Genomic DNA, 54465 nt, shown 5'->3' with positions numbered 1-54465 from the left:
GCCCGGGCTCACGGTCGCGCCGGTCCCGAGCCCGAACACGCCGAACGGCCCGACGCTGGACAGGGTGGTGCCGGACGCTCCGATCGCGGCCGCGTCGGCGGTCCCGCCTGCGAGACCGGCCGACGCAGCCGCAGGGAACAACGTTCCCGATGTCCCGACAGAGCCGACCCCCGTGGCGGTGCCGTTGCCGAGACCGTTGAGGGAGCCCGCGCCCGTCAGGGCGGTCGTCTGCCCCGTGCGGGTCGTGCCGCCGGATCCCAGGCCCAGGGAGAGGCCAGACCCGCCACCCAGACCGATCGTGCCGCTGGTCAGCGACAGGGTGCTCCCCGGTGACGTGCCCAGCCCCGAACGCGACGCGGTGCTGAATCCGCTGCGCAGGCCGCTGGCGCCGATCGTCCCCCCGGTCCGGAGGCTGGAGCCGGAGACGCCTGCGCCGCCGGTCGCGGCCGAGCCCAAGGTTCCGAGCTGGCCCGCACCGGTCGATCCCGCGGCCGATGTGCCGATGGCAGTCCCGGCCGATTGTCCGGCCGAGCGCCCGCCCGAGGCGCCGATGCGGCCGCCGCCGCCCGCGCTGCCGAAGCTGAGCTGGCCGGCATTCACCAAGCCGCCGGTCTGCGCCGAGACGGTCGGGAACGGGCCGGTGGTGGTGCCGCCGCCGAGGCTGAGCTGACCGGGATTGGCGATGGGCGTGATCGGCTCCGGCGAGGCCGAACTCGGCACCGTCGCGGTGGCCGACAGGCTCTGCGCCGAAGCCGGGATGGCGATCGGCAGCAGCAGGGCGGCGAGGATGGACCGCATGGCACGCTCCGCAGGCCGGCGGACGAAGACAAAGCCGGACAGATTTGTTGCCGAGAAACAGAGGGGCGTCCGGCCGGTTCCGGCGGCGCACCGACGCGGAACGCCCGCCGCAGGCGCGGAAAGAGCACCGTCGGCCTTCATGCTGCCGGAAAGGCGGTGTGGTCTCGGCGGCGGATCCGCCCGGACCTGCGCCCCGACCTGCGATCGTACCGTTGCCCGAAACCCTCGCCTCAGGCTTGCGCAGCGCCGGCTGGCTCGCCGGCCTGCCGGCCCTCGCGCTGATCTGGGCGAGTGCGACCCTTTACGCCGCCCCGCGGATCGCCGAGGGGCTCGAGGCCGAGGGGGCGGCGGTGACATCCGGCACGGCCACCGCCACCGGCGAGCCCTGGCTGCGCCTGGAGGCCAGCGGCCGCGACCTCGTGGCCGCCGGCGAGGCGCCGGACGTCGCCGAACGGGCCACCGTGCTGTCCCGCCTCGCGGCCCTGGACGGCCCCCGCCGCATCGTCTCCGAGGTCGGCATCGTGGAGACCGCCGCGCCCTTCCAGTGGGCGGCGATCCGCACCGGCCCGAACCGGATCGCCCTGGAGGGCAGCCGCCCGGTGGAGATCGGCCGGCGGGCCCTGGAGGCGCGGATCACCGGCGCCCTCCATCCCGGCACAGGCCTCGACGACACCGCCCGGGCCGCCCGGGGGGCGCCGCCGGACTTCGCCAGCGCGGCCGCGTTCCTGGCGGCCCGGCTCTCCGGCCTCGCCAAGGGCGGGCGGGCCGCCCTCAGCGACACCGTGCTCAGCCTCTCGGGCGAGGCCCTGGACGTGCCGGCCTACGAGGCCCTGCGGGCGGCGCTCTCGGACCCGCCGGAGGGCTTCAGCATCGGGCGGATCGAGATCCTGCCGCCCAAGGTGGCCGCGTACCGGTTCGCCGTGGAGAAATCCGGCCGGGGCGTCGTCCTCGACGGCTTCACCCCCTCGGCCGCAGACCGCGAGGCCGCCCTGCGCGCGGCCACCGAGGCGGCGGCCGGCGGCGCCGTGGAGGACCGGCTCCTGGCGGCCCGGGGCCTCGACCCCGCCATCGACCCGAAGGGCCTCATCGCCTTCGCGTTCAAGCTCGCCGAGCTGATCCAGTCCGGCCGCGTGGTCTTCCAGGACGGGGCGGTCTCGGTGACCGGCGACGCCATCGACGGGCAGGCGCTCCCGGACGCCGAGGCGCTGATGCGCGACGGCCGGCCCGCCGGCGTGGCAGCCGGGCCGGTGGCGCTCACGGCGCGGCCGCTCTCGCCCTACCGGGTGGCGATCCGCCGGACCGCCGATTCCGTACTCCTCACCGGGCATCTGCCGGACACCGCGACCCGGGAGCGGGTGCTCGCCGCCCTGCGCCCGCGCCTGTTCCGGGAACCGGTCATCGACCGCACCCGCCTCGCCGACGGCGCCCCGCCGGATCTCGGGGACGCGCTGGCCGCCGCCGCCCCGCTGGTGGCGAACCTCGCGGACGGGACCGTCACGGTCTCGGACCGCGCCCTGACCCTGACCGGCGAAAGCCTCTACCGGGAGGGCGCCGCCCGCACCCCGGACCGGCTGGCCGAGGCGCTGCCCCCCGGCTGGACCGGACAGGCCACCGTCACGGCCCGGGACGCCGCCGAGCGGCGCGACCCCGCCACCTGCCGCGCCGACTTCACCGCCGCCCTGGCCGGCACCGACCTGCGTTTCCCCGCCGGGGGCGCGGTCCTGACGCCGGCCTTCTACCCGACCCTCGACGCCCTCGCGGCCCTGGCCAAGACCTGCCCGTCGCTGCGCATCGCCGTCTCGGGGCCCGCCGACCCGGCCAAGCCGACCCCGACGCCGGCCGCCGGTCCGGCGGCCACGGGGGAGGGCGCGCCCGCCGCCGCACCGACCCAGATCGCCAGCGCCGCCAAGCCGGAGCCCCCCAAGGGGGATACGCCCAAGACGGAGACGCCCAAGGGGGACACGCCCAAGACGGAGACGCCCAAGGGGGAGACGCCCAAGACGCGGGGCAAGCCGGATCACGCCAAGACCGAGGCCGGCAAGGCGGAAGCGGCCAAGAAGGACGCCAGGAAGGAGCCGGCCGCGCACGGCAAGGCTTCGGCGAAGAAGCCCGCCGAGGCCCCCGAGGAGCCGCCGCCCGACCTGCCGCGCCTGCGCGCCCAGGCGGTGGTGGAGTATCTCCTCCAGGCCGGCGCCCGACCGGAGCAGGTCACGGCCGGGCCGGACGGGCCGGCCGGCCCCGTCGTCTTCGCGCTGCTGCCGTGAGGGACATCCGCTCCGCCCCGCGCCCGGCCGCCGGGCCGCGCCCATCCGCGCGCATCGATCGCGCCCGCAGGGAGGCCGGACGGCCGTGACGCTGCTGCTCGCCGGATTCTGGCCCGGGCTCGCCGGGGCGGCCGCGCTCGGCCTCGTGGTCGGGGCGCTGGTCGGCTGGCCGGACCGGCTCGCCGCCTCGCTGGGACTTTGCGTGGTCGCGGGGCTCGTGGCCGCGGCGGCGCTCGCCGGGTTCGTGCCGGGCCTGCCCGGTCTGTGGCTCGACGGCGCGGGCCTGATCCTGCCGGTCTACTGCGCGGCCTGCGCCCTCGGGGCGCTGGGGCGCCGCCTCGTCGTCCGGGATTAAGGGTTCGGGAACCGGTCCGCCCCCCGGCGGCGTTCATCCGGCAACAGGGCCCCGAGGGCCCGCCCCGAACCCGGAGAGGCCGCGATGCCCTGGACCGTCGAAAGTCCCCATCCCGCGAAACGCCGCGCCGTCCGCCTGCCGCGCCCCCGCGCCGGCGCCGCCGCCACCGGCCTGTTCCTGGCCGGACTGATCCTCTCGGCCGCGACGGTGCCGCTGATCGAGCCCGCCGACGCCACCACCGCCACCCACACCACGCAGGCCGCGCTCACCCCTCCGGCCCGCTGAGCGAGGCAACCCGCGCCCGCCCCCGAGGGTTGTCCGCCGGGGCCCGTCCGGCCCGAACCGTGGGGGAGACGCGCATGGGACTGCTCGAATCGGCGATCGGCGGCGTGCTGGGCCAGGTGTTCGGCGGGCAGAAGCAGGGCGCCGGGGGCATGTCGCCCCTGGTGAAGGCGCTCTTGATGCTGCTGCTGGCCAAGGGCGCCAGCGGCGGCTTCGGCGACATCTTCGGGCGCGGGGGACGGGGCGAGCCGGGCCCCGAGGCCGACCGCTCCGGCGGCGCCGGCCCCTACGGCCGTGATCCCGGCCAGCACCCCGCCGATGCCGGCGGACGCCGCCCCGACGACGGGGGCGATATCGGCGGCTGGGACCAGTATGGCGGCCGCCGCGACGGGGGCCCGGAGGGGCCGACGGATCCGTCCCTCCCGCCCGGCGACTTCTCGGATCTGTCCGGCATGCTCGACGGCCCCGGCGACGCCCCGGCCCCGAGCCGCGCCGCCCCGGAGGGGCAGGGGGATCTCGGCGGCCTCGACGGGCTGGTGGACCGGTTCCGCCAGGGCGGCCTCGGCGACGTGATCGAGTCCTGGATCGGCCACGGCGCCAACCGCCCGGTGGCCCCGGACCAGCTCGCCCGGGCGCTCGGCCCCGACACGGTGGACACCCTCCAGAGCCAGACCGGGATGGACCGGGACACGCTTCTCGCGCAGCTCGCCCAGGCGTTGCCGGAGGTGGTGCACACGCTCACCCCGCAGGGGCGGGTGCCGGGGGAGGCGGAGCGGCGGGGGTGGTAGGACGACAGGTCGGCTGGCGCGCGGCGCGTCGGACAGTGATCCCGATCGCGACCTCATCCTGAGGTGCCGGAGCGCAGCGCAGGCCTCGAAGGAGCCATCCAGTCAGCCCCGTGATCCCTGGAGCCCTCCTTCGAGGCTGCTGCGCAGCACCTCAGGATGAGGGCGGGCACGGGATTCCGCGCCCAGGTCTCACGGCCACCAGCGTCGCGGATCAGAGGAAGAGTATTTGCGCCGGCGCCATTGTTGGACCGGAGGCAGTATCCTGCCGTGAATGCCGTGACGGGCCGCAGGTTTTACCGATTTGTCGACGAGACGCCCGCGTTGACCGACGGAAGAACTGCAAGCCGGAACGTATTTCCTCTTGCAAGCATCGTCGGCGCGCGCTCGACCTGCTTCAGACCCGTGCCAGCTCCCAACCGCCCGGACGCGCACGGCCCGTCAGCGTGCAGTCTCCGCCCGTTGCAGGAACGCGGAGGCATTCCGCACGTCAGATCGCGATCAATGCTTCTGAGAGACTTGCAGACCGTCTCAGCGTGAGACGGTGACGCTCTTACGCGACCCGCCGCATCACCAGCGACGCATTCGTCCCGCCGAATCCAAAAGAATTCGACAGCACGACATCCACCCGCTTCCGCTTGGCCTCGAACGGCACGAGGTCGATCTGGGTCTGCACGGAGGGGTTGTCGAGGTTGAGCGTCGGCGGGATGACGTTGTCGCGCAGGACGAGTATCGAAAAGATCGCCTCGACCGAGCCGGCCGCACCCAGCAGGTGGCCCACCGAGCTCTTGGTGGACGACATGGTGGCGTTCGCGGCGGCGGCGCCCAGGAGGCGCTCCACGGCCTTCAGCTCCAGCTCGTCGCCCATGGGCGTGGAGGTGCCGTGGGCATTGATGTAGCCGATCTCGGACGGTGAGATCCCGGCTCGCTTCACCGCGGCGCTCATGCAGCGGAAGGCGCCGTCGCCGTCCGGGGACGGGGAGGTGATGTGGTAGGCGTCGCCCGAGAGGCCGTAGCCCACCACCTCGGCGTAGATCTTCGCGCCGCGGGCCTTGGCGTGCTCGTACTCCTCCAGCACCACGATGCCGGCGCCCTCGCCCATGAGGAAGCCGTCGCGGTCGCGGTCGTAGGGGCGGGAGGCCTTCTCCGGCGTGTCGTTGAAGCCCGTGGTCAGCGCCCGGCAGGCGGAGAAGCCCGCGATCGAGAGGCGGTTCACCGGCGATTCGGCGCCGCCCGCCACCATCACGTCGGCGTCCCCGAGCGCGATCAGGCGGCTCGCGTCGCCGATGGCGTGGGCGCCCGTGGAGCAGGCCGTCACGACCGCGTTGTTCGGGCCCTTCAGGCCGTGGGCGATCGAGACCTGGCCGGAGGCGAGGTTGATGATCCGGCCCGGGATGAAGAACGGCGAGATCCGGCGGGGCCCCTTCTCGTGCAGGGTCACGGAGGCGTCGTAGATGCCGCCGATGCCGCCGATGCCGGAGCCGATCAGCACGCCGGTGGCGCACTGGTCCTCGTGGCTCTTCGGCGCCCAGCCGGCATCCTTCAGGGCCTCGTCGGCCGCCGCCATCGCGTAGACGATGAACGGATCGACCTTCCGCTGCTCCTTCACCTCCATCACGAGGTCGGGGTTGAAGGTGCCGTCGGTGCCGTCGCCGAAGGGGACCTGCGCGGCGATCCGGCAGGGCAGGTCGGCGGATTCGAAGCCGCGGATCGGGCCGGCGCCGCTGTCGCCCGCGATCAGCCGGCTCCAGGTGTGCTCCACTCCGCAGCCGAGCGGCGTGACCATCCCCAGACCCGTGACCACCACCCGCCGCATGTGCCCTGTCCCGTCTTGAGGCGCAGCCCCGCCGGCAGAGCCGCGGTCGCGCATCGTCCTAACGCCCTCGGCGGCGGAATCGGTCCCGGCGGGACCCGTCACGCCTCCGAGCCTTGAAACGCATAACGGCGCGGGGGCTGTTTCGCCTCACCCGCGCCGCGTCAAACCCGGTCCCCGGCGCCTTTAGGCGGCGGAGTTCTTCTCCAGGAACTTCACGGCGTCGCCGACCGTCTGGATGGTCTCGGCAGCGTCGTCCGGGATCTCGACGTTGAACTCTTCCTCGAAGGCCATGACCAGCTCGACCGTGTCGAGGCTGTCGGCACCGAGGTCGTCGATGAAGTTGGCGCTCTCGACCACCTTCTCGGGCTCCACGCCCAGGTGCTCGACGACGATCTTCTTCACGCGCTCAGCGATATCGCTCATCGGTCTTCCGTCCTCGTCCTTTTGGTCTGTCAGTCTTCTCGGGGTGGTGCCGTGGCCGCGTCGCGCCCTTGCGGGCTTGTTGTGACGGGCCGGTGTCCGATCGCGCGTGCTTCTGAGGTGAACCGGCGCGTGAGCCGGGACGCCCCCGCCGGAGGGCCTTGGACTGAAAACCCGCTGAACCGTCAACCCCCTGTACGGCTGCGGGGCGTGGTAGCACAGGGTTCCCGCCCTGGCGAGGGCCCGTTCAGAAAGCCTTCATGGGTGTGGCACTTGCGTGTCGGCGGGGGTGATTCGCGCGCGATCGTCGCCGGTTCGAGACCGGTCTTCGCACACTAGTACATGGCCATACCGCCATTCACGTGCAGCGTGTGCCCGGTGACGTAGGCCGCCTCCGCGGAGGCGAGGTAGAGACAGGCCGCCGCCACCTCCGAGCCTTCGCCGAGCCGCCCGGCGGGCACGCGGGCGAGGATGCCCTCGCGCTGCTTCTCGTTGAGGGCGTCGGTCATGGGCGAGCTGATGAAGCCCGGGGCGATGCAGTTGACCGTGATCCCGCGCGAGGCGACCTCGGCGGCGAGCGCCTTGGTCATGCCCACGAGGCCGGCCTTGGCGGCGGCGTAGTTGCCCTGGCCGGGATTGCCGGTGCTGCCGACCACCGAGCCGATATTGACGATCCGCCCGGAGCGGCGGCGCATCATGCCCTTCACGGCGGCCCGCGACAGGCGGAAGGCGGCGGTGAGGTTGACGGCGATCACCTGCTCCCACTCCTCGTCCTTCATCCGCATGAACAGGTTGTCGCGGGTGATGCCGGCATTGTTCACGAGGATGTCCAGCGGGCCGATCGCGGCCTCGGCGGCCGGCACGAGGCCCTCCACCGAGTCCTTGTCGGACAGGTCGGCGGCGACGGGGCTCGCGCGCTCGCCGAGTTCGGCGGCGAGCGCCTCCAGGGCCGCGGGCCGCGTGCCCGAGAGCGCCACGGTGGCGCCCTGGGCGTGCAGCGCCCGGGCGATCGCCTGGCCGAGGCCGCCGGTCGCGCCGGTGACGAGGGCCTTGCGGCCGGTGAGATCGAACATGCGGGGCTCCTGTCGGATCAGAGCGCGAAGGCGGCGACGTCGGCGGGCGTGCCGACCGCCGTGGCGCTCGCCTGGGGGGCGATGCGCTTGACGAGGCCGGTCAGCACCTTGCCGGCGCCGAGTTCGTAGAACCGGTCGACGCCCGTCGCCGCCATGGCGGCGACGCTCTCGCGCCAGCGCACGGTGCCGGTGACCTGCTCGACCAGGGCCGTGCGGATCGCCTCCGGATCGGAGACCGGGGCGGCCGCGACGTTGGCGTAGAGGGTGACGCGCGGGGCCTTCAGGGCGACGGCGGCCAGCGCCCGGGCCATGGCCTCGGCGGCCGGGGCCATCAGGCGGCAGTGGAACGGTGCCGAGACGTTGAGCATCACGGCGCGCTTGATCCCGCGGCCGGTGGCAATGCCGATGGCGCGCTCCACGGCCGGCCGGTCGCCGGAGAGCACCACTTGGCCGCCGCCGTTGTCGTTGGCGACGTCGCAGACCGCGCCGCCGCCGGCCTCGTCGGCCGCCGCCTCGGCGACGGATCGGGCGGAGTCGAGATCGGTGCCGATCAGCGCCGCCATGGCGCCCGCGCCCGGCGCCACCGCCTCCTGCATCGCCTCGCCGCGCAGGCGCAGCAGCTTGGCGGCATCCGCGATCGTCAGGCTGCCGGCGGCCGCGAGGGCCGCGTACTCGCCCAGCGAATGGCCGGCCACGCAGGCCACGTCGCGTTCGAGGTCGAGGCCGCGCTCGGCCTCCAGCACGCGCAGCACCGCGAGGCTCGCCGCCATCAGGGCCGGCTGGGCGTTGGCGGTGAGGGTCAGCTCCTCGACCGGCCCCTCGAACATCAGCCGCGACAGGTTCTGGTTCAGGGCGGCGTCGACCTCGTCGAGGACGGCCCGGGCCTGCGGGAAGGCCTCCGCGAGGTCCCGCGCCATGCCGACCGCCTGACTGCCCTGGCCGGGAAAGATGAGTGCGCGCATGTTGCGTCCTGATCGCCGGCACCTTTCGGCGCGCGAACGCCGCCCGTGTCGGCCGAAACTCTGGAATGGGGCGCGCACTCGCACCCGCGGCCGTGGGTGTCAACAATGCGCCGCACCATGACGCCGCACCCACGCCGCACCGACGCCGCACCCGGGTCTCGGCGCGCCCGGCCCGCAGCGCTCGCCGGAGGCGCGCCCGGCGCAACCCGCTGTGCTTGTTGCACAACGGCATCCGGTGTAGAGTGGCGCCATACCCGACATCTTCCGTCGCTCAAGCCCAAGGAGCCGCCCCGCATGGCGCGCGTCACCGTCGAAGACTGCATCGAGAAGGTCGAGAACCGCTTCGAGCTGGTGCTGCTGGCGAGCCACCGGGCCCGCCTCCTAGCCGCCGGCGCCCCCCTGACCATCGACCGCGACCGCGACAAGAACCCCGTCGTGGCCCTGCGCGAGATCGGCGACGAGACGATCACGGCCGACGACCTCAAGGAGCAGCTGATCCACTCGATGCAGAAATACGTCGAGGTGGACGAGCCGGAGGCCGAGACCGTGCCGCTGCTGTCGAGCTCGCCGGCCGCCGCCGCGGTGGCGCCCCAGTCCTCCAGCGACGACGCGGCGGTCCAGTTCGACCGCATGAGCGAGGAAGATCTGCTCCGCGGCCTCGAGAACCTCGCCCCGCCGGTCGAGACCGACGACGAGGGCGAGTGAGCCGGACACCGTGGGCCTGGACGCGCACGACCTGACCGAGACCGGACCCGGCGGAGACGCCGGGTTCTCTCGTTCCGAGGCCGGCCCGGCGCCGGAGGGTTTTCCCCCGCCGGGGGCTGGCGCCGGCCCGGCGGTTGCGGAACAATCGCGCGTGATCCCGACCCCACGCACGACCCAGGAAGCCCCGGCCCCGTCCCGGCGGATGATGCGCCAGTACGAGCTCGTGGAGCGGGTCAAGCGCTACAATCCGGCCGCCGACGAGGCGCTGCTCAACCGCGCCTACGTGTACGCCATGCAGGCGCACGGCACGCAGAAGCGCGCCTCGGGCGACCCGTTCTTCGCCCATCCCCTCGAAGTCGCCGCGATCCTCACGGACCTCCACCTCGACGACGCCACCATCGTGGCCGCGGTCCTGCACGACACCGTGGAGGATACCGAGGCGACGCTGGAGGAGATCCGCCGGCTGTTCGGGCCGGAGATCGGCGCCCTGGTCGACGGCCTGACCAAGCTCAAGCGCCTCGACCTCGTCTCCAAGCAGGCGGCGCAGGGCGAGAACTTCCGCAAGCTGCTGCTCGCGGTGGCGGCGGATGTGCGCGTGCTGCTGGTCAAGCTCGCCGACCGCCTGCACAACATGCGCACCCTCCAGCACATGCGGGAGGACAAGCGCCACCGCATCGCGCAGGAGACGCTGGACATCTACGCGCCGCTCTCCGGCCGCATGGGCATGCAGGAGTTGCGCGAAGAGCTGGAGGATCTGGCCTTCCGCAACCTGGAGCCGGAGGTCTACGCCACCATCACGCAGCGGCTGGCGCGGCTCACCGCCAAGTCCGAGAGCGTGGTCGAGACCATCGCGCAGGTGCTCACCGAGAAGCTCGCCGCGCAAGGCATCACCGCGGAGGTGAGCGGCCGGCAGAAGCGGCCCTTCTCGATCTGGTCGAAGATGGAGCGCAAGTCCGTCGCCTTCGAGCAGCTCTCCGACATCTTCGGCTTCCGGGTCGTCGTCAACACCGTGCAGGAATGCTACGCGGCGCTGGGCATCGTCCACACCAGCTGGCCGATGGTTCCGGGCCGTTACAAGGACTACATCTCGACCCCGAAGCAGAACGATTACCGCTCGATCCACACCACGGTCATCGGGCCGAAGAGCCAGCGCGTCGAGCTGCAGATCCGCACCTGCGCCATGGACGACATCGCCGAGTACGGCATCGCGGCCCACGCGCATTACAAGGAAGTCGGCGCCGAGCTGGTCAAGGATCCGGGACGCGCCGAGGGCAGCGTGCATCCGCGGCTCGCCGGCGAGAGCGGCGCTTACCAATGGTTGCGCCGGACCATCGAACTCCTCGCCGAGGGCGACAGCCCGGAGGAGTTCCTAGAGCACACCAAGCTGGAGCTGTTCCAGGACCAAGTGTTCTGCTTCACCCCGAAGGGCCGGCTGATCGCCCTGCCGCGGGGGGCCACGCCGATCGACTTCGCCTACGCCGTGCATACCGACGTCGGCAACACGGCGGTGGGTGCCAAGATCAACGGCCGGATGGCGCCGCTTCTGCACGAACTCGCCAACGGCGACGAGGTCGAGATCAGCCGCTCCGACGGCGCCTCGCCCCCGGCCGCCTGGGAATCGCTCGTCGTGACCGGCAAGGCGCGGGCGGCGATCCGGCGGGCGACCCGGGCCGCCGTGCGCCGGCAATATGCGGGCCTCGGCCGCCAGATCCTGGACCGGGCCTTCGAGCGCGCCGCCAAGACCTTCTCGGAGGACAAGCTGCGCGGCGCCCTGCCGCGGCTCGCCCGCGCCACCACCGAGGACGTGTTCGCCGCCGTGGGGCGGGGCGAGATGTTCTCGGGCGACGTCGTCCGCGCCGTCTATCCCGACCACCGCGACGAGCGCCGGCCTTCCCCCGCGCAGGGGGCCGCCAACGGCGCCGGCCGGCTGGTCCGCTCGGCCGACCAGACCATGCGGCTCACCTTCCAGGGCGCCGACGGCAAGGAGGGCGCCGAGGATCGCAGCGACGCGATCCCGATCCGGGGCCTCGCGGGCGACCTTCCCGTGACCTTCGCGCCGAATGGCGGCGCGGTCCCGGGGGATCGCATCGTCGGCATCCTGACCCCCGGCGTCGGGGTCACCGTCTACCCGATCCAGTCGGCGGCGCTCGCCGCCTTCGACAACGAGCCGGAGCGCTGGCTGGACGTCCGCTGGGACACGGAGGCGCTGGGCGGCGAGCGCTTCCCCGCCCGGCTGGCGCTGAAGTCGATCAACGAGCCGGGCGTGTTCGCCCAGATCGCCCAGGTGATCGCCGACCACGACGGCAACATCGACAACATCTCGATGAAGCGGCGCACCCAGGATTTCACCGACATCACGATCGACCTGTCGGTCTGGGATCTCCAGCATCTCAACGCGATCATCGCCGAGCTGCGCGGCAAGCGCCCGGTCAACAGCGTGGAGCGTGTGAACGGCTGAGGCCGGGTGCCCGCGCACGGCCGGGCCCCGACGCATCTGAGGTTTACGGGATCGACTTCCGTAAACCTCTTTCTTCAGCGCAGATGCCCATTCGATCAATCTCCCGAGCCATTGATCCAGGTTTCCAGAGCCGCACATCTCCGTGCTCTGCTTGACACGGACGCGTTTGAAACGAATGGTCCGGTCGCCAGAGCGGCGGCCGCACGCACACGGACCGCGTCGTTACGCGCTGGATTGCAAAGCTTGGCGCCCCCGATCGCGGAGCACCGCCCCGGCCAGTCGCCGTCGGCGGACCCTGGCCGTTTAATCAGACGATTTCCTGTCACCCACGATTTTCCGGGATCTGACCTGTTCATGCCCACAACCCAACGCAGCGCCATCTTCATCGACGGCGCCAATCTCTATGCCACCACCAAGGCCCTCGGTTTCGACATCGATTACAAGAAGCTGCTCAAGGAATTTCAATCGCGCGAGAACCTTCTGCGCGCATTTTACTATACCGCCCTGATCGAGGATCAGGAATATTCATCGATCCGCCCCCTGATCGACTGGCTCGACTACAACGGCTACCGCGTCGTGACCAAGCCCGTGAAGGAGTTCACGGATTCGATGGGCCGGCGGAAGTACAAGGGCAACATGGACATCGAGCTGGCGATCGACGCCCTCGAACTCAGCACGCATATCGATCACATGATCCTGTTCTCGGGCGACGGCGATTTCCGCTCGCTGGTCGAGGCGATGCAGCGGCGGGGCGTCAAGGTGACGGTGATCTCCACGATCCAGACCCAGCCGGCGATGATCTCCGACGAGCTGCGGCGGCAGGCCGACGAGTTCGTCGACCTCGCGAGCCTCGCGGGCCGGATCGGGCGCGATCCGGGCGAGCGTCCGGTCCGGGCGCCCGGCGAGGCGCCGAGCCGTTACCGCGGGGAGGGCCGGACGAACCCGGGCCTGGAGAACCGCTACGGCATCCGCCAGCCGGAAGCCGAGGAGTAGGCCCTCAGGCGCCCGGCCGGTCGAGCCAGGCGAGAACCTGCCGGGCGCTCTGGTCCGGCGGGAAGACCGGGTAGAACAGCGCGCTCACCACGCCGTCGTCGATCACCAGGGTCAGGCGGCGCAGCAGCACCGCGCCGCCGGCCTCGAAGACCGGCAGGCGCGCCGCCATGGCGAAGGCCCGGTGCGGGTCGGCGAGGAGCGGAAAGGGCAGGTGCAGGCGCTCGGCCGCCTCCCGCTGGTAGGCGCTCGTCTGGGTCGAGAGGCCGAAGACCTGGGCCACGCCCCGGGCCTTCAGCTCGGCGTGGTGGTCGCGGAAATCGCAGGCCTGCGGCGTGCAGCCCCGGGCACCCGGGATCGCGTCCCAGTCGGGGGTGAGGCCGGGCTTCCCCGGCTCGCCGGTGCGCGGATACGCGTAGGCGACCGTGCGCCCGGAGAGCCGCGCCAGCGAGACGGTGCGTCCATCCGTTGCGGTGAGCGCCACGTCGGGCAGGCGCATCCCGCAGAGATGGGCGGCCGCGCCGTCGTCGACGGGAACGGGCAGGTCGTCGGGCAGGACGTCGTGGCTGGATGGCATGGGCCGCACCTCGTATGCGCGAGTCCGGGCCGCCGCACAGGCGGAGGCGGGATCATGCGACGGCGCGGGATCGCCGCCAAGGCGATCCTGTCCGCGCCCCCGGCGCATCCGGCTCAGCCCCACCGGTCCCGGGACCTAGGCCCGGAACCTAGCCCCGGTCGCGCAGCAGCCGGGCCCGGTCGCGCTGCCAGTCGCGCTCCTTCACCGCCTCGCGCTTGTCGTGGGCCTGCTTGCCCTTGCCGAGGCCCAGCTCGACCTTCGCCCGCCCCTGGTCGTTGAAGTAGATCTTGAGCGGCACCACCGTGTAGCCCTGCCGCTGGGTCGCGCCGATCAGTTTGTTGATCTGGCGGCGGTGCAGCAGCAGCCGGCGGGGGCGCTTGGTGTCGTGGTTGAAGCGGTTCGCCTCCAGGTATTCCGGGATGTAGGCGTTGAACAGCATCAGGTCGTTGCCGGAGGGACCGGCATAGGCCTCGCCGATCGTCGCCTTGCCGCCGCGCAGGGACTTCACCTCGGTGCCGGTCAGCGCGATGCCGGCCTCGAGGGTGTCCTCGATGGTGTAGTGGTAGCGCGCGGCGCGGTTGTCGGCGACGATCCGCCGGCTGGGCTCCGGTTTCGGGGCCATGCGGGTGCCTCTCAGTCGACCAGGAGCCCGGCATGCCGCAAGGCGTCGTCCACGATGCGCTTCGTGGGCTCCGTCACCGGCACGAGCGGCAGGCGCAGCTCCTCCTGCATGTGGCCGAGCCGGGCGAGCGCGTACTTCACCGGCGCCGGGTTGGCCTCGGCGAACAGGCCGGTCTGGAGCGGGAACAGCTTGTCCTGGAGGGTCAGCGCCCTGGCGTAGTCCCCCGACAGCGTCGCCTCCTGGAGGTCGGCGCAGAGACGCGGGGCGACGTTCGCCACCACCGAGATGCAGCCGTGGCCGCCCTGGGCGTTGTAGCCGAGCGCCGTCGCATCTTCGCCTGAAAGCTGGATGAAGCTCGCACCCATGGCCTGTCGCTGCTGGCTGACGCGGTCGATCTTGGCGGTCGCGTCCTTCACGCCGGCGATGTTCTTCAATTCGAAGAGCCGGGCCATCGTCTCGACACTCATGTCGATGACGGAGCGCGGCGGGATATTGTAGATGATAATCGGAATGCCGACCGCATCGTTGACGGCCTTGAAGTGGGCGTAGAGGCCCGCCTGCGTCGGCTTGTTGTAGTACGGCGTCACCACGAGGACGGCGTCGGCCCCCGCGCGCTCGGCGTGCTGCGCCCGCTCGACCGCCTCGGCGGTGGAGTTGGAGCCCGCCCCCGCCACGACCGGCACGCGCCCGCCCGCCTCGTCGATGCAGGCCTCGACCACCCGGTCGTGCTCGGAATGGGTGAGGGTCGGGCTCTCGCCGGTGGTGCCGGTCGGCACGAGGCCGTGGCTGCCCTGCTCGATCTGCCAGCGCACGAATTTCCGGAAGGCGGCTTCGTCGAAGGCCCCGTCGCGGAAGGGCGTCACAAGCGCGGTGAGCGAGCCCCGCAGGCGGCTCCCGGTCATCTCGGTCATCTCAGGCGTCCCAAAGGGTCCCAGTTGGGATTTCGGCGGTCTCGGCGCCGCACGCGGTCCGCATCGTACGGGCGCGGACGGGCAGACATAGGCGGTCGCGCCACGGCGCGCAAACAGATCGTCGCGACGGTTAACGCGATCTTAATGGTCGCGGCCCCATCCTCGACCTTTCCCGTTCCGGTGATCAGAAGGGGGGAATCGTGACCCGATCCGCGGCCTCGCATCCGGCCTCGAAGCGCACGTCCCTCGCCGCCGCGGCGCTCATCGCCACCGTCGGCGTCGCGCTCGCCGGCCCGGTCGGCCCCGAGCCGTCCGCGACGCTCCCGGCCTCGCAGTCCCCGGCCTCGCAACCCACACCGCCGGCGAGCGACGCGCTCCTCCCCACCGGCCAGGTCCAGGGCATGCAGGCCGTGAAGGCCGCCGACCCGGTCGCCGCCGATGCCCTGAAGCTCGACCCGGTCCACGCCTCCGGCGGCGACGACAAGGGCGAGGAACCCGCACGGCCGCTGCCGGCCGCGGCCTCGGCCTACGCCTCCGCCGACCCGGATGCCCCGGTGGCCTTCCCGCTGCCCGACGCCGCCGTCACCCCGGCGGCCCCGGTGCCCGAGGTGCCCGATCCCGCGCGGCCGAAGATCTCCGGCGACACCGACCCGACGCTGCTGCGCGGCGCCATCGACCTCTACCGCAAGGGCCGGGTCGCGGACGGCGACCGGATGCGCGACACCTTCACCGATCCGGCCGCGAAGGCGCTGCTCGAATGGGTGGCGATCCGCGCGGGCGCCGGGATCGGCTTCAACCGCACGGTCGCCTTCGTCCGGGCCAATCCGGACTGGCCGGCCGGCCCGCTGCTGCGCCGCCGGGCCGAGGAGGCGCTGCTCTCCGAGCGGAAATCCCCCGCGATCGTCCGGGCCTATTTCGCCACGGCGAAGCCGGCCAGCGCGCCGGGCAAGTTCGCCCTGGCGCTGGCGCTGCGCGCCGAGGGCTGCGAGGCCGACGCCGCCGAGATGGTCCGCGACCTCTGGCGCACCGAGAGCTTCGGGCGCAGCCTGGAGGCCAAGGTGCTCGACGCCTTCCCGGACGTGCTCACCCGGATCGACCATCGCTACCGGATGGAGCGGGCGCTCCTGAAGGACGATTGGGAGAGTGCCGGCCGGGCGGCCGGCTACGCGGGCGGTGGCTATGCCAGCCTCGTGCGCGCCCGCCGGGCCGTGGAGGACAAGTCCTCCGGCGCCGCGGCCGCGCTCGCCGCGGTGCCGCCGTCGCTGCGCGGGGACGCCTCCTACATCTTCTCCCGGGCGCAGTATTTCCGCCGGGCCGACAAGCCCGAGGCCGCCGCCGCCGTGCTCGCCACGGCGCCGACCAATCCGGACGTGCTGGTCGACGGCGACGAGTGGTGGATCGAGCGCCGGATCGTGGCGCGCAAGCTCCTCGATCTCGGTGATGCCAAGACCGCCTACGCGGTCGCCAGCGCCCCGGCGGCGCGCAGCCCGGAGAAGCGGATCGAGGCCGAGTTCCACGCCGGCTGGATCGCCCTGCGCTTCGCCGGCGATCCGGCGAGCGCCGCGCAGCACTTCGCCCGGATGGCCACGGTCGCGGAGAGCCCGATCTCGCTGGCGCGGGCCGCCTACTGGCAGGGTCGGGCGGCCGAGGCGCTCGGGCAAAAGGACGAGGCGAAGCGCTTCTACGAGCGGGCGGCCCTCCAGCCGATCGCCTATTACGGCCAGGTGGCCCGGGCGCGGCTCGGCCAGACGAGCCTGCCCCTGCGGGCGCCCGCGGACCTCGAGGGGGCCGAACGGCAGGCCTTCGAGGGCCGGCTCTCCATCCGCGCCCTGCGCCTCCTCGGCGAGGCCGGGATCAAGGAGCTGGCCCTGCCGCTCTACATCGACGCCGCCCGGGACCTCTCCGACCCGCGCGAGCTCCAGGCGCTCGGCGACCTCGCCACCGACATGAAGGATCCCCGCGCCCTGGTGGCGATCGGCAAGCTCGCGGTGCAGCGCGGCCTGCCTCTGGACGCCCACGCCTACCCGACGATCGGCATCCCCACCTACGAGACCTTCACGGCGGTGCCGCAGGTGGAGCGGGCCATGGTCTACGCCATCGCCCGGCAGGAGAGCCAGTTCGACCCGCGGGCGCAATCGGGCGTGGGGGCGCGGGGCCTGATGCAGATGATGCCGGCCACGGCGCAACGCACCGCCCGCCGGGTCTCGGCTGCGTTCGACGTCGACCGCCTGACCAGCGATCCCGCCTATTGCGCGAAGCTCGGCCAAGCCCATCTCGGCGAGCTGATGGAGGATTGGCGCGGCTCCTACGTGCTCGCCTTCGCCTCCTACAATGCCGGTGGCGGCAACGTGAAGAAGTGGATCGACGCCTACGGCGACCCGCGCCGGGGCGACGTCGACGTGATCGACTGGGTGGAGCGCATCCCCTTCACCGAGACGCGCAACTACGTGCAGCGGGTGATGGAGAACCTGCAGGTCTACCGCTCGCGGCTCGACAGCCGCAGCGCCCTGCTGATCGACGGCGACCTCCACCGTGGGGCGCGGTAGGGTCCCGGAATGAGGCGCGGCCCCCTCTCTCGTGCGGGAGAGGGGGCGCGGGCGCCCCTTCCGGCACGCGGCTGACCATCACGGCGCGCGGAGGGTCGACACCCGCTCGACGCACGAGACTCTCCCGTTCGCGCCGCGGCCCTCCGATACCGACACCCGATTTTCCCGCATTCCGCTCCGCCGCGGCATAGCTTTTGGTTGTGCCTCCCGTGCTTGGCTCCCTAGAAGATGGGCCGGTCCGCCTTGACCGGCTCCCGAGAGCCCGCACCGCCGAGAGGATCCCCATGCTGCATCCGAGATTGGGTTTCGCCCTGCTGCTGAGCACCGTGCTCGCGGCCGGCGCTCCGGCCCTGGCCCAGGAGGCCTCCACCGCCGAGCAGACGATCGACGTGATGAACACGCTGTTCGGCAAGCATCCCGGGGCGCGGGCCAACCACGCCAAGGGCGTGGTCGCCGAGGGCAGCTTCACCCCGTCGCCCGAGGCGGCCAGGATCAGCAAGGCGTCCCTGTTCAAGGGCCCGCCGGTGCCGGTCACGATCCGGTTCTCGGACGCCACCGGCGTCCCGACCATCCCGGACGGGGCGGCCAACGCCAACCCGCACGGCCTCGCGCTCAAGTTCAAGCTGAGCGACGGCTCGGAGATGGACGTCGTCACCAATGCGCTGAAGTACTTCCCCGTCGCCACGGGCGAGGACTTCCGCGACCTCCTGAAGGCCGTCGCCGAGAGCGGCCCGAAGGCGGCCCATCCGACCGCGCTGGAGCGCTTCGCCGCCGCCCACCCGGCCGCCGCCACGGCGGGGGGAACCGCCAAGACCCCGTCGAGCCTCGCCCGGCAGACCTATAACGGCGTCAACGCCTTCATCTTCGTGGATTCCGCCGGCAAGCGGCAGCCGTTCCGGTTCCGCTTCGTGCCCGTGGAGGGCGAGGAGATCCTCCCGCCCGAAGAGGCGGCCAAGCGCGATCCGAACTTCCTGATGGCCGAGATCGGCCCGCGGGTCGCCAAGACGCCGGCGAAATTCAGGATGCTGGCCCAGCTCGCCGAGCCGGGCGACCCGACCAACGACGCCACCAAGCCCTGGCCGGACGACCGCAAGACGGTCGATCTCGGCACCGTGACGGTGAGCACGGTGGTGCCCGACAGCGCCGAGGCCGAGAAGGCGCTGCTGTTCATGCCCAACAACCTGACCGACGGGATCGAGGTCTCGGACGATCCGCTGATCGATGCCCGCGTCCAGGCCTACGCGGTCTCGTTCAGCCGCCGCTCGCAATAGGGCGGCCCGGCCGGATGGGGATCCCGGACCCGCGGCCTCATGCTGCGGTGCCGGAGCGCGGCGGAGGCCCCGAAGATGGCCCCGAAAACGACCCCGAAGGCGGCCTCTGGCCCGTCGCGCGATCCCTGGAGCCCGCCGTCGAGGCCCGCTGACGCGGTCACCTCAGGATGAGGCCGGGGGTGGGCGGACGCCCCCCTCGATCCGCCCCGGATCAGCGGCTCGTCCCGGCCGCCGGGGCGGGCGGCGCCTTCGCGTCCCCGGTCCGCCCCTTGCTCTCGACCGAGCCCGTGCGGGCGCCGTCCCGGATGGCCCCCGTGCCGCTGAGGCCGCCGGCGCCCATGCTGGTCGTGGACGCGCCGGCATCCGTGCGTCCGTCGGCCTTGCCGCCTTGCCCCTCGGCGGCGGCCGCCGCGCCGGTGAGCAGGACGGCGAGCAGGATTGTTGCGTTCAGGATCCTCATGGGGCCTCCGCAAGTCCAAGTGCGCCATTTCACGTGCGCTATTTCAGGTGCGCCATGCCAGTTGCGCCATTCCAGGTGCGCCCCGGACGGGCCTAAGGGTCCAACCGGGCGCAGCTGGGCGCGTTCCCGGGGGAGGGCCGGTCGTCGGCCGGTCGTCACCCGGCGGCGCCGAGAGACGCGGCGGCGCGCCGGCCCCGCCGCTCGGCGGGATCCTGGAACACCCCCGACCACAGGCCGAGGCGCCGCCCCCAGGCGCGGTCCGCCGCCGCCGCGTAATCCGGCGCCACGTCCCGATCGGGCAGGGCGAGGCCCTGCGCCACCATCCAGGCCCCGAGATCCGCGTCGCCGACCCGGCAGAGCGCCGTCGCCGCGTCCCCGGTCCCATGGCCCCGCGGCTCGCAGGCGACGGCCGCCCCGCCGATCCGCTCGGCCAGCGCCCGGGCGGCGTCCCGGCCGCACGGGTAGGGCCGGTCCTGGGCGTCCGCGCAGGTCGCGTCGGCCTCCGGCGCGGCGATCCCGAACAGGCTGACCGCGCGGGTGCCGACGCGCAGCGTCCCGCCGTCGATCACCTGGGCGGGGCCGCTCAGGATCTCGCCGGCCCGGGCGGGGGCGTGCCAGGACAGGCCGCCCGCCAGCAGCGCGGCGAGGAGCGGCAGGCGCGAGCGGCCGGCCTTGTCGTCCGGGCAGAGGAGGGTGCCGGCGAGGCCGGCCGCGCAGGCGAGGAGGATACCGACGAAGAGCGACATGGTCTCAGGTCTCCGGAAGGGCTATGGCCGCCCTTGTGCCGAAGCGCCGCCCCACGACCCTGACACCGCCTGTCAGCGTCCCGTCAGGCGGCACGGCTTAAGCCTGCTGCCCGCATGAGCCCGTTCCCGCCCCGCCGCCTCCACCGCCTCGTCGGCCGCGTCCTGGCCCTCGGCCTGCTGGCCACCCTCGCGGGCGGGCCCCTGCACGCCTCCGAGGATGCCGACCGCGCCCGCCGGGCCCTGGAGCGGGGCGAGATCCGCCCCCTCGACGCGGTGCTGGAGGCGGCCCGGGCGGCGGTTCCGGGGGATGTCGTGTCGGTCGATCTCAAGCACGACGAGGGGCACTGGCTGTACAAGCTGCGCATCCTCGGGGCCGACGGGAAGCGCCGGACCGTGAAGGTCGATGCCGGCACGCTGAAGATCCTGGACGAGGACGACGATGATTGAGGAGGCCGGGCCGTGCGCGTCCTGATCGTCGAGGACGAGCCGCGCATCGCCGCCGACATCCGGCAGGGGCTGGAGATGGCCGGCTACGTCGCCGACGTGGTGGCGGACGGCGAGGCGGCGTGGTTCCGCGCCGAGACCGAGCCCTACGACGCGATGGTGCTGGATCTCGGCCTGCCGCGGCTCGACGGGCTCGGCGTGCTGCGCCGCCTGCGCGCCGCCGACGTCGCCCTGCCGGTCCTGATCCTCACCGCCCGGGACGGCTGGCGCGAGCGCGTCGAGGGCATCGACGCCGGCGCCGACGACTACCTCGTCAAGCCGTTCCGGATGGAGGAGCTGGTGGCGCGGCTCCGGGCGATCCTGCGGCGCACCGCCGGCCACGCCTCGCCGGTGCTGCGCGTCGGCGCGGTGGAGCTCGACACCCGCACCCGCGCGGTCAGCGTCGACGGACGGCCCACGGAGCTGACCGCCCTGGAATACCGGCTCCTCGCCTTTCTGCTGCACCGCCAGGGACAGGTCGTGCCGGCGGGGGAGCTGCTCGACCACCTCCACGGGGTCGGGACCGAGCGCGAGGCGAACGCCCTGGAGGCGCTCCTGACGCGCCTGCGCCGCAAGCTCGGGCCGGGGGTGATCGAGACCCGGCGGGGCCACGGCTATCTGGTCCCCGGACCGGGTGGATCGTGAGGCGCGACTCCCTCCGCCTCCGGCTCGGCCTCGCGGCGGCCGCCCTGATCGCCCTGGCGCTGGTGCTCGCCGGGATCGGCCTCACGGTGATCCTCGACCGGGTGCTCGACGCCCGCACCGTCGCGGAGCTGGACCGGACCGCCAAGCTCATCGCCGGGCGGGTCGGCCTCGCGCCGGACGGGGCGCCGACGCTGTCCCGGGACCTGCCGGACCCGCGCTTCGCCACGCCCTATGGCGGCCTGTACTGGCAGGTGGAGGCGGGATCGCACCTGCTGCGCTCGCGCTCCCTCTGGGACAAGAGCCTCGACCTCGGCCGGGCCGGAGCGGGTGCGCAGACCCCCGCCACCCTCGACACGACCGGGCCCGATGGCGGAAGGCTCATCGCGGTGGTGCGGCCGGTCCAGATCGGCGCGCAGGGCTCCGAGACCGCGCTGCGGGTCGCGGTGGCGGAGGACCGGCGCAGCCTCGCGGCGAGCCGGACCACCTTCCTGCGCCTGCTCGTCCCGGCCCTCGTCGCCCTGTTCGTCGTCCTGACGCTGGCGATGGGCCTGTTCGTGCGCCGGGCGCTCGGCCCGTTCCGGGTGCTGCAGGCGGAGCTCCTGGCGGTCCATTCCGGGCGGCGGGCGCGGCTGCCGGAGCAGTTCCCCGACGAGGTCCGGCCGCTGGTCACCGACCTCAACCGGCTGCTCGACGCGCAGGAGCGGGCCCTGGTCCGCGCCCGCGACGCCGCCGCCGACATGGCCCACGGCCTCAAGACCCCGCTGGCGGTGCTGGACGCCCTGGCGCGCCGGACGGGGCCGGCCGACCCGGCGCTGGCGGCCGAGATCGCCGAGCAGGCGCGGGCCATGGGCGGGCAGGTGGAGCGGGCGCTGACCCGGGCGCGGATCGCCGCCGCGGGCGACCTGCGCCGGAGAAGCTGCCGGGTCGCCCCGGTGGCGGAGCGCCTGGTCGCGACCCTGCGCCGGTTGCCGGAGGCCGACTCCCTGGAATGGAACGTGGCGGTGCCCGAGACCCTCGCCTATCCGGGCGAGGAGGGCGAGCTGATGGAGGTGCTGGGCAACCTCCTCGACAATGCCCGCAAATGGGCGCACCGCCGGGTCCGCGTCACCGGGACGATCGCCGGCCGCCCGAGCCTCGCCGTCGCGGATGACGGCCCCGGCATGAGCCCGGCGGCGATCGCCGGCATCGGCCGCGGCCAGCGCTGGGACGAGAGCCGGCCGGGCACCGGCTTCGGCATCGCCATCGCCCGCGACGTCGCCGAGGCCGCGGGCGCCCAGCTCGAGTTCGGGCGCTCGGAGATGGGGGGCCTGCGGGCGGAGCTGAGCTGGCCGGGCGCGTAGGGACACCCGGAGCCGCTGGCGGGCGCGACCTGCCCCCTCTCCCGCACGGGAGAGGGGACCCGCGCCCGGTTTCGGATCGTCGGCCCGTCCGCCGCTCGACAGGCCGCGAGCGGCGTCGGATGATCCCGGTCGCGCCGCTCACCCCCGCGGCTTCGCCGCCTCGGCGGCCCGGCTCAGCCGCATCAGCCGCGCGCTCAAGGCGCGGGCGCAGGCGTCCGTGCTGCGGCCCTCCGTGGTGATCGTCAGGTCCGGCTGCTCCGGCGCCTCGTAGGGCGCCGAGATGCCGGTGAAGCCCGGGATGCGGCCGGCGCGGGCCAGCCGGTACAGGCCCTTCGGATCCCGGGCCTCGCACAGGCCCAGCGGCGTATCGACGAACACCTCCAGGAACGGGATGTCGCCGGCGATCCGGCGGGCCAGCGCCCGGTCGGCCCGGTAGGGCGAGATCAGCGAGACGATCACCACCGCGCCCGATTCGGCCATCAGCCGCGCCACCTCGGCGGTGCGCCGGACGTTCTCGGCGCGGTCCTCCGGCGAGAAGGCGAGGTCGGCGTTCAGCCCGTGGCGGAGGTTGTCGCCGTCGAGGACGGCGCTGTGCCGGCCGCCCGCCACGAGGATCCGGTCGGCCTCGACCGCGAGGGTCGACTTCCCGGCCCCCGACAGGCCGGTGAGCCACGCGATCACCGGGACCTGGCCGAGGCGCGCCCAGCGCGCCTCCCGGGCCTGGAGGGGGTGCCAGGTCACGGGGCCCGGAGGGAGGCCGGTCGGGATCTTCTGCAAGACGCACATATCCACCGCCTGGGGCAGCGTGCGCGGAGGCGGCTGCCGGTCTTTGGACATCGACACGGGATCGGGGGGCCGGCGCGGGCCGTCAGGGCACGCGCCAGACCGGGCAGCCGACGGCCTCGCCGAGCCGCGCCTGGCATTCCTCCAGGATGTGGGCCGTCCGCCACCACCATGCGGGCGGGGACCGGAAGGCGGCCTGCGCCGTCGCCGCCCGCACCAGCGCATCGACCGCCGCCTCCGTCTCCGGCGCGATCGGCCCGGCGGCGAGTTCGTTCGGCGGTGCCGCGGGGGCGGGATCGATGACCGCGTCCCAGGACTGCCCCCAGCAGGCGGCGGCGAAGCGCGCGTTTGCGGCCGCGTAGCGCGCCGCGACGCGGGCCAGACCGTCCGGCGCATCGCCGCGGAACCGCTCGGCATCGAGCCCCCGCGCCCAGGCCCACTCGTCGAGGACATGGCCGAGCAGGCGGGGATGCCCGGTCACCTGACGGTGGACCCCGAGCCGGTACAGGCGGCGCGACGCCTCGACCGCGACGGGTCCGGAACTCCGGTTCGTGCGGTATTCCAGGTCGGCGGGACCGAGGAGCGGCGCGAGGCGCGCGCCCAGGCCGAGCCCGTCGACCAGCCGCGCCAGCAGCGGGGCGTCGGACCGGCGGTCGCGGTACGGCAGGGCGGTGACGCGCCCTGCGGCGGCACGCAGCCAGGGCTCGAGCCGGGCCGCGTAGTCGTAGCGCCCGGACGCGCCCTCGGAGCGCAGGAAGCCGCGGAACGTGCGGCCCTCGGCGACGACCTGAGCCCGCAGGGCATAGGCCGAGGCCAGCTGCTCACCCTGCGGCTTGACCACGAGCGCCGCCTCCAGGGCGAAGCCGCGGCGCGCGAAGAGGTCGGACAGGATCTCGGGCACGCGCCAGAGCGGGCGCTGGACGGAAAAATCCTCGTACGAGAGCACGACCGTGTCGGCCGGCGTGGTGGCGAGGATCGCGTCGAGCCGCGCGAGGGCCTCGCGGCGCTCCGCGGCGCCGCGGCGGCGGTCCAGCGCTTGGCCGAGCCGGTAGTGATTGACGTCGTCGCTGCCGGGGGCGCCCGGCGGGGCGAGGTTCGGGTAACAGATCCCGACCGAGGCGAGGCGGGGGCGCAGGCGGGCCAGCACCTCCTGAAACGCGGTGGAGCCGGTTCGCGGCATCCCGATGTGAACGATCGCGCGGCGCACGTGTCCTGTCGACCCTGCTGGATTTCGTGATTGCGGCAAGTCTTCCGCACAGCCGGACACAGTCCACGACCCCTCGTGGACGCGCACGTCTCGGGAAAACGCCAAACGAATCCGTAATCACGGTCCGATCACGGGAACGCGACCAGAAATAGCCAAGCTCCGTTTCTGCTCTATTTCGGATCGGGCAACGCGCGTCGGGCAAAGCGCGTCGGGCAGGGCGCGCATGCCGGCCCCTCCGAGGGAGGCGCGGAGGGAGGCGCGGCGCAGCCTCCGTGCGGGACAGGGGGCTGGGGACGCGAGGCCCGATCCCGGCGCCTCGGAGCGCGGCGGACGGCGATCCAGGGCCCCTGCAGGGCGCGGCGCCGAGGCGGCGCCGCGTTCGCGCGCTAGCTTCCGGCGTCCTCGCGGCGGAGCAGGAACACGCCCTGCGCGCCGAACAGGTTCCAGACCCACCAGGGCATGGAGAACCGCATCGGCCTGCCGCGGGCGTCGAGCGCCGTCGCGTGCTCGATCCGCGCGCCGATCAGGCGGCACAGGCCGACGAAGTCGCGGATCGTGCAATGGTGGATGTTGGGGGTCTCCCACCACGCGTCCGGCATGATCTCGGTGACCGGCATGCGCCCGCGGAAGGCGAGTTCGGACCGCACGCGCCAGTGCCCGAAATTCGGGAACGAGATGATCACCTGCCGGCCGATGCGCAGCAGGTGCTCCAGCACCACCCGGGGGTTGCGGGTCGCCTGGATGGTCTGGGACAGGACCACCACGTCGAAGGCGCCGTCCGGGTAGTTGGCGAGGTCGGTGTCGGCGTCGCCCTGGATCACCGACAGGCCCCGGGCGAGGCACGCATTCACGCCCTCGCGGGACAATTCGATCCCGCGCCCGTCGATGCCCCGGCGGTCGCGCAGCAGCGCCAGCAGCGAGCCGTCGCCGCAGCCGATGTCGAGGACCCGGGCGCCCGCCGGCACGAGGCCGAGCACGACGATATGGTCGACCCGGGCGCCGTTGCCCTCGCCGGCATGGGGGAGGGCGTCCGCGCTCTCCCAGGGTGCGCCGTGCGGGGCCTGTCCGAGGGAATGCTTGCCCATGGAATGCTTGCCCATGGAATGCTTGCCCAGGGCGTGCTTGCCCAGAGCGTGCTTGCCCAGGGGCAGCTTGCCGAACATCATCTTGCCGGACCCGCCGCTCACAGGCCGCGCGCCCGGGCGGCGGCGTCGATGAAGCCGCGGGCGGCCGAGAACATCGCCGGCTCGTCGAGCAGGAAGGCGTCGTGGCCCTTGTCGCTCTCGACCTCCACGAAGGCGACCGGCGCCGCGGCGGCGTTCAGCGCATGGACGATCGCCCGGGAATCGCGGGTCGGGAACAGCCAGTCCGACGTGAAGGAGATCACGCAGAAGCGCGTCTTCGTCCCCCGGAAGGCGTTGGCGAGCACGCCGCCATGGTCCTCGGCGAGGTCGAAATAGTCCATCGCCCGGGTCAGGTAGAGGTAGGCGTTGGCATCGAACCGCTCGACGAAGCTCAGGCCCTGGTGGCGCAGATAGCTCTCGATCTGGAAGTCGGCGTTGAACGAGAAGGTCGGCGCCGATCCGCCCTGGAACCGGCGGCCGAACTTGCGATGCAACGCCGGCTCGGAGAGATAGGTGATGTGCGCGCCCATCCGGGCGACGCCCAAGCCCTTGGCGGGCCGCGTGCCCGCCTCGAGGTAGCGCCCGTCCGCCCAGGCCGGATCGGCCATGATCGCCTGCCGGCCGACCTCGTGGAAGGCGATGTTCTGCGCCGAATGGCGGGGGCCCGTGGCGATCGGCATCGCGGCGAAGACGCGCTCGGGATAGAGGGCCGCCCATTGCAGCACCTGCATCCCCCCCATCGAGCCGCCGATGCACAGGAAGAGGTCGTGGATGCCCAGGTGCTCCAGCAGCATCAGTTGGGCGCGGACCATGTCGCGGATCGTGACCAGCGGGAAGTTCAGCCCGTAGGGCCGCCCCGTCGCCGGGTCGATCGAGGCCGGCCCGGTGGAGCCCATGCAGGAGCCGATGACGTTCGAGCAGACGACGAAGTAGCGGTCCGTGTCGATCGGCTTGCCGGGGCCGACCAGGGTCTCCCACCAGCCGGGCTTGCCGGTCACCGGGTGGGTGTGGGCGAAATACTGGTCGCCGGTGAGCGCGTGGCAGATGAGGACCGCGTTCGAGCGCGCGGCGTTGAGCGTGCCGGCGGTCTGGTAGGCGATCTGGAACGGGGCGAGTTCGATGCCCGCATCGGTGAGCAGCGGCGTGTCCGCTGAAAACCGCGCCACCGGGCTCTTCGGGTCGAGCGCCTGCGAGCGCTCGGACGCGCGCCGTGCCGGCTCGTCGATCGGGTCCGGCCTCAGGGCCGTGTCCGGTTGGGTGTCCATGGCGGGTCGCGACGACCGTGTATCCGTTCGGATCCGAACCGGGAGAGCATCGTGCCGCCAGACGCGCCGCACTCGCCCGACGCGGCCAGCCCTGCGGAGGTAATGCGCGGGGGCCCGAGCGTCAACGCGCGCAGGCCGGCGGCCGCCGCCGGGTTACTCAGGCGGGGTCTTGCCCGTCGGGGACGCCGGATGTCCAATCGGACGCGTGCGTCCGGATCTCGGTCGCTGAGGCGCCGGTCACGGCGCGTTGCGCGCGCAGCCATGCGGGTTCGACCAAGCCGGCCGCACCGTCCAGGACGAAGTTGAGAACGACGCTCATCTCGACACCTCCATCGCGCGCTGTCGTCGCGATGGCGCAGGTCTACGGCGGGCAGGCGGCCGCGACGGTGCGCCCGGACACGCAGGATCCCGGGAACGGGGCCGTGCCGCCGCAGGGGATGCCGCTCACGCGAGCGGCGCGGCCATCACGGCCAGTCCCAGGGCCGGAAGGCCGAGGGCGAGGGCGGCGCGGGCATCCAGCCGATCCGCGCCGACGCCCGCCCGCCAGTGACGGCTCGCAGCACTTTCGATCAATATCCCGGTGAGAACGAGACCGCAGCCGATCAGGGCCTGCATCGAAACCATGAATCCCTCGCCCAGCCGGCCGCACGTCCTGGCGCGGCGCCTGATTGCCGGTGGGAAAGTGCGTCCTGGGGCTGGCGGTTCCTCAGCGCATCGCAGCCGCGCAGGCCGCGAAGACCAGGGCGGCCCCGGCGGCCGTGATGCAGCCGTTGGCCCAGGGCGCCGGCTCGACACGGCGCAGGCGACAATCCGCGGCGAGCGAAACGAGGATCCCGATCAGGAACAGGCTGCAGGGGATCAGGTCACCGGGCATCGTCGATCCATCCAGGCGCATGCAGGGCGCGGCACGCCCGACGCGCCCCCGTTCTCCGGGTTCAACAGGCCGAAACGTGGCGAGTGCCCCGCGGCATTTGCGCGTCGCCGATTTGCCGCGGCGCGCCCGGATGGATCGAGCCCGTCAGAGCTTGCCGTTCAGAGCTTGGCCGAGGCGGGCCGGGTGTCGAAATCCTCGGGCCCCAGATCCAGGAGATCGTTCGGGGTCTCGGTCCGGTCGTAGGCCTGGCTCGCCGCGGCCTCGATCACCGCCTGGTTGCGGGCGAACAGCTCCAGGGGCGCGAGGTCGGCCCCGCCACCGAATTGCTGACGCAGCACGGGGATCGGGACCTCGACCGCGATCACCCGCTGGCCGTTGGTCATGCCGAAGCGGATCAGCGTGTCGTCGGCGGGGAGGATGTGGGCGCCGCCGTCCAGGTATCGTTCGAGGGGCATGAATGGGGTCCTTCGCATGGGGCGCCTGCCGGCGGAGCGCCGGCATTGAGCCATGACTTCGTGCGGGCGTACAAGACGCCGCAGCGCCGTCCGATCCATCCCGGATCGGGTCCGTCTCGAATCGTCGGCGCGGTCGGGAGCGCCCGGGTCGAGACAGGGCTCGGATCGGGTGGCCCCGGCCTGCGGAACTCGGTCTGCCGGACGCGGCGGGACCGGCGCATCCCATGACCAATGGCCACGCCACGCGCCTTCCCTCGCCGCGGCGTGCAGCCTCGAACCCGGACCACGAGTCCCGCCGGGATCGGATCGAGGCGGCGCGCGACCGGCGTGGCGCCCCGGGCTGCGTGATTGCGCCTCAGGATATCCGGACGCGCTCACCGGGACCGGCGCCCCTGAAGCGGGCCCGGGTTCACCGGCAAAGGAAATGCTGTAGACGGACGCGGAACCGACCGAACCCCGCGCATCCCGAGTCGCACCGCAATGTCCGCCCTCCGCCCCGCCCGTCCGGAACCGCGCCCCGGCGTCCTGGCGATCGACACCTACGTGCCCGGCAAGAGCGGGCGGCCCGGCGGCGGCACGGTCTACAAGCTCTCCTCCAACGAGACGCCCCTCGGCGCGAGCCCCGCGGCGCTCGCCGCCCTCCACGCGGCGACCGCCAAGCTCGAGACCTACCCGGACGGGCGCGCCACGGCGCTGCGCACCGCCATCGCCAGGCGCTACGGGCTCGATCCTGAGCGGATCGTCTGCGGGGCGGGATCGGACGAGCTGCTCTCGCTGCTGGCCTACGCGTATGCCGGGCCGGGCACCGAGGGCATCTACTCGGAGCACGGCTTCCTCGTGTACCGGATCGCCATCCTGGCCTCGGGGGGCGAGCCGGTGGTGGCGCCCGAGCGCGACCTCACCGTGGACGTCGACGCGATCCTGGCCCGGGTCACGGACCGGACGCGGATCGTCTACGTCACGAACCCCAACAACCCGACCGGCACCTACCTGCCCTTCGACGAGATCCGCCGCCTCCACGCCGGCCTGCCGCCGCACGTGCTGCTGGTGATCGACGGCGCCTATGCCGAATACGTCCGGGCGAACGACTACTCGGCCGGGCTCGAACTCGCGCTCGAAGCCGAGAACGTGGTGATGACCCGCACCTTCTCGAAGATCCACGGGCTGGCCGCCGTGCGGATCGGCTGGATGGTCGCGCCGTCGCACGTGGCGGACGCGGTCAACCGGATCCGGGGGCCGTTCAACGTCTCGGGGCCGGCGATCGCCGCGGGCTCGGCCGCCATCGCCGACGAGGCGCACATGGCCGCCGCCGCCGCCCACAACGCCGAGTGGCTGCCGAAGCTCACCGAGGGCGCCCGGGCGCTCGGCCTCACGGTCACGCCGAGCGTCGCGAACTTCCTGCTGATCCACTTCCCCGACGCGCCCGGCCGCTCGGCGGCGGATGCCGACGCGTTCCTGACCGAGCGCGGCCTCATCACCCGCCGGGTCACCGCCTACGGCCTGCCCAACGCCCTGCGGGTGACGGTGGCCGGCGCCGAGGCGAACACGGCCTTCCTGGCGGCGCTCGGCGACTTCGTGCGTGGCGCCCAGGGGAGCACCCATGCCTGAGGCGCTCAAGGCCGAGAGGCCCGCCGTCGACCGTCTCGCCATCGTCGGCCTCGGGCTGATCGGATCCTCGATCGCCCGGGCGGCGCGCCGCTACGGGCTCGCCCGCACCATCGTGGCCGTCGACCGGGACGAGGCCGTGCGCGACCGGGTGCGCGAACTCGGCATCGCCGACGCGGTCACGGGCGACCCGGCGGAGGGCGCGGCCGACACCGACCTCGTGATCCTGTGCGTGCCGGTGGGCGCCATCGGCGCCGCGGCGGCCGAGATGATGCCGCATCTGAAAGCCGGCGCGATCGTGTCGGATGTCGGCTCGGTGAAGGGCGCCGTGGTGGCGGCGATCCGGCCGCACCTGCCCGAGGGCGTCGCCCTGGTCCCCGGCCACCCGATCGCCGGAACCGAGTTCTCGGGGCCGGATGCGGGCTTCGCGACCCTGTTCCAGGGCCGCTGGTGCATCCTGACCCCGCCCGAGGGCACCGATCCGGCGGCGGTCGAGACCGTCCGCGCCCTGTGGGCGGGGATGGGCGCCAATGTCGAGACGATGAGCGCCGAGCACCACGACCACGTGCTGGCGATCACCAGCCACCTGCCGCACCTGATCGCCTACAACATCGTCGGCACCGCCGCGGACCTCGAATCGGCGACGCAGTCCGAGGTGATCAAGTTCTCGGCCAGCGGATTCCGCGACTTCACCCGCATCGCCGCCTCCGACCCGACCATGTGGCGGGACATCTTCCTCAACAACCGCGAGGCGGTGCTGGAGATGCTCGGACGGTTCAACGAGGACCTGTCGGCGCTCGCCAAGGCGGTGCGCTGGGGTGACGGCGACGCGCTCCACGCGATGTTCACCCGCACCCGGGCGATCCGGCGCAGCATCGTGGCGCAGGGCCAGGAGACCGCAGCCCCGGATTTCGGCCGGCCGCGGCCACCGGAGGAATAGCGGACCGCGCCGGGCCGCCCGCTCAGGCCGGCGGGCGGTTGACCAGAACCGGCTGCGCCGCCGTCCGCTCCGGGAACAGGCTGCGCAGCGCCTCCAGCTTCGGCGCATCGTAGGCGGCGATGTACGGGTGGCCGGGATGCAGGGCCATGAAGTCCTGGTGGTAACCCTCGGCCGGGTAGAACGCGGCCGCCGGCTCGATCCGGGTGGCGACCGGCCGCGCATAGGCCTTGGCCGCGTCGAGCTGGGCGATGTAGGCCTTCGCCACCCGCGCCTGCTCGGCATCCTGCGGGAACAGGGCCGAGCGGTACTGGTGCCCGGTATCGGGCCCCTGGCGATCCACCTGGGTCGGGTCGAGGGCCACCGAGAAGAAGATCCGCAGGAGCTCGTCGTAGCGGATCGCGGCCGGGTCGTAGGTGACCGAGACCGCCTCCGCATGGCCGGTCCCGCCGCCGCTCACCGTCCGGTAATCGGCCTCCGCACGGGTGCCGCCGGCATAGCCCGACACCGCATTGCTCACGCCGCGCAGGTGCTGGAACACCCCCTGCACGCCCCAGAAGCAGCCGCCGGCGAACACCGCGACGCGCGGCCCCGGCGGCTCGGCGGAGCGGGTCGCGGCCTCCGGCAGGCGCCGGGGCGCTTCCTCGGCGAAGGCCGGAAGCCGGGGGAGCAGGACGGCCCCTGCGAGTCCGAGCCCGAGGGCGGCCCCGAGGAGCGTGCGGATTCGATCGCGATGTGCCATTCTATCCTCCTGCCGGAAACCAACAGGGTGTTCGCCCCGTGGCCCGAACCGGTTACGCGGGCGGGACGCCGCATTGCAGCCGCGCCCGCATGGGTCTACGCACCCGCAACAGATCGACCCCAGCGACCGCAGGACCCGTCCCGTGACCATCGCCCCCGAGCCCAACTCCTTCCGCACCGGTCCCGACGAGCGCGGCCGCTTCGGCATCTTCGGCGGCCGTTTCGTCGCCGAGACGCTGATGCCGCTGATCCTGGAGCTGGAAGCCGCCTACGAGGCCGCCAAGGTCGATCCGGCCTTCGCGGCCGACATGGCGAGCTACGGCACCCACTATATCGGCCGGCCGAGCCCGCTCTACTATGCCGAGCGGCTGACCGAGCACCTGCGCGCCAAGGCTCCGGCCGGGCAGGGGGCCAAGGTCTATTTCAAGCGTGAGGAGCTGAACCATACCGGCTCCCACAAGGTGAACAACGTGCTGGGCCAGATCCTGCTGGCCCGGCGCATGGGCAAGCCGCGGATCATCGCCGAGACCGGCGCGGGCCAGCACGGCGTCGCCACCGCGACGCTCTGCGCGCGCTTCGGCCTCAAGTGCGTCGTCTACATGGGCGCGGTCGACGTCGCCCGGCAGGCGCCCAACGTCTTCCGCATGAAGATGCTCGGTGCCGAGGTGATCCCGGTGGAATCCGGCACCCGGACCCTCAAGGATGCCATGAACGAGGCCCTGCGCGACTGGGTCACCAACGTCGCCGACACGTTCTACTGCATCGGGACCGTCGCCGGGCCGCACCCCTATCCGGCCATGGTGCGCGACTTCCAGTCGGTGATCGGGCGTGAGACCCGGGAGCAGATGATCGCCCAGGAGGGCCGCCTCCCGGATTCGCTGGTCGCCTGCATCGGCGGCGGCTCCAACGCCATGGGCCTGTTCCACCCGTTCCTGGACGACCGCGAGGTCGAGATCTTCGGGGTCGAGGCGGCCGGCCACGGGGTTCATTCCGGCCTGCACGCGGCCTCGCTCACCGGCGGCAAGCCGGGCGTGCTGCACGGCAACCGCACCTACCTGCTGATGGATGCGGACGGACAGATCGCCGACGCGCACTCGATCTCGGCCGGGCTGGACTATCCCGGCATCGGGCCCGAGCACGCGTGGCTGCACGAGACGGGTCGCGTCACCTACATCTCGGCGACGGACACCGAAGCCCTCGAGGCGTTCAAGCTCTGCTCGATGCTGGAGGGCATCATCCCGGCCCTTGAGCCGGCCCACGCCCTGTCCAAGGTTCTGGAACTGGCGCCGCAGCGCCCGGCCGAACACCTGATGGTGATCAATCTCTGCGGTCGCGGCGACAAGGACATCCCGCAGGTGGCGGAGATCTTCGGGACGACGCTCTGAGGGCCGGCGTCTCCGGGACGCACCCCTCTTCCCGGACGCCCGGAACGCCGTGGACCGCGATCCGGGATCCGGCAGACGAAGCGCGGCGGAACGGGCCTGCGCGTTTCGGGCGGACGCTTCGCGACGTCCGGCGCGGGATCCCGGGCCGCCATCCGCTGGCGTCGCACGCGCCCGGGACAGGGGCGAGCCCGGACGACACCACGTGACACCGGGCCGGCCGCGGCCGCCTCACCGCACCGTCACCTGATCCTTGATCTTCTCGTAGACCGACCGGCTGAGCACCCGCTTCGACAGCAGCTGCTCCACCGCGGTGTAGGGCCGCTTGGCGACGATCGCCCGGCCGATGGCGCCGCCGCCGCGCAGGCGGTTGAGATCCGCCACGGAGGCCGTGTTGAGATCGACCACGGCCAGGGCCCGGGGCCCGGCGCTGTCCTCCGCCCGCTCGACCTCGGCCTGACCGGCCGCGTCCTCGCCCTGCGGTTGAGGCGCCGCCTGCGGGGCCGGAGGGTCGGCGGGAACCGCCATCGCGTCGGACGGCATCTGTAACGGCGCGGCGGGCGCCGGGGCCTTGCCGGGCTGCGCAGGCGCGGGCTGCGAAGGCGCGGGCTCGACCGCCGCGGACGGGGCGGGAGCCGGCGCGGGCGGCGGGGCCGTCGAGGGTTCGGGAACCGCCGGTGCCGAGGGCGCAGGCGGGGATACCGGTCCGGGCGCCGGGCCCGGCAACAGGACCTGCACCACCGCCGCGAGTATGCCGGCAATGATGAGGAGGACCGAAATTCTGAGGATTGCAGGACCGCTGAGCACGCACCACTCGACGAGGATTAAAACTATATGCATCTACAGTTAATGCTGTCTTTGCGCGTCGTCCAATCCACGTCCGAAATCCGGTGAGCAATCCCCAGGGGATGAGCGCGCGGACGAGGCTCGGCGCACGCCTAGGCGAGCGGCTCGGGGAGCGCCTGGGCGCCCTGCGCTACCTGCCGACCCTGTTCCGGGAGATCGCCGCCGCCAGCCCGCGCCTGCTCGCGGCGAGCCTGTCGCTGCGCCTCGTGGCGGCCTGCCTGCCGGTCCTGATGCTGTATCTCGCCAAGCTGATCCTCGACGGGATCGTGGCCGAGCATGCCCGGCCGGCGCCAGGGGCGGGGCTGGCGGACTGGCTGGCCGATCCCGGCCGGGCCCGGCTCGCCGGGCTGGTGGCGGCCGAATTCGGCCTCGCCCTGGTCTCGGACCTCACCGGCCGTCTCGCGAACCTCACCGAGACCCTGATCGGCGACCTCTACGCCAACGCCGCCTCCCTGCGGCTGATGGCGCACGCCGCCGCCCTCGATCTCGCGCAGTTCGAGGACAGCGCCCAGCAGGACCGGCTGGAGCGGGCGCGCCGGCAGGTCAGCGGCCGCACCGGGCTCATCGGGACGGTGTTCGGCCAGTTGCAGGGGCTCCTGACCCTCGCGACCCTGGCGATCGGCGTCGCGGCCTTCACGCCCTGGCTCGTGGTGCTGATCGCCGCCGCCCTGGTCCCGGCGGTCCTCAACGAGTGGCATTTCACCAAGGCCGGCTACCGCCTCGCCTGGATCCGCAGCCCGGAGCGCCGCCGGATCGACTACCTGCGCTACCTCGGCGCCAGCGTCGAGACCGCCAAGGAGATCAAGCTCTTCGGCCTCTCGGACTACCTGACCGGCCTCTACGGGACGGCGGCGCGCCGACTGCTCGCCGAGAACCGCAGCCTCGCCGTCGCCCGGGCCGGCTGGGGCTTCGCCTTCGCGAGCCTCGGGACGCTCGCCTACTACGCCGCCTACGCGGTGATCGTCTGGCGGACGGTGGCGGGCACCTTCTCGGTGGGCGATCTCGCCTTCCTGGCCGGCGCCTTCCAGCGCCTGCGCGGCGGCCTGGAGGGACTGCTCCTCGGGCTGACCCAGATCACCGGCCAGGCGCAGTACCTCGACGACTTCTACTCCTTCTTCGCGATCCGCCCGCAGATCCGCTCGCCCGCGCAGGCCGTGCCGGTGCCGCGCCCGATCCGGGAGGGGCTGGTCTTCGAGGATGTCGGCTACCGCTATCCGGGCACGCAGGCCTGGGCGCTGCGCCACCTCTCCTTCGCGATCCGCGCCGGGGAGACGGTGGCGCTGGTCGGCGGCAACGGCGCCGGCAAGACCACGATCGTCAAGCTGATGACCCGGCTCTACGACCCGCACGAGGGCCGGGTGCTCCTCGACGGGGTGCCGCTCACCGCGTACGACCTCGACGAGCTGCGGGCGCGGATCGGGGCGATCTTCCAGGACTTCGTCCGCTTCGACCTCACGGCGGGCGAGAACGTCGCGGTCGGCCGGATCGAGGCCGCCGGGGATGCGGAGCGCATCGCGGCCGCGGCGGCCCGGGGGCTGGCGGCGCCGGTGATCGAGCGCCTGCCCGAGGGCTACGCCCAGCCCCTGGGCAAGCGCTTCGCCGGCGGCCTCGACCTCTCCGGGGGCGAGTGGCAGAAGGTCGCGCTGTCCCGGGCCTACATGCGCGAGGCCGAGATCCTGATCCTGGACGAGCCGACCGCGGCCCTCGACGCGAGGGCCGAGCACGACGTCTTCGCGCGGTTCCGGGAATTGTCGGCCGGGCGGACGGCGGTGCTGATCTCGCACCGCTTCTCCACCGTGCGCATGGCCGACCGCATCCTCGTCCTGGAGGGCGGCCGGGTCCTGGAGGAGGGCGGCCACGCCGCCCTGATGGAGCGGCGCGGCCGCTACGCCGAGCTGTTCACCCTGCAGGCTGAGGGCTACCGGTAGGGGAGCCGGAAGCGGGGGCGAGGCCCTCGGGACGCCCCCGCGGCCCGGCCCAAGCATTGCCCGATTCCCTGAGCCTGCTATCTGCGGCGGACCGAATCGAGGTTGTCCATGCGCCTGCGCCTCTTCCGACTGCTGACGGCCGGCCTTCTCGTCTGCGCCGGGAACGCCCAGGCGGCCCCGCCCGCCGGGCCCGAACCGGCGGCCAAGCCCGAGGCGGCGACCCCGTCGCCCGAGATCGTCCTGGCCAACCATCGGGCGGTCTACGACCTGTCGCTGGCCGAGGGCGGAGGCACCCGCTCGGTGGAGAGCGCCCGCGGGCGCATCGTCATCGACTTCCGGGGGGATGCCTGCCGGGGCTACACGATGCTGACCCGCCAGGTGACGGAACTGTCCTCCGGCGAGACCGGCACGCGCCTGTCGGACATGCGCAGCACCACCTTCGAGGGCGGGCAGGGGCGCGAGTTCCGGTTCAAGACGACGACGCTGACCAACAACAAGGCCGCCGCCCCGGTGGACGGGACCGCCTCCGAGCAGGGCGACGCCCTCACGGTGAAACTGAAGGGCGGCCCGAAGCCGTTCACCGTGGAGGGGCCGGTCCTGTTCCCGAGCGAGCACATGCGCCGCCTGATCGCGGCGGCGCGGGCCGGCCAGTCGACCCTCTCGGTCAAGGTCTACGACGGCTCGGACGACGGCAAGAAGATCTACGACACCTTCGCGGTGATCGGCCACACGGAGACCGGCCCGGCTTCGGCCGCGGGCTCCGACCGGGACAAGCCGCTGCGCGACGGTTCGCTCGCCGGCATGCCGCACTGGCCGGTCCGCCTGAGCTACTACACCGAGGGCGCCGGGGAGCGCACGCCGATCTACACCCTCGGCTTCGACCTGTACGAGAACGGCGTCAGCGGCGCGCTCAAGCTCGATTACGGCGATTTCGCCATCCTGGGCGACATGACCGCCCTCGACATCGACGCCAAGGCGGGGCGGAGCGACAAGGACGCGGGGAAGGGCTGCACGCCCTGAGCGCCGTTGGGCAGAGGCCGCGCACCGTTCCGACCATGCTCCCGGGCTCCCGGGCCCGCCGATCCGATCGGGGGGCGGGTCGCGCGTTGGGTCGCGGCCCCCCTGTGCGCGGGCTCGCCGATCCCCACGTCGTCCGCCTGCCATCCACCGCGTGAGAGACCAGCACCCGGGCCCCGTCCCTCATGGGGCTCATGGAGCTCATGGGGCTGGGCCAGGGGCAGGCCGGGCGCGGATCGCCGGCAAGCCCGGGATCCGCGGGCGGGACGCGCGCAGCGGTCCGCGTCGCGCCGGAGGCCTCACGCCCATTCGTCATCCGGCCGCGGCGACAGCCGCTGCCACGCCGCGGCGATCCGCTCCGGCTTGACGCCGAGACCGTTCGCGCAGGCGACGAGGACGTTCTCGTCGCCCATCACGTGGTCGAGGACGCCCACCAGGAAAGCCGGCTCCCGGGCGCTTTCGCGCAGCGTGTCGGGGCTCAATCCGCTCGCCGCCAGGAAGGGCAGGAGCCGGTCCTCGTCCCCCGCGATCCACAACAGAACGTCCAGGGCGAGCCGTTCGGCGGACTCATCCCCTTGAAGAGGTTTGCCATTCATCAACATGTGAACGCTACAAAGGTGACGGAGGGGCTTCACCGCCCACTAATCATGATCGGCGCGCACCGGGACATCGGATCATGAAGAAGACGGTGCTGATCGTCGAGGACAACGAGTTGAACATGAAGCTGTTCAACGACCTGCTGGAGGCGAACGGCTACGCGACCCTGAAGACCGCCCACGGCATCGAGGCGATCGAACTGGCCCGCGCCCATCATCCCGACCTGATCCTCATGGACATCCAGCTCCCCGAGGTCTCCGGGCTCGAGGTGACGAAATGGCTCAAGGAGGATGACGACCTCAAGGGCATTCCGGTCATCGCCATCACGGCCTTCGCCATGAAGGGCGACGAGGAGCGGATCCGCGAGGGCGGCTGCGAGGCCTACCTGTCGAAGCCGATCTCGGTTGCGAAGTTTTTGGCAACGGTTCGGGCCTATCTTGAGCCGTGACCACGCCGGCGAGGCGCGCCGTTGAACCGGTCACCCGATCCGTCCGGGTCGGGTGACCGGTTCAACCGTCCGTCCTGTCGTATCCGCCCAGGCCCCTGCGGCTGACCGGCGGCGCGCGCCACGGCACACGGTGCCCGGTCCGGGCCGCTCCACCGCGCCCCTACGAGGAAGCATGTCGGCCCGTGTCCTGATCGTCGATGATCTGTTCCCGAACGTCAGGCTTCTGGAGACGAAGCTCGGCCTGGAATATTTCGACACGCTCGCGGCCATGAATGGCCGGGACGCGATCGCGATCTGCGAGAAGGGCCTCTGCGACCTCGTCCTGCTCGACGTGATGATGCCCGGCATGGACGGGTTCGAGGTCTGCCGGCACCTCAAGAACAACCCGCTCACGGCCCATATCCCGGTGGTGATGGTCACGGCCCTCGACCAGCCCGCGGACCGCCTGCGCGGCCTCGACGCCGGGGCCGACGACTTCCTGACCAAGCCCGTGGACGACACCGCCCTGTTCAGCCGGGTGCGCAGCCTCGTGCGCCTCAAGGCGGTGACCGACGAGCTGCGCCAGCGCGCGCTCGCCTCGCGCGAATTCGGGATCGGCGATCCCCTGGCGCTGGCCACCGCCGAGACCGGCCTCGATGCCCGGATCCTGCTCATCGAGGACCGCCCCGGATCGGCCGAGCGCCTCGCCGGGGCCCTGCGCCAGCACCACGTCGTCACGGTCGAGCCCGATCCGCAGGCGGCCCTGCACCTCGCCGCCGAGGCGCCCTTCGATCTCGCCCTGGTCAGCCTCGATCTGGCGGGCTTCGACGGCCTGCGCCTGTGCAGCCAGCTCCGGTCGCTGGATCGGACCCGGACGATGCCGCTGATCATGCTGGCGGAGGAGCACGACCGCGCCCGGGTCGTCCGCGGCCTCGATTTCGGCGTGCACGACTTCCTGATGCGCCCGGTCGACCGCAACGAGCTGATGGCCCGGGTCCGCACCCAGGTGAAGCGCAAGCGCTTCACCGAGGCGCTCCGGGGGGCGATGCAGGCCTCGCTCCAGATGGCCGTGATCGACGCGCTCACCGGCCTGCACAACCGGCGCTATCTCGACAACCATCTCGGCACGCTGTTCGGCGACGAGGCCGCCCGCCGGGCCCAGCTCTCCGTGCTCATCCTCGACATCGACCACTTCAAGGGCATCAACGACAGCTTCGGCCACGAGGCCGGCGACGAGGTGCTGCGCGGCTTCGCCGAGCGGGTCCGCCAGCACACCCGGCCCATCGACATCGTGGCGCGCTACGGCGGCGAGGAGGTGGTGGTGATCCTGCCGGAGGCGGGGCTCGGCGAGGCCCAGGGCATCGCCGAGCGCATCCGCGAGCGGGTCGAGGCGGTGCCGTTCTCGGTGCTGGGGGCTACCCGGACGGTGCCCGTGACCGTCTCGATCGGAGTCGCCGTGCGCCGCGGCGAGGATCTCTGCGCCGCCGACATGCTCCGGCGCGCCGACCTCGCCCTCTACCGGGCCAAGGCGGCCGGACGGAACCGGGTCGAGTCGCAGGCAGCCTGACACTCCGGCCGCGGCCTGTCCGGGCCGCCGGCCGAGGGCCCGGACCGCCGGCCGGCGGCCCGGTCCGGCAACAGGCCGGTTGACACCACTCCCGCCATCGCCAACACCTCGCGCCCGCCGCCCCCGCGCGGCGGACCCCGGGAAGATCTGTGATACGATGGCGGTGACGCGCACCTACCTCGACTTCGAGAAGCCGGTGGCCGAGCTGGAGGCCAAGCTCGAGGAACTGCGCGCCGTGAGCGCGCGCGACGGCGCGGTCTCCATCGCCGAGGAGGTCGGCCGGCTCGAGGCCAAGGCCGGCCAGGCGCTGGCGGAGATCTACGCGAACCTCACCCCCTGGCAGAAGACCCAGGTGGCGCGCCACCCGCAGCGGCCGCACTTCGTGGACTATTGCGACGGGCTGATCACCGAGTTCACCCCGCTGGCCGGCGACCGGAACTTCGGCGAGGACGAGGCGATCCTGGGCGGGTTCGGGCGGTTCCGCGGACGGCCGGTCCTGGTGCTCGGCCAGGAGAAGGGCGCCACCACCGAGGCGCGGCTGCGCCACAATTTCGGGATGGCCCGCCCCGAGGGCTACCGCAAGGCGGTCCGGCTCATGGAGACCGCCGACCGGTTCGGCCTGCCGGTCCTCGCCTTCGTCGACACCGCCGGCGCCTATCCGGGCATCGAGGCGGAGGAGCGCGGCCAGGCCGAGGCCATCGCCCGCTCCACCGAGGCCTGCCTCGCGCTGGGCGTGCCCAACGTCGCCGTGGTGATCGGGGAGGGCGGCTCGGGCGGCGCCATCGCGCTCGCCACCGCCAACCGGGTCCTCATGCTGGAGCACGCGATCTACGGGGTGATCTCGCCGGAGGGCGCCGCCTCGATCCTGTGGCGCGACCAGGGCCGCGCCGCCGACGCCGCCACCGCCATGAAGATCACCGCCCAGGACCTGCTGCGCCTCGGCGTCATCGACGGGATCATCCCGGAGGCCACCGGCGGGGCGCATCGCGACCGCGAGGCGGCGATCCGGGCCGCGGGCGACGCCGTCGCCGACGCCCTCGCCCAGTTCGACGGCCTGACGGCCGTCGAGATCCGCGACCGGCGCGCGGAGAAGTTCCTGGCGATCGGCCGGACCCTGTGAGCGAGCCCGGGGCGTCGGGGGGGCTGTTCGGCGCGCTCGGCCGGCTGCTGGGGCGGCGCGACGCGCGGGAGCCGGACCGGCACAACCATATCTCCCTCGGCTGCAACTGCCAGATGGCGCACGTCCTCAAGACGCTCGACCTGCGCCAATGGTCGGGGCCCCTCGACTGGATCTTCTCCATGCCCGGCATGGCCCGGGACTGCCTCGCCGACGATTTCTCCGCGCTCGTCGACCGGAGCCAGCTGGAGAGCATCCCGGAATTCGAGCGGCGCGGCCCCGGCATCTGGCGGGGGCGCCACCGCCTCTACCGGGAGCGGCACGGCCTCGAATGCGTGTTCAACCACCACGACCCGGCGACGAGCGAGGCGGATTACGCCTTCCTCGCCGAGGGCGTGCGGCGGCTGCGCCGGGCCCTCGACACGCCGGGCACCGACAACCGCCTCTGGATGATGACCCATCTCCACACGCCCCGGGACGTGGTCGAGGCGATCGACGACCTGCTCGGGCAGCGCGCCAGCCGCAACCACCTGACCTTCCTGCAGCTGGAGACCGGGCATCCGCGCATGGCGGTCGCCGAGGCGGTCGACCTGCGGACATCCCTGCGCTGGCTCACCGTGCACACGCCCTCGGAGCCCGTCGGCCTGCGGCTGGCCGACCCGGCCGACGACGCGGCCTTGGTGGAGATCATCCGGGCCGAGGCGGCGCGGCGGCCGGCGCTGTTCGGCTGAGCGGGCGCCAAGCCCGAACTGCGTGGCGCGCGACAGGGCGACGATCGCGCCGACGCGGACGGGCGCGAGGCAATTGCCTCACGGGTGAGCGCCGAAGGCGACCCCGCGCATCCGCTCCGCCAGGAAATCCACCAGCACGCGCACCCGGGCCGGCATGGCGGGGCCGCCCACGAACACCGCGTGGATCGCCTCGCGGTCCTGCGGGTTGAACGGCTCCAGCAGCGGCACCAGCCGGCCGGCGGCGAGATCCTCGGCGATGTGGAAGTTGCCGACCCGGGTGATGCCGGTGCCCTGCAGGGCGAGCTGGACCAGGGTCTCGCCGTTGTTGGCGGCGACGTTGCCGCCCACCGGCAGGACGCTGTCGTGCCCGTCGATGCGGAACGGCCATCCGGGCTCGGAGCGGCGGAAGCTGAAATCCAGGCAGTTGTGGCCGGCGAGGTCGGCGGGCCGCCGCGGCGTGCCGGCCCGGGCGAGGTAGGCCGGCGAGGCCACCACCGTCCGGCCGGTCTCCCCGAGCCGCCGGGCGGTGAGCGGGCTGTCGGCGAGCGGGCCGAACCGGATCGCCACGTCGGCCCGGCCGCCGAGCACGTCGGCGAGTTCGTCGCTGAGGTCGATCTCCACCGTGATGCCGGGATGGCGCTCGACGAAGGCGGCGAGCAGCGGCACGATCACGAGCCGGCCATGGGCGGTGGCGGCGCTGACCCGGACCCGCCCGCGCGGGCAGCCCCGGTCGGCGAGCGCGGCTTCGGTCTCGTCGAGATCCGCCAGGATGCGGCGCGCGGCGCGCCCGTAGGTCTCGCCCTCGGCGGTGAGCCGGAGGGTCCGGGTCGTCCGCACGAGGAGCTGCGCGCCGAGCCGCGCCTCGGTCCGGGCGACGATCCGGCTGACCGCGGAGGGCGTCAGCCCGAGCCGGCGCGCCGCCCCCGACAGGCTGCCGGCCTCCGCCACCGCCACGAACACCGCCATCTCGCCCGCCCGGTCGACCTTGTCGCGCAGCATCATGCCCGTCCCGCGATGCCCGAAGCCGATCCCGGGCGCTCCGACCCGAGGCCCTCATCCTGGGGTGCCGGAGCGCCCCTCCGACGCCCGCCGGCGCGGGCACCTCACGATGAGGGCGTGTTCGGGAGAGCCGCGCAGGATGCCCCCGTCGCCGAGCCGTCGGCAAGCCCACATTCGTGCCGTCGGCGCACAGATCCTGGTCCCGAGCGGGTACTACTGCCCTGGAGACGAATCCGCCACCTGCCTCCCCGGAACGAACGGAGATGCGGACCCCATGGCGCTCAACCCACCCCTGCTGGCCCTCGCGGTCGGCGCCTTCGGCATCGGCGTGACCGAGTTCACCCCCATGGGCATGCTGCCCCTGATCGCCGCCGACCTGAACGTATCGATCCCGGCGGCGGGCCTCGTCGTCAGCGCCTACGCGCTGGGCGTAGTGATCGGCGCGCCGCTCGTGACCCTCGCCACCGCGCGCCTGCCCCGGCGGCGCCTGCTGGTCGGGCTGATGGCGATCTTCACCCTCGGCAACCTGATGGCGGCCCTCGCCGACAGCTACGCCATGCTGGTCGCCGGCCGGCTCGTCACTGCGCTGAACCACGGGGCCTTCTTCGGCGTCGGCGCGGTGGTGGCCGCCGGCCTCGTGCCGCCGGAGCGCCGCGCCGCCGCGGTGGCGGCCATGTTCTCGGGCCTCGCCATCGCGACGATCGGCGGCGTGCCGCTCGCCGCCTGGACCGGGGCGATGCTCGGCTGGCGCGCGGCCTTCTGGGGGATCGCCGCGATCGGCGCCGTCGCCATGCTGGCGCTGCGGCTCGCCCTGCCGGAGCTGAAGGCCGAACCGGGCGCCGACCTGTGGTCCGAGCTGCGCGTCCTCGGCCGCGGCCCCGTCCTGGCGGCCCTGGCGCTGACCATGGTGGGGTTCAGCGCGATGTTCACGGTGTTCACCTACATCGCGCCGATCCTGCGGACCGAGACCGGCGCGACGGCGCCGTTCGTCACCGCGATGCTGGTCCTGTTCGGGCTCGGCCTGACCGTGGGCAACTGGCTCGGCGGCCGGCTCGCGGACCGCTCGGTGGACGGCACGATCATCGGCGCGCTGGCGGCGCAGCTCGTCGTCCTCGTGCTGTTCGCCTGGGGCATGCACGGGGCGGCCGCCGCGGCGTTGCTGATCGTCCTCTGGGGTGTCGCGAGCTTCGCCAGCGTGGCCCCGCTCCAGATGCGGGTGATGGCGCAGGCGGCGGACGCGCCCAGCCTCGCCTCGGCCATGAATATCGGCGCCTTCAACCTCGGCAACGCGGTCGGGGCTGCCGTCGGCGGCGCCACGATCGATGCCGGGCTCGGCTACCCGGCGGTGTCCCTGGCCGGCGCCGCCCTGGCGCTGGCCGGCCTCGTCCTCGTGCTCTGGCTGGGTCGCCCCGCCGCGGTCCCGGCCGCCTGTGGATAGGGCCTGCGCCGCAGGCTCTCCACACCGGATAACAATCCAGTGTTGCACCCGCGTCCTTGCGGTAAGGAAGGCGCAAGCTTAACGAGCCTATTGGGTTGGGGAGTGGCACCCGACGCGGCCAGCAAGGCCCGCGGGCGCGCGTAAGACGATCGAGGTTCCCCATGACGGCGCGTCTCGCGACCGCGCGACTGCTGGCGGCAGCGTCCCTGCTGGCCCTGTCGCTCGCCGCCTGCCAGGACGGCTCCGGGATCAACGGCCCGAGCGCGCGCAGCCTCGCGCCGGTCGCCCCCCAGACGGTCGCCCTGATGCAATCCAAGGGGATGCAGCAATCCGACCCGATCCTGATCCGCACCTTCAAGAAGGAAGCGGAGATGGAGATCTGGAAGCGGGGCGGCGACGGCCGTTACGCCCTGCTGAAGACCTACCCGATCTGCCGCTGGTCCGGCCAGCTCGGCCCCAAGACCCGCGAGGGCGACCGGCAGGCGCCGGAGGGCTTCTATACGATCACCCCGGGCCTGATGAACCCGAATTCCTCGTACTATCTCTCGTTCGATACCGGCTTCCCCAATGCCGTCGACCGGGCCAACGGGCGCACCGGCAAGTACCTGATGGTGCACGGCACCTGCTCGTCGGCGGGCTGCTTCGCCATGACCGACGCCACCATCGCGGAGATCTACGCCGTCGCCCGCGAGGCGTTCATCGGCGGCCAGCGCAGCTTCCAGTTCCAGTCCTATCCGTTCCGGATGACGGCCGAGAACATGGCCAAGTTCCGCAACGACCCGAACATCGCCTTCTGGCAGAACCTCAAGGAAGGGTCCGACTATTTCGAGGCCCTGCACGAGGAGCCGAAGGTCGGCCAGTGCGGGACCAAATACGTGTTCGGCGGGGCCGACGCGGCGGCCGGCTCGTGCAAGCCCCATGTCGACCCGCTGGTGGCGGAGAAGAGCGCGCACGACGCCCGCGCGGTCGCCGACCTCGTCGCCAAGGGCACGCCGGCGGTGCGGGTCGTCTACCAGGACGGCGGCCAGAACCCGGTCTTCCGCCCGCAGAACACGAGCGCCTTCGCGAGCCTCGGCGGGACCGAGACGGTCCTGCCTTACGACGCCAAGGAATACGGACGGCACAATCTCGGCGACGTGAGCCGGCCCGAGACCCTGGCGGCGGGCCCGCAGGAGATCGAGGTCACGCCGAAGGGCCAGCCGGTGATGCTGGCCGGCGCCGAGCCGGCGGCCCCCGCCCGGGCCGCGAAGGCCGACGGCAAGGGGCGCGGGCGGGAGCCCGCGAAGCCGGCGGTCACGACGCTCATGGCGAACCGCGCCGATCCCAACGCGCAGGTCGAGACCACGGCGGCGCTGCCCGAGAAGCCCGCGCGGATCGCGGTCGCCGACGCGGACGGCGACCCAAGCAGCTACCAGAAGCTGTTCGGCCAGCTCTTCGCCAAGGACAAGCCGGCCCCGGCGGCACCCCCGACCCCGGCGGTCGACGCCGCGGTGGTGCCGGAGCCGGTGAAGCTCGCCCACGCCGCCGAGAAGGTCGCGCCGAAGGCCGCCAAGGCCCACGCGGTGAAGACCGCCAAGGTCGAGGGCAAGATCGACGGCAAGGCCGAGGCGAAGGCGGAGGGCAAGGTCGAGGCGAAGCCCGCCCTCCAGAAGGGCGAGCCCGAGGGCCGGAAGCCCTGACGGCTCAGACCAGCGGCCGGTCGCGGTTCATCAGCCACAGGGCGTGGACCGTGCCGGGCAGCCAGCCGAGGATCCACAGCAGGATGTTCAGCAGGAACTGCAGGCCGAAGCCCGTGGTGACGAGAACCGCGATCGGCGGAAAGAAGATCGCGAGCAGGATGCGGACGAGGCTGGACACGGACACTCCCGGACGAGGTTCCTGAGGGATCCTCGCTCAAACGACGGGCGCGCCTCTCCGTTCCCGGGACTGTTCGCGCCGCTCCGGTGCCCCGTATCGGAGCCCGGAGCGGCGGCCTGAGGCGTGGCGCCTCAGTTCTTCGCCGGCGGCGGCGTTGTCGCGGACGGCACGTTGGCCGCCTGCTTCTCCGGATGCTTCACCTGGCTGTAGGCGACGTTGGCGAAGGTGCCGATCACCGCGGGCCAGCTCGGGTTGCCGTATTGCGGGTCGTCGCGGCCGACTTTGCAGAACGCCGTGGTCAGGCCGTTGACGATGTCGTCGTCCGTGGCCCCCGTGGGCTCCGCCTTCACCTGCTGCACCAGCCGGACGAGCGTCGGGACGAAGTCCTGCTGCTTCAACCCCTTCAGGCTCTCTTGGATGCCGATCTTGTCGAAGGCGGCCTTGAGCTTGTCCTGCTCGATCTCCGCGCAGGGGGCGGTGCCGGCCAGCATGGTCTTGGTGGCGGCGCGCGCCTCGGAGGCCTTGTCGCCGGTCACCACCGGCGCCTTGTTGCCCCAGGAGTTGCGGATGTAGTCGGTGACGTTCCTCACCTCGACGTCGGTCATCTGCTGGCCGATCGCCACCATCGGGGCGAGGCCGCTCTGGGCCGCGAGCCCGCCATAGATCACCCGCAGCACCGTCTCGGGCCCTTCGGACTGGACCGAGGTGTTGCCGGCGAGCGCCGGCACCGCGCCCTCGATGCCCTTGCCGTCGGGCTGGTGGCAGGAGGAGCAGTAGGTCAGGTAGGTCGAGGCGCCCGGCGCGTCGGCGGTGTCGAAGGCGGCGAGATCCTTCGGCTTGTAGGTCTGCTTGGCCGGGACCGTGCGCAGGTAGGCGACCATCGCCTTCAGATCCTCCTCCTTCACCTTGGAGAGGGATTCCATGATGGTCTGGCGCATCGGCCCGGCGGCGACGCCCGGCCGGTTGCCCGGGGCGGTGCCGGTCTTGAGATAGGTCACCACCTGCTCGTCGGTCCAGGCGCCGATGCCCTGATGCCCGTCGGGCGTGATGTTGGGGGCGTACCAGCCGTCGATCACGCCGCCGCCGAAGCGCCCGGCGAAGCTCGAATTGCCGACGAGCTTGTTCTCGTTGTGGCACATGGCGCAGTGGCCGAGCCCCTCCACGAGATAGCCGCCGCGATTCACCTCGGCGCTGGCGTTCGGGTCGGGCTTGAAGCGCTCCTCGGTGAAGAAGGCGGTGCGCCACGTCACCAGCGCCGTGCGGACGCTGAACGGGAACGGGATCTGGCTCTCCTGCCGCTTCTCGCTCACCGGCGGGAGCGATTGCAGGTAGGCCCAGATCGCCTTCGTGTCCTCGTCGGTGACCTTGGTGTACCAAGCGAAGGGGAAGGCCGGGTACAGGTAGCCGACATGCTTGCTGTAGCCCTGCCGGAACGATTTCTCGAAGTCGGCATAGGTGTAGTCGCCGAGCCCGGTCTCCTTGTCGGGGGTGAGGTTGGGGGTCATGATCACGCCGAAGGGCATGTTCAGGGCATAGTTGCCGGCGAGGTACTTGCCGCCCGGCGCCGTGTGGCAGGCCGCGCAATCGCCCATGGTCACGAGGTACTTGCCCCGCTCGATCTGGTCGGCCGACCCGTCCTGCGCCAGCGCCGGCGCGGCCAGGAACAGGCTCGCCAGGATCGGGGCCGACACGCGGCCGGAGGAGAGGGCTCTCGTGCGCTGCATGCCGCGTCTCCCATCCCGAACTTAGAGTAATTCAGATTCGTGTGCCGCGCGTGAACGCGGCCGTTCGCGGCGTTGTTCCGGCCGGCGCCGGGCTGCGGCGTTGTGCCGTGGCCGTCCGGAACCGCAGGCCGAGATCGGCGAGATGGGCGACGAGCCCGGCGAGCATCCAGGCGGCGACCGCGATCCAGCCGGCGCCCACCAGCGCCGCCCGCAGGGCCAGCATCAGGGCGGCCCCGGAGGCGAGGTTCGCCAGAAGGGACGGCAGCGGCGGGCCGCCCCGGCGGCGGACGAGCCACGCGAGGACGAGCGCCTCCCCGGCGACCAGCAGGAGGATGCCGTCGACGATCCGGCCCGAGGCGAACAGGGGGGCCAGCAGACCCTCCATCACGCCGGCTGCCCGAAGGGCGCGTTGAGGCGCACGATCCGCAGGTTCAGGCAGGCGGCGACGCTGACCCAGGCGAGGTAGGGCAGGTTCATCAGCCCGGCGCCGAGGCTGACCCGGCCGGTGACCAGCATCAGCACGGCGATGGACAGCCACAGGGCCGCCACCTCGGCCAGCGCCCAGTCGGGCCGCCGGAACCGGAAGAACAGCACGCTCCAGGCGATGTTGAGAACCCCGTTCACCGCGTAGGCGGCCAGGAGGACACCCCGCGCGGCGGGATCGGCGTCGCCGTTCCAGGCGAGCACACCGGCGGTGGTGGTGAGCGCGAAGATCACCGTCCAGACCGGGCCGAAGGCCCAGTCCGGCGGCTTCCAGGCCGGGACCCGCAGGCGCCGGTACCAGCCGTCCGTGGTGGTCGCGAGGCCGCCGGCCACGGCCACCAGCACGGCGGCGGCGGCGGCCACCGTCGGCGGCCCCAGGTCGACGGCGAGGCTCACGGGGAGACCCAGCGGAACAGGTGGGCGAGATCCTTGAAGAAGATCCGCGCGTGGGCGGCGGGCTTCGCCCGGACCAGCTCCTTGTTCATGTAGCTGTCCCAGGTGAGCTGCTGGACGTCCTTGTCCCGGCAGATCGAGACGAAGCGCTCGCGCAGCCCGTCGCTGCGGTACCAGACCCACTGCATCATCCCGAGGATCCAGAACACGCGCCCGTGCAGCTTCATGAAGGCCTTGCGCGCCCCGGCCAGGGCGCGCGCGTCCCCGGTCCGCAGGAAGGCGGCGGCGGCCTCGGCCGAGAGCCGGCCGCCGAGCATCGCGTAGTAGATGCCCTCGCCTGAGGCCGGCGCCACGACGCCCGCGGCGTCGCCCGCGAGCAGCACGTCCCGGCCGTTGTCCCAGCGCTTCAGGGGCTTCAGCGGCAGCGGCGCGCCCTCGCGGCGGACGGTCTCGGCGTGGTCGAGGCCGGTCGCCGCGCGCAGGGCCCGGATCGAGGAGCGGAGCGAGAAGCCCTTCCTGGCGCTGCCGGTGCCGATGCTGAGCGTATCCCCATGGGGGAAGATCCAGCTGTAGAAATCCGGCGAGTGGCGGCCCTGGTAGTAGACGTCGCAGCGGGTCGCCTCGACGGCCTCGGCCCCGGGGGTGCCGGCCTCCGGCACCCGCAGGATCTCGTGATAGGCGAAGACCTGCCGCATCTTGGCGTGGCCCGGCACCTCCGCCCGGCCGACCGGCGAGCAGGCGCCGTCGGCGCCGATGACGAGGCGGGCCCGGACGGCGTGGCGGGCGAGATCCGCGCCGGTCCCGGTAGTGAAGTGGACGAGCGGCACCCCGTCGTCGGGCCGGGTGATCCGGTCGTAGGCGGCGTCGCGCAGGTCGGCGCCGGCCTCTTCCGCGCGGGCGCGCAGCCACGGGTCGAAATGCTCGCGGTCGACCATGCCGACGAAGCCCTCGCCCACCGGCATGTCGACGGCCTTGCCGCTCGGCGCCACCATCCGGGCGGACCGGATCTTGGCGACGAGGAGCGCATCGGGGATCGCGAAATCGCGGATCAGCCGCGGCGGGATCGCGCCGCCGCAGGGCTTGATCCGGCCGGGCTTGTCGAGGAGCAGAACCGCGTGGCCGGCCCGGGCCAGGTCGGTGGCCGCCGTGGCCCCGGCCGGCCCGCCGCCGACCACGACGACGTCGTAGGATTCGCGACCGGAGCCGCCTTCGTCCAACCGAGCCATGGCCTCACCTCGCGCTGAAGGCAGGATCGAGCGGCACCGAATCGGGTGCCGGAGCGGATTCGAGCCGGGCCGCCAGGACGACCGCGACGAGGAAGAGCACGCCTTCCGCGGCGAAGACCGCCGCGTAGGCCTGGACCGGTTCGGCGGTGACGAGCCGGACGGCATCCACCGCCGCCGCCCCCAGGAATCCGCCGGCCCCGAAGGCGACGCCCTGCGCGGCGCCCCAGACGCCCATGCGGGTGCCGCGCTCCCGTGCGTCGCCGCGGCCGGCCAGCGCCATCATCGAGCCGATGGCGGCCACCGCGTAGGCACCGTTGGCGACGCCCAGGGCGAACACCGTCGCGCGCAGGGGGAAGTCCGAGCCCGCCGCCACACCGCTCGCCAGGGCGAAGAGGGCGGCCGCCGAGCCGGCGCAGCCGATCCCGATCCAGAGCCGCAGGGAGGCGAGGGCGGTGCCGCGGGCGGCGAGGGTCACCCCCGCCACCAGCAGCATGCCGGCGAGCACCCCGCCGTGCTGCAACCCGGCGAGCTTGGTGGTGGCGCCGGGGCTCATCGCGAAGACCAGGCCGGCATAGGGCTCCAGGATCAGTTCCTGGGCGCTGTAGGCCAGCATCGAGACGAAGACGAAGATCGTGAAGGTCCGGGCCACGGGATCGGCCAGCACCTGGGCCAGCACGGTGAAGAACGGCCGGCGCGCCTCCGCGGGCTCCGGGGCGCGGGCCGGCAGGCGGCGCTCGATGCCGGCGACCGCCAGCGCCGCCACGCAGAAGGCGACGAGCGAGACCGTGCCCGACACCGCCACGAGCCGCAGACCGGAGAACGGATCCAGGAAATGCCCGGCGAGCGGCGCCGTGACGGCGAAGCCGACGATCATCATCACCCAGACGATGGTGGCGGCCGCGCCCCGCCGGGCCGGGGCGACGCCCCCCGACAGCAGGACGAGGAGCGAGGTCCCGGCCGCGCCGACGCCCATCCCGACGCACAGGAAGGAGAGGGCCGCGAGGGCGAGGCCCAGGGCGAGGTTCTCGGCGGCGAGCGCGGTGCCGCAGGCGGCGCCGAACCCGCCGAGGCAGAGGGCCACCATGCCGCCGACGATCCAGGGGGTGCGCCGGCCGCTGCGGTCGGACCCGTAGCCCCAGCGCGGGCGCAGGACCTGCACGGCGTAGTGCAGGGCGACCAGCAGGCCCGGCACGATGGCGGGGAGCGCCAGTTCCACCACCATCACCCGGTTGAGGGTGGCGGTCATCAGCACGACGACGCTGCCCAGCGCCGTCTGGACGAGGCCGAGGCGGACGATCTGGGGCCAGCCGAGATACCCGTCGGGCGCGACCGCTCGCCCGCCCGCCTTCGCGGGGGACGGGCGGGCGCCCGGCCGTTCCGTGCGCGAGCCGCCCGCCATCACGCCCCTCCCACCAGCGGGCGCAGCGCGAAGGCCGAGACCAGCATGCCCAGGACGTAGAGGGTGGTGCCGGTGCCGTTGTACCAGATCGCCCGCTCCCGGGGGTTCTCGAGGAACCGGACCATCAGGGCGGCCTGGCCGGCGAGCAGCGCCGCGACGAGGCCGGCATGCCAGTACCGCTCCCAGCCGACGAGGAGCGCGATCACCGCCACCTGCGGCAGGGCCATCACGAGGCAGGCGAAGCGCGCGGCGCGCTGCGAGCCCATCTGCACGGGCAGGGACAGCAGACCCATGCGCCGGTCACCCTCCACCGACTTGAAATCGTTGAGCGTCATGATGCCGTGGGCGCCGGCTGCGTAGAGCAGCGCCACCAGGAGCACCCGCCGGTCCGGCAGGGCCGCGGCCATGACGGCGGCGCCGGTGAACCAGGGCAGCCCCTCGTAGCAGAGCGCCACCGCGGCGTTGCCCCACCAGCCGTTCCGCTTCAGCCGGACCGGCGGCGCCGAGTAGATCCAGGCCAGCACCAGCCCGAACAGGGCGGCCCCGAGGATCCAGGGCCCCAGGGCGGCGGCCACCACCAGCGACAGCAGCGTCCAGCCCAGAGCGAGGTAGAGCCCCCAGCGGCCCGGGATCCGCCCGGAGGGAATCGGCCGGTTCGGCTCGTTGATCGCGTCGACGTGGCGGTCGAACCAGTCGTTGGCGGCCTGGCTGGTGGCGCAGACCAGCGGCCCGGCGAGCAGCACCCCGGCGGCGATCACCGGCCATTGGCCGCTGGCCGGCTGCCCGGAGGAGATCACCCCGCAGGCGAACGCCCACATCGGCGCGAACCACGTCAGCGGCTTGAGCAGCTCGATGACTGCGCTCGGGGCGGGCGTAGCGGCCATGGCGGGAGGCTACCGGGCCCCGCCGAAGTGTCAAGGCAGATTTACACCACGCGGCGGAATGTGCGCGGCGTTTGTCCAGCGAATACAACCCCCACGTCAGGAATACATTATCCGGCACACCGAAAAGTCGCGGGGCGCAGCGCCTCGGCGGCGGCCGGTTTTGCCGCCGCGGACGCGGTCGTGCGCGCGCGATCCGGCGGTCGTGCGCGCGGAACGCGGCCATCCTCGCGCGTCGGGCGCGGTCAGGCGCGCGGCAGTCCGCCGAGGGCCGAAAGGGAGTCCGTCGCCCGCCTCAGGCGTCGTCGGCCGGGCCGTCCAGATCGCCGACGCCGTAGCGGCGCATCTTGGCGTAGAGGCCCTGCCGGCTGAGGCCCAGCATCTCGGCCGCCGAGGCCCGGTTGTCCCGGGTGATCCGCAGCGCCGCCTCGATGCAGAGCTTCTCGATGAGGTCCGTGGTCTCGCGCACCAGGGTCTTCATCGAGACCCGGCCCACCAGCTCGGTCATCTGCTCCACCGAGCGGGGCAGCCCCCGCCCGATCGCCGAGGCGGAGCGCCCCTCGGCGATCCGCCGCGGGCCGGACCGGATGGCGAAGCCGAGGCAGGGGCGGGGGCCGGCCACCGACACGGCGGCGACCTCCACATCCTCCAGGCCGCCATAGGCGCCCCGGATGACGGTGGCGAAGCGGCGCACGGCGCCGTGGTCGACCAGGGTCGCGAACAGGGCCTGCGCCTCCATCTCGTCGCGGCCGAGCCAGTGGTCGAGGGTCCGCCCGCGGGCCTGCCCCTCGGTGGCGAGCTGGGCCAGCTCCAGGAAGGCGGCGTTCGCCATGAGGACGCGCCGCGACGGGTCGGTGACGACGAATCCTTCCGGCATCGCCGCCAGCACGGCGGCGGTGGGCGCCTCCTGATCGGGCCCGGCCGCCGCCGCCGGGTCGGCGGCCAGCTGCAGCAGGGCGCTGGCGCCGCCCTCGCCCCGGAACAGCGAGGCCGACACCGTGACCTCGCCCCGCTCGTGCGGCAGGGACGCCCGGATCGCCCCGGCCTGCCCGGTCGCCCGCAGGGCGGCGAACTGCGCCTCCAGGGCCCGGGCGCTGGAGGCGTCGAACAGGTCGACGGCGTCCTGGCCGGTGATGCGCCGTGCGGGCCGCCCGAGCAGGCGCGCCGCGGCGGGATTGACCTCGGCCACCCGGCGCGTCCCGGCATCGACCACCAGCACCGGCTCGCCGGAGATCTGAAACAGCAGCCGGTAGCGGGTCTCGGCGGCGCGCAGGCGGTCGTAGTCCCGCTCCAGGGCCTGCTGCGTCTCCATCAGCCGGCGCTGAAGGGCCGCCACCGCCCGCATGTCGCGCCCGAGCACGAGGATCGGACCGTCCCCCGCCGGCCGGATCGAGGCGTAGCGGATCGGCAGGTCGATCCCGTCGGGGCAGGGATGGTTCACCTGGCGCCATCGGGTGATGCCCTCGGCCCGGGCATCCCGCAGAAGGGCGTTGACCTTCGGGCGGCTCTCCACCGTGACCGTGTCGATCCAGCGCCGGCCCAGCCAGCCCGCCACCGTCTCGGCCTTGAGATCGGCGCCGACCGTCGCGTCCCGAATCACCCCGTCGGCATCGATCACCAGCGACAGGTCCGTCGATGCCGCGACGATGCGGCCGACCGCCTCGCCTTCGAGGAGGCCGGCCACCTGCTGCAGGGCCGCGGGCGGCGACTGCGAGGTGTGGCGAGGCTGGGGCGTCACGGTCACCGCAATGTGATTGCAATGTGATATTCGGATACCAACCCTTTCAGCAGGCCAATGCCTGTCTGTCCAGCAAAGCTTCCGCCGCGGCGGGCGCCAGGCAGGCGTCCGACACGCAGGCATCCGCCCCGACGATCCCCGCCTCGCCGCCGTAGCGCGCGAAATAGGGGCCGCCGACCAGAACGCGGATCTCCCGGTTGCGGGAGTCGCGGCGCACCTCCGCCACGGCCCTCGTCAGGGCCGGCAGCAGCACGTCGCAGGAGAGCGACAGGCCGACCACGTCGAACCAGTCGGTGCGGAGCAGCGTCAGGGGATCGACCTCGGGACCGGGCACCGCCGTGGTCACGTCCCAGCCGGCCTCCCGGAAGAAGCTCGCGACGATCGACAGGCCGAAGACATGCGTCTCGCCGGGACAGGGCAGCAGCAGCACGCTGCGCCCGTTGGCCGGGATCGATTCGTCCTCCAGCTCGGCGCAGAGGCGTCGGCTCACCGCATGGAGCCGCCCGAGCGCCTCCGTCACCGCCAGGAAGTCGCAGGCATCCTCCTCCCACAGCGCGCCGAGGTGGCGGGCCGCCGGGGCGAGCAGATCGAGGAGCAGGCGGGCCAGGGGCAGGCCGCCGTCGCGCAGGACCTCCACCCGGGCGTCGAGATCGACCGGACCGGCCTCCAGGAGCAGGGCGCTGAACTCGGCGATCTCCCGGGCACTCGGCGCGCGATTCGCCGGGCGGCCGCGGCCGGCGGGCCGGTGCGCGAGCATCAGCCGGGGCAGGATCTCCGCCTCGACCACGCGGGCGAGCATGTCCGGAACGGGCCGGCGCAGATCGGACCAACCGACGGGGCTATCGCGGAACACGGAACGACCATCGCTCACAGGGTTACAGCCGGCCGCGGGCTGGCCGTGATCCAGGCGATCGCCGAAATGCCTCCAGTCTCCCATCGGCATCCCTCCCTGAGTCGGCCCTGGCCCGGGAGGACCAGCGGCACCGCTCGTGTCCTGGGTGCGGCGTTGCTCGCCTGTCTATTCTTCGCGTTCGTCAGTCCCGGATCTGACAAGTGAAACTGCGGCAGTCTCCAGCCGTCGAGCCCGACGATACGCTTCCTGGCGATCTTGGCAATGATCTTATTCGAAGAAAAAATATCTCTCACCTGTCATGTTCCGAAACCGTCAAGCGCACTTGACACTTCTGGGACCCTCGCCCTAGCCTCTGTCAACGA

54 protein-coding genes (1 of these 54 only partly in view) are annotated in these 54465 nt (G+C 72.9%); 23 read left to right on the top strand and 31 right to left on the bottom strand.

All coding sequences use genetic code 11. The features are described from left to right. A protein-coding gene (locus P9K36_RS11485; protein WP_278307103.1) for a hypothetical protein crosses the window boundary here: on the bottom strand, positions 1–798 show its 5' portion. The gene continues 237 nt to the left of window position 1, outside the view; 798 of the gene's 1035 nt are visible here — the first part of the coding sequence; the start codon lies at positions 796–798; its stop codon lies off the left edge, out of view. Positions 799–1010: 212 nt separating this feature from the next. Here P9K36_RS11485 and P9K36_RS11480 point away from each other — a divergent pair, with 212 nt between their 5' ends. The 4 genes from P9K36_RS11480 to P9K36_RS11465 all read left to right on the top strand — a co-directional run bounded on the left by P9K36_RS11480 (position 1011) and on the right by P9K36_RS11465 (position 4487). Continuing rightward, positions 1011–3062, top strand: a complete 2052-nt coding sequence (locus P9K36_RS11480; RefSeq protein ID WP_274927382.1) for a hypothetical protein — start codon at positions 1011–1013, stop codon at positions 3060–3062. Between the two features lie 85 nt (positions 3063–3147). Then, positions 3148–3417 carry a hypothetical protein gene (locus P9K36_RS11475; RefSeq protein WP_043757120.1) on the top strand — a complete coding sequence of 90 codons (270 nt, stop codon included), beginning with the start codon at positions 3148–3150 and terminating at the stop codon, positions 3415–3417. Between the two features lie 84 nt (positions 3418–3501). Beyond that, the gene (locus P9K36_RS11470) at positions 3502–3702 is read left to right on the top strand and encodes a hypothetical protein (protein ID WP_043355950.1); all 201 of its coding nucleotides are present in this window, start codon (positions 3502–3504) and stop codon (positions 3700–3702) included. A gap of 74 nt (positions 3703–3776) precedes the next feature. Next, positions 3777–4487 carry a YidB family protein gene (locus P9K36_RS11465; protein WP_053608311.1) on the top strand — a complete coding sequence of 237 codons (711 nt, stop codon included), beginning with the start codon at positions 3777–3779 and terminating at the stop codon, positions 4485–4487. A 550-nt stretch (positions 4488–5037) separates the two neighbouring features. Here the strand turns inward: P9K36_RS11465 and fabF are convergent. From fabF to fabD, 4 genes are all read right to left on the bottom strand, one after another. Further along, the gene (gene fabF / locus P9K36_RS11460; RefSeq protein ID WP_278307102.1) at positions 5038–6300 is read right to left on the bottom strand and encodes a beta-ketoacyl-ACP synthase II; all 1263 of its coding nucleotides are present in this window, start codon (positions 6298–6300) and stop codon (positions 5038–5040) included. Between the two features lie 183 nt (positions 6301–6483). After that, on the bottom strand, positions 6484–6723 hold the full coding sequence (locus P9K36_RS11455) for an acyl carrier protein (RefSeq protein ID WP_007559070.1): 240 nt from the start codon (positions 6721–6723) through the stop codon (positions 6484–6486). Between the two features lie 332 nt (positions 6724–7055). Next, positions 7056–7793 carry a 3-oxoacyl-[acyl-carrier-protein] reductase gene (gene fabG, locus P9K36_RS11450; protein WP_043355943.1) on the bottom strand — a complete coding sequence of 246 codons (738 nt, stop codon included), beginning with the start codon at positions 7791–7793 and terminating at the stop codon, positions 7056–7058. A 17-nt stretch (positions 7794–7810) separates the two neighbouring features. Further along, positions 7811–8755: an ACP S-malonyltransferase gene (gene fabD / locus P9K36_RS11445; RefSeq protein ID WP_043355941.1), complete on the bottom strand. Its 945-nt coding sequence runs from the start codon at positions 8753–8755 to the stop codon at positions 7811–7813. Between the two features lie 294 nt (positions 8756–9049). On the opposite strand from fabD, the gene rpoZ reads away from it, so the two are divergent. From rpoZ to P9K36_RS11430, 3 genes are all read left to right on the top strand, one after another. Then, positions 9050–9460 (top strand): DNA-directed RNA polymerase subunit omega, encoded by a 411-nt coding sequence (rpoZ, locus tag P9K36_RS11440; RefSeq protein ID WP_010685409.1) that lies wholly within the window; start codon positions 9050–9052, stop codon positions 9458–9460. Between the two features lie 202 nt (positions 9461–9662). Beyond that, positions 9663–11918: a bifunctional (p)ppGpp synthetase/guanosine-3',5'-bis(diphosphate) 3'-pyrophosphohydrolase gene (locus tag P9K36_RS11435; RefSeq protein WP_043355937.1), complete on the top strand. Its 2256-nt coding sequence runs from the start codon at positions 9663–9665 to the stop codon at positions 11916–11918. Between the two features lie 354 nt (positions 11919–12272). Beyond that, complete coding sequence (locus tag P9K36_RS11430; RefSeq protein WP_278307101.1) at positions 12273–12911, top strand: NYN domain-containing protein; 639 nt, start codon at positions 12273–12275, stop codon at positions 12909–12911. Positions 12912–12915: 4 nt separating this feature from the next. On the opposite strand, the gene P9K36_RS11425 is transcribed toward P9K36_RS11430, so the two are convergent. The 3 genes from P9K36_RS11425 to dapA form a co-directional block, all read right to left on the bottom strand. After that, positions 12916–13485, bottom strand: a complete 570-nt coding sequence (locus P9K36_RS11425) for a peroxiredoxin (protein WP_043757109.1) — start codon at positions 13483–13485, stop codon at positions 12916–12918. A gap of 148 nt (positions 13486–13633) precedes the next feature. Next, on the bottom strand, positions 13634–14107 hold the full coding sequence (gene smpB, locus P9K36_RS11420) for an SsrA-binding protein SmpB (protein ID WP_043355930.1): 474 nt from the start codon (positions 14105–14107) through the stop codon (positions 13634–13636). An 11-nt stretch (positions 14108–14118) separates the two neighbouring features. Next, positions 14119–15018: a 4-hydroxy-tetrahydrodipicolinate synthase gene (dapA, locus tag P9K36_RS11415; RefSeq protein WP_043383024.1), complete on the bottom strand. Its 900-nt coding sequence runs from the start codon at positions 15016–15018 to the stop codon at positions 14119–14121. 200 nt (positions 15019–15218) lie between these two features. Here dapA and P9K36_RS11410 point away from each other — a divergent pair, with 200 nt between their 5' ends. Beyond that, positions 15219–17564 carry a lytic transglycosylase domain-containing protein gene (locus P9K36_RS11410; RefSeq protein WP_043383026.1) on the top strand — a complete coding sequence of 782 codons (2346 nt, stop codon included), beginning with the start codon at positions 15219–15221 and terminating at the stop codon, positions 17562–17564. Positions 17565–17848: 284 nt separating this feature from the next. Next, the gene (locus P9K36_RS11405; protein ID WP_043757105.1) at positions 17849–18835 is read left to right on the top strand and encodes a catalase family peroxidase; all 987 of its coding nucleotides are present in this window, start codon (positions 17849–17851) and stop codon (positions 18833–18835) included. Between the two features lie 211 nt (positions 18836–19046). Here the strand turns inward: P9K36_RS11405 and P9K36_RS11400 are convergent, their stop codons facing one another. Together P9K36_RS11400 and P9K36_RS11395 are read right to left on the bottom strand one after the other, a co-directional pair. After that, positions 19047–19295, bottom strand: coding sequence for a hypothetical protein (locus P9K36_RS11400; RefSeq protein ID WP_043757099.1), 249 nt, complete (start codon positions 19293–19295; stop codon positions 19047–19049). Positions 19296–19450: 155 nt separating this feature from the next. Next, the gene (locus P9K36_RS11395) at positions 19451–20041 is read right to left on the bottom strand and encodes a thermonuclease family protein (RefSeq protein WP_043757094.1); all 591 of its coding nucleotides are present in this window, start codon (positions 20039–20041) and stop codon (positions 19451–19453) included. A 114-nt stretch (positions 20042–20155) separates the two neighbouring features. On the opposite strand from P9K36_RS11395, the gene P9K36_RS11390 reads away from it, so the two are divergent. The 3 genes from P9K36_RS11390 to P9K36_RS11380 are packed head-to-tail and all read left to right on the top strand — an operon-like array spanning position 20156 to position 22509. Next, a complete protein-coding gene (locus P9K36_RS11390; protein WP_043757091.1) occupies positions 20156–20488 on the top strand; it encodes a PepSY domain-containing protein in 333 nt (110 codons plus the stop codon). Between the two features lie 12 nt (positions 20489–20500). Beyond that, a complete protein-coding gene (locus tag P9K36_RS11385; protein WP_043355909.1) occupies positions 20501–21169 on the top strand; it encodes a response regulator transcription factor in 669 nt (222 codons plus the stop codon). Further along, positions 21166–22509, top strand: a complete 1344-nt coding sequence (locus P9K36_RS11380) for a sensor histidine kinase (RefSeq protein WP_043757087.1) — start codon at positions 21166–21168, stop codon at positions 22507–22509. The genes P9K36_RS11385 and P9K36_RS11380 overlap by 4 nt, the downstream gene beginning before the upstream one ends. A 138-nt stretch (positions 22510–22647) precedes the next feature. Here the strand turns inward: P9K36_RS11380 and cysC are convergent, their stop codons facing one another. The 8 genes from cysC to P9K36_RS11340 all read right to left on the bottom strand — a co-directional run bounded on the left by cysC (position 22648) and on the right by P9K36_RS11340 (position 28217). After that, complete coding sequence (gene cysC, locus P9K36_RS11375; protein ID WP_043383157.1) at positions 22648–23295, bottom strand: adenylyl-sulfate kinase; 648 nt, start codon at positions 23293–23295, stop codon at positions 22648–22650. A gap of 82 nt (positions 23296–23377) precedes the next feature. After that, entirely contained in the window at positions 23378–24499 is a 1122-nt protein-coding gene (locus tag P9K36_RS11370; protein WP_043383043.1) for a hypothetical protein, read from the bottom strand. A 386-nt stretch (positions 24500–24885) separates the two neighbouring features. Continuing rightward, entirely contained in the window at positions 24886–25584 is a 699-nt protein-coding gene (metW, locus tag P9K36_RS11365; protein WP_043355923.1) for a methionine biosynthesis protein MetW, read from the bottom strand. 98 nt (positions 25585–25682) lie between these two features. Further along, positions 25683–26888: a homoserine O-acetyltransferase gene (locus P9K36_RS11360; protein WP_043355903.1), complete on the bottom strand. Its 1206-nt coding sequence runs from the start codon at positions 26886–26888 to the stop codon at positions 25683–25685. Between the two features lie 157 nt (positions 26889–27045). Beyond that, positions 27046–27207: a hypothetical protein gene (locus tag P9K36_RS11355; RefSeq protein ID WP_158498448.1), complete on the bottom strand. Its 162-nt coding sequence runs from the start codon at positions 27205–27207 to the stop codon at positions 27046–27048. A 125-nt stretch (positions 27208–27332) separates the two neighbouring features. Continuing rightward, complete coding sequence (locus P9K36_RS11350; protein WP_043355901.1) at positions 27333–27512, bottom strand: hypothetical protein; 180 nt, start codon at positions 27510–27512, stop codon at positions 27333–27335. Between the two features lie 82 nt (positions 27513–27594). Next, positions 27595–27762: a hypothetical protein gene (locus P9K36_RS11345; protein ID WP_164706390.1), complete on the bottom strand. Its 168-nt coding sequence runs from the start codon at positions 27760–27762 to the stop codon at positions 27595–27597. A 158-nt stretch (positions 27763–27920) separates the two neighbouring features. Then, positions 27921–28217, bottom strand: a complete 297-nt coding sequence (locus tag P9K36_RS11340; protein WP_043355896.1) for a hypothetical protein — start codon at positions 28215–28217, stop codon at positions 27921–27923. Positions 28218–28697: 480 nt separating this feature from the next. Between P9K36_RS11340 and P9K36_RS11335 the strand changes: the two genes are divergently transcribed. Continuing rightward, positions 28698–29825, top strand: a complete 1128-nt coding sequence (locus tag P9K36_RS11335; RefSeq protein ID WP_043383046.1) for a histidinol-phosphate transaminase — start codon at positions 28698–28700, stop codon at positions 29823–29825. Further along, complete coding sequence (locus P9K36_RS11330) at positions 29818–30762, top strand: prephenate/arogenate dehydrogenase family protein (protein WP_043353972.1); 945 nt, start codon at positions 29818–29820, stop codon at positions 30760–30762. The genes P9K36_RS11335 and P9K36_RS11330 overlap by 8 nt, the downstream gene beginning before the upstream one ends. 22 nt (positions 30763–30784) lie before the next feature. Here the strand turns inward: P9K36_RS11330 and msrA are convergent, their stop codons facing one another. After that, positions 30785–31501: a peptide-methionine (S)-S-oxide reductase MsrA gene (msrA, locus tag P9K36_RS11325; protein ID WP_043757081.1), complete on the bottom strand. Its 717-nt coding sequence runs from the start codon at positions 31499–31501 to the stop codon at positions 30785–30787. 142 nt (positions 31502–31643) lie between these two features. Between msrA and trpB the strand changes: the two genes are divergently transcribed. Further along, a complete protein-coding gene (gene trpB, locus P9K36_RS11320; protein WP_043353967.1) occupies positions 31644–32885 on the top strand; it encodes a tryptophan synthase subunit beta in 1242 nt (413 codons plus the stop codon). 228 nt (positions 32886–33113) lie between these two features. Here the strand turns inward: trpB and P9K36_RS31030 are convergent, their stop codons facing one another. Beyond that, positions 33114–33410: a helix-hairpin-helix domain-containing protein gene (locus P9K36_RS31030; protein WP_244538785.1), complete on the bottom strand. Its 297-nt coding sequence runs from the start codon at positions 33408–33410 to the stop codon at positions 33114–33116. A 380-nt stretch (positions 33411–33790) separates the two neighbouring features. Here P9K36_RS31030 and P9K36_RS11310 point away from each other — a divergent pair, with 380 nt between their 5' ends. Beyond that, the gene (locus P9K36_RS11310) at positions 33791–35656 is read left to right on the top strand and encodes an ABC transporter ATP-binding protein (RefSeq protein WP_043383052.1); all 1866 of its coding nucleotides are present in this window, start codon (positions 33791–33793) and stop codon (positions 35654–35656) included. Positions 35657–35764: 108 nt separating this feature from the next. Then, positions 35765–36676, top strand: coding sequence for a cell envelope integrity EipB family protein (locus tag P9K36_RS11305; RefSeq protein WP_043353960.1), 912 nt, complete (start codon positions 35765–35767; stop codon positions 36674–36676). A gap of 296 nt (positions 36677–36972) precedes the next feature. Here the strand turns inward: P9K36_RS11305 and P9K36_RS11300 are convergent, their stop codons facing one another. Then, on the bottom strand, positions 36973–37269 hold the full coding sequence (locus P9K36_RS11300; protein ID WP_043353976.1) for a DUF3572 domain-containing protein: 297 nt from the start codon (positions 37267–37269) through the stop codon (positions 36973–36975). 80 nt (positions 37270–37349) lie between these two features. On the opposite strand from P9K36_RS11300, the gene P9K36_RS11295 reads away from it, so the two are divergent. The 4 genes from P9K36_RS11295 (at position 37350) to P9K36_RS11280 (ending at position 41112) form a co-directional block, all read left to right on the top strand. Further along, positions 37350–37718, top strand: a complete 369-nt coding sequence (locus P9K36_RS11295; protein ID WP_043353956.1) for a response regulator — start codon at positions 37350–37352, stop codon at positions 37716–37718. Positions 37719–37890: 172 nt separating this feature from the next. Next, complete coding sequence (locus P9K36_RS11290; RefSeq protein WP_043383055.1) at positions 37891–39264, top strand: PleD family two-component system response regulator; 1374 nt, start codon at positions 37891–37893, stop codon at positions 39262–39264. Positions 39265–39421: 157 nt separating this feature from the next. After that, positions 39422–40384, top strand: coding sequence for an acetyl-CoA carboxylase carboxyltransferase subunit alpha (locus tag P9K36_RS11285; RefSeq protein ID WP_043757075.1), 963 nt, complete (start codon positions 39422–39424; stop codon positions 40382–40384). Beyond that, positions 40381–41112, top strand: a complete 732-nt coding sequence (locus tag P9K36_RS11280; protein ID WP_043757072.1) for a DUF1796 family putative cysteine peptidase — start codon at positions 40381–40383, stop codon at positions 41110–41112. Before P9K36_RS11285 ends, P9K36_RS11280 begins: the two co-directional genes overlap by 4 nt. Positions 41113–41190: 78 nt before the next feature. Here the strand turns inward: P9K36_RS11280 and P9K36_RS11275 are convergent, their stop codons facing one another. Next, positions 41191–42111, bottom strand: coding sequence for a LysR family transcriptional regulator (locus tag P9K36_RS11275; protein ID WP_043761120.1), 921 nt, complete (start codon positions 42109–42111; stop codon positions 41191–41193). A 274-nt stretch (positions 42112–42385) separates the two neighbouring features. Between P9K36_RS11275 and P9K36_RS11270 the strand changes: the two genes are divergently transcribed. Then, a complete protein-coding gene (locus P9K36_RS11270) occupies positions 42386–43549 on the top strand; it encodes an MFS transporter (RefSeq protein ID WP_043757069.1) in 1164 nt (387 codons plus the stop codon). A 161-nt stretch (positions 43550–43710) separates the two neighbouring features. After that, a complete protein-coding gene (locus P9K36_RS11265) occupies positions 43711–45228 on the top strand; it encodes a murein L,D-transpeptidase family protein (RefSeq protein WP_278307098.1) in 1518 nt (505 codons plus the stop codon). Between the two features lie 4 nt (positions 45229–45232). Here the strand turns inward: P9K36_RS11265 and P9K36_RS11260 are convergent, their stop codons facing one another. From P9K36_RS11260 to P9K36_RS11220, 9 genes are all read right to left on the bottom strand, one after another. Further along, positions 45233–45406 carry a YqaE/Pmp3 family membrane protein gene (locus P9K36_RS11260; protein ID WP_012318839.1) on the bottom strand — a complete coding sequence of 58 codons (174 nt, stop codon included), beginning with the start codon at positions 45404–45406 and terminating at the stop codon, positions 45233–45235. 131 nt (positions 45407–45537) lie between these two features. Next, on the bottom strand, positions 45538–47130 hold the full coding sequence (locus P9K36_RS11255) for a c-type cytochrome (RefSeq protein WP_278307097.1): 1593 nt from the start codon (positions 47128–47130) through the stop codon (positions 45538–45540). Positions 47131–47161: 31 nt separating this feature from the next. Then, positions 47162–47515: a hypothetical protein gene (locus P9K36_RS11250; RefSeq protein WP_043353938.1), complete on the bottom strand. Its 354-nt coding sequence runs from the start codon at positions 47513–47515 to the stop codon at positions 47162–47164. After that, positions 47515–48009 (bottom strand): TspO/MBR family protein, encoded by a 495-nt coding sequence (locus tag P9K36_RS11245; RefSeq protein WP_043757065.1) that lies wholly within the window; start codon positions 48007–48009, stop codon positions 47515–47517. Before P9K36_RS11245 ends, P9K36_RS11250 begins: the two co-directional genes overlap by 1 nt. Continuing rightward, a complete protein-coding gene (locus P9K36_RS11240; RefSeq protein ID WP_043353930.1) occupies positions 48006–49232 on the bottom strand; it encodes a geranylgeranyl diphosphate reductase in 1227 nt (408 codons plus the stop codon). Before P9K36_RS11240 ends, P9K36_RS11245 begins: the two co-directional genes overlap by 4 nt. Before the next feature lie 4 nt (positions 49233–49236). Beyond that, positions 49237–50631 (bottom strand): BCD family MFS transporter, encoded by a 1395-nt coding sequence (locus tag P9K36_RS11235; protein ID WP_236961433.1) that lies wholly within the window; start codon positions 50629–50631, stop codon positions 49237–49239. Beyond that, complete coding sequence (gene chlG / locus P9K36_RS11230; protein WP_043353924.1) at positions 50631–51515, bottom strand: chlorophyll synthase ChlG; 885 nt, start codon at positions 51513–51515, stop codon at positions 50631–50633. The genes P9K36_RS11235 and chlG overlap by 1 nt, the downstream gene beginning before the upstream one ends. Before the next feature lie 292 nt (positions 51516–51807). Then, positions 51808–53256 (bottom strand): transcriptional regulator PpsR, encoded by a 1449-nt coding sequence (gene ppsR, locus P9K36_RS11225; RefSeq protein WP_111473995.1) that lies wholly within the window; start codon positions 53254–53256, stop codon positions 51808–51810. A gap of 40 nt (positions 53257–53296) precedes the next feature. Next, complete coding sequence (locus tag P9K36_RS11220) at positions 53297–54187, bottom strand: cobalamin B12-binding domain-containing protein (RefSeq protein WP_111473996.1); 891 nt, start codon at positions 54185–54187, stop codon at positions 53297–53299. Positions 54188–54465 lie beyond the last annotated feature (278 nt).

Source organism: Methylobacterium sp. 391_Methyba4 (assembly GCF_029691625.1).
GTDB classification, from domain to species: domain Bacteria; phylum Pseudomonadota; class Alphaproteobacteria; order Rhizobiales; family Beijerinckiaceae; genus Methylobacterium; species Methylobacterium fujisawaense.
This window is presented reverse-complemented; position numbering and strand designations above follow the sequence as displayed.

Bases quoted from the DNA above. Each gene is read 5' to 3' on its own strand.
- P9K36_RS11310 (WP_043383052.1), top strand. From the start codon at position 33,791: ATGAGCGCGCGGACGAGGCTCGGCGCACGCCTAGGCGAGCGGCTCGGG.
- metW (WP_043355923.1), bottom strand. From the start codon at position 25,584: ATGGGCAAGCATTCCCTCGGACAGGCCCCGCACGGCGCACCCTGGGAG.
- P9K36_RS11390 (WP_043757091.1), top strand. From the start codon at position 20,156: ATGAGCCCGTTCCCGCCCCGCCGCCTCCACCGCCTCGTCGGCCGCGTC.
- P9K36_RS11290 (WP_043383055.1), top strand. From the start codon at position 37,891: ATGTCGGCCCGTGTCCTGATCGTCGATGATCTGTTCCCGAACGTCAGG.
- P9K36_RS11395 (WP_043757094.1), bottom strand. From the start codon at position 20,041: ATGTCGCTCTTCGTCGGTATCCTCCTCGCCTGCGCGGCCGGCCTCGCC.
- P9K36_RS31030 (WP_244538785.1), bottom strand. From the start codon at position 33,410: ATGGCGGTTCCCGCCGACCCTCCGGCCCCGCAGGCGGCGCCTCAACCG.
- P9K36_RS11360 (WP_043355903.1), bottom strand. From the start codon at position 26,888: ATGGACACCCAACCGGACACGGCCCTGAGGCCGGACCCGATCGACGAG.
- msrA (WP_043757081.1), bottom strand. From the start codon at position 31,501: ATGGCACATCGCGATCGAATCCGCACGCTCCTCGGGGCCGCCCTCGGG.
- P9K36_RS11435 (WP_043355937.1), top strand. From the start codon at position 9,663: ATGATGCGCCAGTACGAGCTCGTGGAGCGGGTCAAGCGCTACAATCCG.
- P9K36_RS11425 (WP_043757109.1), bottom strand. From the start codon at position 13,485: ATGCCATCCAGCCACGACGTCCTGCCCGACGACCTGCCCGTTCCCGTC.
- P9K36_RS11430 (WP_278307101.1), top strand. From the start codon at position 12,273: ATGCCCACAACCCAACGCAGCGCCATCTTCATCGACGGCGCCAATCTC.
- P9K36_RS11350 (WP_043355901.1), bottom strand. From the start codon at position 27,512: ATGGTTTCGATGCAGGCCCTGATCGGCTGCGGTCTCGTTCTCACCGGG.
- P9K36_RS11270 (WP_043757069.1), top strand. From the start codon at position 42,386: ATGGCGCTCAACCCACCCCTGCTGGCCCTCGCGGTCGGCGCCTTCGGC.
- dapA (WP_043383024.1), bottom strand. From the start codon at position 15,018: ATGACCGAGATGACCGGGAGCCGCCTGCGGGGCTCGCTCACCGCGCTT.
- fabF (WP_278307102.1), bottom strand. From the start codon at position 6,300: ATGCGGCGGGTGGTGGTCACGGGTCTGGGGATGGTCACGCCGCTCGGC.
- P9K36_RS11335 (WP_043383046.1), top strand. From the start codon at position 28,698: ATGTCCGCCCTCCGCCCCGCCCGTCCGGAACCGCGCCCCGGCGTCCTG.
- P9K36_RS11340 (WP_043355896.1), bottom strand. From the start codon at position 28,217: ATGCCCCTCGAACGATACCTGGACGGCGGCGCCCACATCCTCCCCGCC.
- P9K36_RS11405 (WP_043757105.1), top strand. From the start codon at position 17,849: ATGCTGCATCCGAGATTGGGTTTCGCCCTGCTGCTGAGCACCGTGCTC.
- P9K36_RS11265 (WP_278307098.1), top strand. From the start codon at position 43,711: ATGACGGCGCGTCTCGCGACCGCGCGACTGCTGGCGGCAGCGTCCCTG.
- P9K36_RS11400 (WP_043757099.1), bottom strand. From the start codon at position 19,295: ATGAGGATCCTGAACGCAACAATCCTGCTCGCCGTCCTGCTCACCGGC.
- chlG (WP_043353924.1), bottom strand. From the start codon at position 51,515: ATGGCCGCTACGCCCGCCCCGAGCGCAGTCATCGAGCTGCTCAAGCCG.
- P9K36_RS11240 (WP_043353930.1), bottom strand. From the start codon at position 49,232: ATGGCTCGGTTGGACGAAGGCGGCTCCGGTCGCGAATCCTACGACGTC.
- cysC (WP_043383157.1), bottom strand. From the start codon at position 23,295: ATGTGCGTCTTGCAGAAGATCCCGACCGGCCTCCCTCCGGGCCCCGTG.
- P9K36_RS11455 (WP_007559070.1), bottom strand. From the start codon at position 6,723: ATGAGCGATATCGCTGAGCGCGTGAAGAAGATCGTCGTCGAGCACCTG.
- P9K36_RS11220 (WP_111473996.1), bottom strand. From the start codon at position 54,187: ATGGGAGACTGGAGGCATTTCGGCGATCGCCTGGATCACGGCCAGCCC.
- P9K36_RS11465 (WP_053608311.1), top strand. From the start codon at position 3,777: ATGGGACTGCTCGAATCGGCGATCGGCGGCGTGCTGGGCCAGGTGTTC.
- rpoZ (WP_010685409.1), top strand. From the start codon at position 9,050: ATGGCGCGCGTCACCGTCGAAGACTGCATCGAGAAGGTCGAGAACCGC.
- P9K36_RS11250 (WP_043353938.1), bottom strand. From the start codon at position 47,515: ATGGAGGGTCTGCTGGCCCCCCTGTTCGCCTCGGGCCGGATCGTCGAC.
- P9K36_RS11300 (WP_043353976.1), bottom strand. From the start codon at position 37,269: ATGAATGGCAAACCTCTTCAAGGGGATGAGTCCGCCGAACGGCTCGCC.
- smpB (WP_043355930.1), bottom strand. From the start codon at position 14,107: ATGGCCCCGAAACCGGAGCCCAGCCGGCGGATCGTCGCCGACAACCGC.
- P9K36_RS11235 (WP_236961433.1), bottom strand. From the start codon at position 50,631: ATGGCGGGCGGCTCGCGCACGGAACGGCCGGGCGCCCGCCCGTCCCCC.
- P9K36_RS11345 (WP_164706390.1), bottom strand. From the start codon at position 27,762: ATGCCCGGTGACCTGATCCCCTGCAGCCTGTTCCTGATCGGGATCCTC.
- P9K36_RS11255 (WP_278307097.1), bottom strand. From the start codon at position 47,130: ATGCAGCGCACGAGAGCCCTCTCCTCCGGCCGCGTGTCGGCCCCGATC.
- P9K36_RS11355 (WP_158498448.1), bottom strand. From the start codon at position 27,207: ATGAGCGTCGTTCTCAACTTCGTCCTGGACGGTGCGGCCGGCTTGGTC.
- P9K36_RS11275 (WP_043761120.1), bottom strand. From the start codon at position 42,111: ATGCTGCGCGACAAGGTCGACCGGGCGGGCGAGATGGCGGTGTTCGTG.
- P9K36_RS11285 (WP_043757075.1), top strand. From the start codon at position 39,422: ATGGCGGTGACGCGCACCTACCTCGACTTCGAGAAGCCGGTGGCCGAG.
- fabD (WP_043355941.1), bottom strand. From the start codon at position 8,755: ATGCGCGCACTCATCTTTCCCGGCCAGGGCAGTCAGGCGGTCGGCATG.
- P9K36_RS11470 (WP_043355950.1), top strand. From the start codon at position 3,502: ATGCCCTGGACCGTCGAAAGTCCCCATCCCGCGAAACGCCGCGCCGTC.
- P9K36_RS11330 (WP_043353972.1), top strand. From the start codon at position 29,818: ATGCCTGAGGCGCTCAAGGCCGAGAGGCCCGCCGTCGACCGTCTCGCC.
- P9K36_RS11295 (WP_043353956.1), top strand. From the start codon at position 37,350: ATGAAGAAGACGGTGCTGATCGTCGAGGACAACGAGTTGAACATGAAG.
- fabG (WP_043355943.1), bottom strand. From the start codon at position 7,793: ATGTTCGATCTCACCGGCCGCAAGGCCCTCGTCACCGGCGCGACCGGC.
- P9K36_RS11305 (WP_043353960.1), top strand. From the start codon at position 35,765: ATGCGCCTGCGCCTCTTCCGACTGCTGACGGCCGGCCTTCTCGTCTGC.